Consider the following 48,229-nt stretch of genomic DNA (forward strand, 5'->3'; position numbering starts at 1 on the left):
GGGGTGGGGGTCTGGGGGAGGGGAGGGGGGGGCAGAGGCATGGGGAAAAAAAACACAACCACCACCGCCCCCCCCCCCCCTCCAAAAACAAACCCCCCCCCCCCCCCCCCGCGGCCGTGCGTGTGGCGTTCGGTCGGCGGTCATGGGGTCGGGTGGCTTGTGGCGTACGTGCGCGCCGGTAGGCGGGTCGTCGCGTCGCCGGGTGGTCTGCGGCCGTCCGCGTCGGGAGACGGTCATCGAGTCGGGCTGCTCCGTGACCGTGCAAGTCTGCGGGCGGATCGTCGAATCGGGGTGCCTCGCGGGCGTTCGCGTCCGTACGCGGTCAGCGGCGGGACGCCATGAGCGCCGCCTGGACGGTCGGCCCCGCGCGGGCTCCGGCCGGACCCGTTTGCCGACACGGTCGGCGCGCCCGGAGGCGGCCCGCGCTCCGAGCCGGACGACCGAGGCCGACCGGACGCCACGAAGGCCGCACCGGTGGCCGTCAGCCGGGCCGGCGCGGGCTCCGGTTCCGCGGCCCGCTCCGCCGTCCGGTCGGCGGGCACGCCGGCGGCGGCCGCTCCCGGCGTACCGGTGGGACGGAACCGCTCCAGGAAATCCCGCAGGCTCATCTCCCGCCCTCCTGCCGGTCGGCTGCCCCTCCAGCTTCACCGTGCCCGCCCCGGTCCGCGCCGGATAGGGCCGTCACGCCGCCCCACCAGGGCCGTTCGGCTCTAGGCGGCGGCCGCGGGAGCGCGGTGACACTGGTACCAGAGGCAACCCGACGGAGCGCGGAGGCCACCGTGAACAGGCACGAGAACTTCTCCACGGGGGCGGAGGCCCGGCGTACCCAGCCCGGCCGTTCCTGGAGCCCCGGTGAGAGCGCCCGGCAGGACATGCTCGTCCGGTACCTGGGCGCCGTGGCCGCCGCCGCGGCCTGGCACGCGGGCACCGAGGAGCCCCCGCCGGGCGAGACCTCCCAGCCGGCCGCACGGCCCGCCCCGCCCGCCGGCCCCCTCGCGCCGCCGTACGCCGCCGGTCCGGCGCTGGTGCGGGACGTGATGGACGTGCCCGCCGCGTCCCTGCGGGACGACCTGCCCTACCGGGAGATCGCCCGGCTGCTCGCGCGCGAGCAGGTCGGCGCCCTCCCGGTCGTGGACGGGGAGGACCGTGTGCTGGGCGTCGTCTCGGAGTCGGACCTGCTGGCCAAGGTCGCGTTCGAGGCCTCCGGCCACCGCCCCGGCCCCATCGGCCGGCTCCGGGAACGGCGCCTGCACGGCAAGGCCCGGGGCGAGACGGCGGCCGACCTGATGACCAGCCCCGCGATCACCGTGCTGCCGGGCACCACGGTCGCCGAGGCCGCCTGGCTCGCCGCGCTGTCCCGGCTCAAGCGGCTGCCGGTCGCCGACCACGAGGGCCGGCTCGTCGGCGTCGTCGGCCGGGACGCGCTGCTGCGGACCCTGATCCGGGACGACGCCGGAATCAAGGCGGAGGTCGAGACCCGGATCCGGGCCGTCTGCTCCCCGCACGACCGCGGGGCCGTGGACGTGACCGTCCACGACGGCATCGTCGAGTTGGCGGGGCAGGTGTCACCGGCGACCGGGGCCCGGCTGCTGGCCGAGGTCGAGCGGATCGCCGACGTGGTCGAGGTGAAGAACCTCCTCCGCGCGGACTGACACCGCCCGGGTCGTGGGCGCCGTACGCCTGGACCCACCGGTCCGGCGGCCGCCCGCGAACCCCCTCCCCGCGGCCCGCCCGGAACCCACCCACCCGGGGACCGCCCTCATCGTCCGACCGCCCCCTCCATCCCGACCGCGCCCCTTCCGACCGCCCCCCCGTCCCCGGAGGTGGAGACCATGACCCGAACCGTCACCGCGGGCCTCGACGGCTCGCCCGAGAGCCGGGCCGCCGTCGAATGGGCGGCCCGCGAGGCCCAGCTGCGCCGGCTGCCGCTGAAGATCGTCAACGTCCGCGAGCCCGGCGCCGCGGAAAGCGCCGGCAGTCCGGTGGAGGCCGCCGAGGGCGTCCGGCTGCGCCACCCGGGCGTCGAGGTCGTCACCGACCGGTTCACCGGCGACCCGGCCGAGGCCCTGACCGAGGCGGCGGACGCCGCCGAGCTGACGGTGCTGGGCTCGCACGGGCTCGGCACGGTCGGCGGGTTCCTGCTCGGCTCGGTCAGCCTGGCCGTCATCGCCCGCGCCGAGCGCCCGGTGGTGCTGGTACGCGCCGGCGAGCAGGCCGCCGACGAGCACCGGCCGGACCCGACGGGCGTACCGTCGGCCGGCGCGCCCTTCCTGCCCGTCGTACTCGGCCTCGACACCGGCGCGCCGGACGACACGCTGCTGGAGTTCGCCTTCGACGCCGCCGCGCGCCGGGACACCGCCCTGCGGGTCGTGCACGGCTGGAACGAGCCGCACGGCTCCGTGCACCCGCTCCAGGGCGACGCCGGAGCACAGGCCTCCCACGCGCGAGGGCAAGCCGCGGTCCTGACCGAGCTGCTGCGTCCCTGGCTGCAGAAGTTCCCGGACGTCCAGGTGATCGAGGCGAGCCGGTGCGGCAGCGCCGCGCGCGTCCTCGTGGGCGCCGCCCGCGACGCCGCCCTGGTCGTCGTCGGACGCAAGGTCCGCACCGGGCCCCTCGGCACCCGCGTCGGCCACGTCACCCACGCCGTGCTGCACCACGTCGAGGCCCCCGTGGCCGTCGTCCCGCACGCCTGACCACCGAGTGGAGGAGAGCCCGATGGACCGACCGATCATCGTCGGCGTCGACGGATCCGGGCCGAGCCTGCGGGCCGTCGACTGGGCGGCCGACGAGGCCGCCCTGCGGGGCGCGCCACTGCGCCTGGTGTACGCCTCGCTCTGGGACCGGTACGAGGGCGCCCTGCTCGCCCAGGAACTGGGCAGACCGAAGGAGGAGGTCATGGCGCAGGACGTGGTCGGCACCGCCCGGCTGCGCGCCGAGCGCCGCCGCCCCGGAGTGCCGGTCGGCACCGTCGTACTGGGCGACGAGCCGGAGGACGGTCTGGTGCGGGAGAGCACCACCGCCCGCGCGGTGGTGCTCGGCTGCCGCGGCCGCGGCGGCGTGACCGAGGCGCTGCTGGGCTCCGTGAGCCTCACCGTCGCCGGACGGGCGCACTGCCCGGTGATCGTGCTGCGCGGCAGCCACGACAACCGGGCCGGCTCGGCGCCGCGCGGCCCGGTCGTTCTCGGCGTCGGCGAGAAGCCGACGGTCTCGGCCGCCGCCCGCTTCGCCGTCGAGGAGGCGGTGCTGCGCGAGGTGCCCCTGGACGCCGTACGGGCGTGGCGGCACCCCGGGCACGTGACCACCGGTAACCCGCTGCTCGCGGGTGAGCCCGCCCACTTCGAGGAGCAGCGGGCCGCCGAGGCGGTGGAGGAGGCCTTGACGGACGTTCCGGACGGACTCCGGGTGACCCGCCGGGCCGTCGAGGGGCACGCCCGCGACGTCCTGATCGCCGCCTCCCACGAGGCCGGCCTGCTCGTCGTCGGCGCCCGGCACCGGCACGGCCCCTTCGGGCTGCACCTCGGCCGGGTCGTCCACGGCGTCCTGCACCACGCGGCCTGCCCGGTGGCCGTCGTCCCCGAGGCCTCCTGACCCCGGCACCCGCGCACCGGGGCGCTCGTCCCGGTGCCCTCCAGGAAGTGAGCCGCCGTGATGTTCTGGTACGACCACAGCGCCGGATGGGGCTGGTTCGCCATGCCCGTCGGCATGCTGCTCTTCTGGGCCCTGATCATCGCCCTGGGCGTGCTGCTGTACCGCGCCCTGGCCCGCCCGGGCGGGAACGGCGCCCCCACCGGACCCCGGCCCACGGGGTCCGCGGCCGAGCATCTCCTCGCCGAGCGCTTCGCCCGCGGCGAGATCGACGAGGAGGAGTACCGCCACCGGCTCGCCGTCCTCCGCGAGAACACCGGCGGCAGCCCCCGGAAGAGCCCGGCGCAGGGCGGCGGAGGAGCCTGACGAACCCGGCACGGGCGCGGGGCGCGGTCCGGCGGCCCGCCGCCGCGCCCGGGCCACCGGTCAGGTCCCCGAGCCCCGCGCCACGACGACGGGACAGCGGGCGTGGTGCAGCAGGGCCTGGCTCACCGAGCCCAGCAGCAGGCCCGTGAAGCCGCCTCGGCCCCGGGCGCCGGCGACGACCAGCCGCGCCTCCCCGCTGGCCTCGATCAGCGCCGGCCGCACCCGCGACCGCACCACGCGCCGCTCGACGGCGACCTCCGGATGACGCTCCCGCCACGGGCGCAGACTCTCCTCCAGCGCCTGTTCCTCCAGGGCCTGGAGCCGGCCGGCGTCCACCACCACGTCCAGCGGGTGGGCGGGCTCGTCGGCGCCGTCGCTCCAGGTGTTCCACACCCGCAGCGCCAGCAGGTCCGCGCCGCGCAGCGACGCCTCGGCGAAGGCCAGGCCGACGGCGGCCTCGCCCGCCGGCGAACCGTCGGACGCCAGCAGCACGGGACCCTCCGGGTCGGGCCTGCCGCGCACCACCAGCACCGGGCAGCGGCCGTGGGCGGCCAGGTGCACGCCGGTGGAGCCGAGCAGCAGACCGCCGAACCCGCCGAGTCCGCGGCTGCCGACCACCAGGAGCGAGGCGGTGTGCGACTCGATCTCCAGCACCATCAGCGGCTCGCCGACGGCCACTTCGCGGGTGACCGCCAGCTCCGGTACGGCCTCCCGGGCCCGCTCCTCGGCCTTCGCCAGGGTGCCGTCCACCATCTCGCGCACCCCGGCCGCCGCGGGACTCCACGGGGTCCCGCCGGGCGGCAGGTGGATCGACGGCCAGCCGAAGGCGTGCACCAGGCGCAGTTCCGCGCCCCGCGGTCCCGCCTCACGGGCCGCGACCTCGACCGCGTCCATGCTCGACGGCGATCCGTCGACTCCGACGACGACCGGGTCCGTCATGACACACCTCCGGGTAGCCGGGTTTTCCTCCCGCGACTGCTCCGGCACCCGTGGAGCCGGGGGCCGCCCGCTTGTCGCGGGCCCTGATCGCACGGTGCGCGGTTTCGCTCCGCTTCACCGTGTCTCCTCGTGGCCCTCGGCTCAACTCCAGGACACCACATGCCGCCCGCGGCGCCCAGGACCGTCGGGCCCCCGCCGGGGGACCGGTCGGCCCCGTCGACGGCCGCGTGGCGGCCGTACCCGTCCCGTACGAAGCTGGAGACCCGGGTGACCGGGGCCGGCGGCCCGCACGGGCGGACGCGGCCGGCCCGAGAGGAGACGACTTCGGTGACGATTCCCCTGGTGGTCGGCCTCGACGGCTCCGAGGCGAGCCTGGCGGCGGTGGACTGGGCCGCGGCCGAGGCGGTCCGGCACGGTGTGCCGCTGCACCTGGTGCACGTGACGGCGGGGGACCGGGACGCCTCCGCCCTGACCGGCGCCGCCGCCGAACGGGTCCGGCGGAGCGTCCCCGCACTCCCGCTGACCAGCGAGGTGCTGCACGGCGACCCGGCCACCGCCCTGGTCGGCGAGGGACACGACGCCTTCGCGCTGGTCCTGGGCTCCAGGGGACTCGGGGACCTCGACGCGCTGCTCCTGGGCTCCGTCGGGCTGGCCGTGGCGGCCCGGGCCGAGTGCCCGGTCGTCGTGGTGCGCGGCGCCGCCGGACACCGCGAGGAGCGGCCCGGCAGCGTCGTCGTCGGGATCGAGAACGGGGAGGGCAGCGGCACGGCGGTGGCCTTCGCGTTCCGCGAGGCCGAGGTGCGGCACTGCGAGCTCGTGGTGGTGCACGCCTGGACCGCGCCCCTCGACGCGCACGCCACGGCGCAGGCCCCGTCGTGGGCCCTGGAGGCACACCGGCGCCCGCCGGCCCAGGTGCTCGACGACGCACTGCGCGGACTGACGGAGCGTTACGTCGACGTGCCGGTGACCCGCAGGGTGGTCGAGGGGCCCGCCCGCCGGGAACTGCTCGCCGCCGCGTCCGGCGCCGACCTGCTGATCGTCGGCGCTCCCCGGCGGCACGGGCACCCGGGACTCCAACTGGGCCTGGTCGGCCACGCGATGCTGCACCACGCGCCGTGTCCGGTCGCCGTCGTACCCCGGACCTGACCGAGGCCGGTGGCCTCCCGGCGGCCACCGGCGGCGGGCCGGCGCGGCCGTCCGGGCGCCGGGGCCGGACAGCCGCACGGCAGGGCCGTTCGGCCCTGTGAGCGAGCCCGCCGCCGTCCGATCGTGGACGGCAGGGGAGCCGAGGAGGCGACGCCGATGTCGGAGGCGACGACCACCGACCTGTACGAGGTCACCATGGCCCTGTCCTACCTGCGGGAGGGCATGACGGGTCCCGCGACGTTCAGCCTGTTCGTCCGCGACCTGCCCCCCGAACGCGGCTTCCTGGTCGCCGCGGGTCTCGACTCGGCCCTGGACTACCTCTCCCACCTGCGCGTCGGCCCCGAGGACGTCGAGGACTTCGCGACCGCGCTGCACCGGCCGGCGGACGAACTGCGGCCCCTGCGGGGACTGGAGTTCACCGGCGGGGTACGGGCCGTGCCCGAGGGGCGGATCGTGCTCGCCGGCGAGCCCCTGCTGGAGGTCACCGCGCCCCTGCCCGAGGCGCAGCTTGTCGAGACATACGTGCTGAACCGGCTCAGCCACCAGACCCTGATCGCCTCCAAGGCCGCGCGCTGCGTGCTCGCGGCGGACGGACGCCCGGTCGTCGACTTCTCCCTGCGGCGCACCCACGGCCCGCAGGCCGGGTTCCAGGCCGCCCGGCTCGGCGCGCTGGTCGGCTTCGCCGGCACCAGCAACGTGGCCGCCGCCGCGGCCACCGGCATACCGGCCGTCGGCACCATGGCCCACTCCTACGTGGAGGCGTTCCCCGGCGAGGAGGAGGCGTTCCGCGCCTTCGCCCGGACCCATCCGGGGCCGCTGACCCTGCTGGTGGACACCTACGACACCGAGGCCGGCGTCCGCGTCGCGGCCCGCGTCCTGCGCGACCTGGACCGCGGGCCCGGCTCGGCTGTACGGCTGGACAGCGGCGACCTCGGGGCCCTCGCGGTACGCGCGCGGGCTCTTCTGGACGAAGCGGGCCTGCCGGACGTACGGATCGTCGCCAGCGGCGGACTCGACGAGTACGCCGTGGACGACCTGGTGCGCTCCCGGGCCCCGATCGACGTCTTCGCCGTCGGCACCCGTGTCGGCGTCTCGGCCGACGCACCGTATCTGGACTCCGCCTACAAGATGGTCGAGTACGACGGGCGTCCGGTGATGAAGCTGTCGTCGGCGAAGGTGACGGCGCCCGGCCCCAAGCAGGTGTTCCGCCGCCCCGGCTGCGCCGACGTGATCGCGCTCGCCGACGAGCGGCCGCCCGGCGACGGCACCCCGCTGCTGGAGACCGTGATGACCGGCGGGCGGCGCACCGGCGAGCGGCCCACGCTCGACGACGGCAGGGCGCGCTTCGCAGCCGACCTGGCCGGGCTGCCGGCCGCCGCCCGCCGCGTCCGCGCCCCGGTCGCGCCCCGCGCGACGGTCTCCGGGCGGCTCGCCGCACTCGCCGCCGACGTCCGGCGGCGCATCGACGAGCGGATGCCGGCCGCCGGCCCCCGCCCGTCCCGGGCGGCCTCCGCCGCCTGCGGGCCGCTCCGCCCGGCCGCCCACCGACCGGTATCCAGGTGAGGAGAGAAGAGATGTCGCACACGGCTGAATGGAAGGTCCGCCTCCACCTCTTCGAGGACGACGAGGGGACGACCAAGGCGCACATGGTGCTGGACACCGGTACCACGGCGCTCACCGGCGAAGGGGCGGCGCACTGCCACCCGGCGGACGCGAACGTACCGGAGATCGGCGACGAACTGGCGGCGGGCCGGGCCATGGTCGACCTCGCCAAGCAGTTGCTGACCACCGCCGAACAGGACATCCAGGGCATGGGGACGGCCGGGCCGGCCCCGCGGGCCCGGAAGACGGCATCACTCTGAGGAAGGGGCGGCGATCATGCGAGCTCACCTCGGCGACCAGCTCGTCGTGGAAAGCCCGGCGACCGGTGTCGCCCGGCGCGACGGCGAGATCGTCGGGCTGCACCACGACGACGGCACCCCGCCCTACGACGTGCGCTGGTCCGACACGGACCAGGTGTCGCTGGTGTTCCCAGGGCCCGACGCGCACGTCCGCCACATGGGGCACGGCACGCCTCCGTCCGGCCACGGCAACCCGCCTTATGGCCACGGGGCCCCGGCCGCGGCCGGGACCGCGTCCCCGGCCGCCCCGGCGGCCGGCGCCTCCGCAGCCGGCGACATCGGCCGGCGCGTGGCGGTGGAACGCCGGCGGCGGGGGCTCAGCCGGGAGGAGACGGCGGGCCGCGCCCGCATGTCACCCGACTACCTGGCCTACCTGGAGGAACATCCCGCCGACCCCACGCTCGCCACCCTCGTCCGGCTGGCCGACGCGCTCGGCACCACCGTCGCCGCGCTGCGCGGCGGGGGCGCCGGGCTGCCACCGGGCCGGGGCCACGCACTGCTCCACCCGCGCCTGCGCGACCTCGGCCCGGAGGAGTGCCGCGCCCTGCTGTCCACCCACGGTGTCGGCCGGGTCGCCGTGACGGCGCCCGACGGCCGGCCCGCGGTCGTCCCGGTCAACTACGAGGTCGTCGACGACACGATCGCCTTCCGGACCGCGCCGGGCTCGGTGCCCGCGGCGGCCGTGGGCACGGACGTCGCCTTCGAGGTGGACCACCTGGACGAGGCGCTCAGCCAGGGCTGGAGCGTGCTCGCCGTGGGGCCCGCGAGCGCCGTCACGGACCCGGACGCCGCACGGCGGCTCACCGGGGGCGCGTACGGCGAGCCGTGGGCGGGCGGTGAACGCGAGATGTGGGTGTCGATCCGGCCCGCCCGCCTCACCGGCCGCCGCATCAGCCCCGGCCCCTGACCGGGGACAGTGGGGACCGGGCGATGTCGCGAGCGCGAGGACCGCGGTGACGGCGCGGGGGCGGCGGCAGTAGGGAGGCGAGGGGGCGGCCGGGGGGGAGTGCGGCAACCGGACGGAGAAGGCGATGGCGACGATGGAACTCCCGCTGGTCGTGGGCGTCGACGGCTCGGACTGCAGTCTGCTCGCGCTGGACTGGGCGGCGGCCGAGGCGCAGCGGCACGGGCTGCCGCTGCGCCTGGTCCACGCGTCCCTGTGGGAGCGGTACGAGCGCGCCCGGCCCTCCTTCGGCGCGGGCCGCCCCGCCGAGGAGGTCATGGCCCAGCACATCGTCGCCTCCGGCGCTGAACGCGTCCGGGCACGCAACCCGGAGGTGAAGGTGTCCGGCGAGGTGCTGCCCGCCGATCCGGTGGCCGTGCTGCTTGCGGCGGCGCCCACGGCCTCGGCCCTGGTCACCGGAGCGCGCGGGCGGGGCGAGATCGCCGGTCTGCTGCTGGGATCGGTGAGCCTCGCGGTGGCGGCGCGGGCCGTGTGCCCGGTCGTCGTGGTCCGGGGAGAGGAGCGGAACATCGCGGGGTCCCTGGGCCGGATCGTGGCCGGAGCCGGCGAGTCGGCCGGCAGCGCGGGCGCCCTGCGGTTCGCCGCCCGTGAGGCGGAGGCGCGCGGCTGTGCCCTGACGGCCGTACGGGCCTGGCGGACCCCGGCCCAGCAGCCGGTGGACCACATGCTGATCGCCGACGACGCCGCTCGGTCCCGCGAGGAACGGGCCCTGGCCGGACTCGACGAGGCGTTGCGCGAGACCGAACGCGAGCACCCGGGGCTGGAGATCGAGCGCCGGCCGGCCGAGGGCCCCGCACACCGGGTACTGCTGGAGGCGTCGGCCGAGGCCGATCTGATCGTCGTCGGCGCGGTGCGGCGCCAGGGCCACCTCGGCCTTCAGCTCGGCAGGATCGCCCACACCCTGCTGCACCACGCGCGGTGCCCGGTCGCCGTCGTCCCGCACCCCGTCTGAGACCCGCACATCCGGGCCCTCGGTCCTCGGTCCACCCGTGGTTCCCCCCGAACCGCAGCAGCCCGAGCCGGACCTGGACGGTCTGCTCGCCGGTCAGTGACGGCGCGGCGGCCGGCAGGATCTCTGTGACCGCCTCGCGGCAGCCGGACGGCGACGACTCGCTGTGCGACGTCCTGACCTCGGCTGAGTACCTCCACGAGCCGGCGGCCGGCGGCCGACGTGGCCGGCGACCATGTCACCCGACCCCCGAAGAACCGGCCCCATAGCCGAGCCGTCGCCGGCGCGGAAGACCAGGCCACCGCGAGCCGCCGGGGCGAGCCGCGACCGGCGCGCCGCCCGGCGGCCCGGGCCGCCGCGCGCACACGCACCGCCGCTCGCTCCGCCGTGCCCGCCGGGTGCGATGATCACAGCGCCTCGCCCGGTTCAGGGCCCTCGCCGACGGAAGGACGACCCATGGCGACCGAAGCGGTTCCGCACCCGGCCGACCAGGACCACGCGCTCATCCCCGACACGCTGTCCGGAGGCACCGTCGTCCTGCTCAACGGCACGTCCAGCTCGGGCAAGTCGAGCATCGCCCGGGCGCTCCTGGAGGTGCTCGACGGCACCTGGTTCCACATGCCGGTCGACACCTTCCACGCCATGCGCGGCGGCCGGCCGGCCCCCGGCGCGGACCTCCCGGCCGAGATCGACCGCACCGTCAAGGGCTTCCACCGCGCGGTGGCCGGGATGGCCGCGGGCGGCAACAACGTCGTCGTGGACCATCCGCTCAGCCGCCACTGGCGGTTGCTCGACCTGCTCGGGCTCCTCGTGCCCGAGGACACCGTCCTGGTCGCGGTCCGCTGCCCCCTGCCGGAGCTGGAGCGCCGGGAACGCGCCCGGGGCGACCGGCAGCCGGGGCTGGCCGCCTTGCAGTACGAGCACGTCCACGCGCACGGGCAGCACGACGTCGAGGTGGACACCAGCGTCCTGTCCCCGGGCGAATGCGCGCTCCGCATCGCCGGCTTCATGCGGGACCGGCCACGGCCCACCGCCTTCGAAAGACTCCGTGCGGCATCACGCGGCGGGGAGTGAGCCCGGACGCCCGGCCAAGCCGTCCCGCGACGGCCTGGCGCCCGCCTCCGGGCCGGGCGTCTCGCGCGGCGGCCGGACCGCGTGGCCCGGCCGCTGCGCGCCCCGGATCGGCTACTCGCCGCGGAAGACGGCCTTGCTCACCTCGGCGGGACTCTGGAACTCCTTCTTCCCGAGGTGCGCGATGCGCTCGGTGACCTCCTTGGGTGCGTGGTTGTCCTCGGCGACCTTCCTGAGCCGGGCGGAGTCGCACGGGTACTCCGCGCCGGACAGGGCCTTCTGCAGATCGGTGGGACTGACGTCCGCCATGGCGCCTCCAGGGCGGTGCGAAGGGAACTGCGGTTCGGCCGGTGCGAACATGACGCCGGACCGGCCAGGTACCCCGTCCCCGGGAGGCGGATTCATCCCGCTTCCGCCCGTCATGGGATCCGGTGTGCGCGGGTACTCGGAGACTTCCGGACGGACACGCGACAGGTGTGGAGGCACCGGGATGACCGAGCAGACTCCTTCCCAGGCCGAGGGCGAACGCGACGACGACGCGACGACGGCCGGACCACCGCGCACGACTCCCTCGCAGGCCGAGGGCGAGCGGGACGACGACGAGCAGGAGCCGGAACGAGCGGAGGGGACCTGAAGGAGGAAGGGGACGTCATGGCACGCACCAGCGTTCCCGACGTGCTGGCCGCGATCAGGGACGTCGACTTCCCCGCCGGGAAGGACCGGCTGGTGGCGGCGGCCCGTGCCGCGAGCGCGCCGGAAGAGGTGGTCCAGGCCCTGCGCGGCATGACGCCCGAGCGGTACGCCGACCGCGAGGAGGTCGCCGGATCGGTCCGGGTGGACCCCGACCCGGCCGTCGACCCCGATGCCGCGCGGCGGACCGCACGGGCACGGGAGGGCGGTAGACCCGGTTTCTCCCAGCATCTGCGCGAGGAGCCGAGGACGCCGATCCAGGAGGAGTTCGGCCGGTGAGCCGACGGACGGCCCCCGGGGCCGGTCCGCCCTCACCGGTCGGCCGCCGCTCCTCCCCGCAATCCGCACGCATGGCCCGATCGCGAACCGGGTACGCGAGGCGAAAGCACGCCCGGGCCCGTCCCGGCCGTGTGCCCGTACCGCCGCTACCTGGGGATCTGCCATGGAGACACCCGCCCACGACGACCATCAGCCCACGCCGGCCCAGCAGGCGCTCGACGCGCTGGCCGTGAACGCGGAGGACCGGATCGCCCTGGACACCCTCGCCCACAGCGAGGTGCTCGTCCCGGTGCCGGACGAGGCGGTGGACGGGGAGGGCGCCGACGCCTCGACCGTCGCGCTGCCCATCCTCGAACAGGCCGACGGCGATCCGGTCGTCCCGGTCTTCACCTCGGAGGGGACGATGGCGGAACTGCTGCCGTTCATCTCCCGCTACCGTCTGATCCCGCTCGGCGCCCTGGCCTCCCAGTGGCCCGAGGAGGACCTCTCCCTCGCCATAGACGGCAGCTCCGCCCACGGGCTGACGCTGACCTCACAAGGCGTACGCACGCTGCTGGCCCGCTGAGCGGCCCTCACACACGACGCGGACCGCGGGGCGCGCCACGGCGCCCCGCGGTCCGCGTGCGCTCATCCGGCCCGTTCGGCCAGCATCCGCTCCAGCACGGAACGCTGCAGCGGCAGCACCTCGGCGTGCAGATCGCGGCCCTTCCGCGTCAGCGCGACCCACACCCCGCGCCGGTCCTCCGCGCACACCGAGCGCTCGACCAGGCCGTCCTTCTCCAGCCGGCCGATCAGCCGGGACAGCGCGCTCTGGCTGAGATGCACCCGTCCGACCAGGTTCTGCACCCGGCACTGGTCGCCCTCCGCGGGCGACTCGGCGGCGAGGATGTCCAGCACCTCGAAATCGCTGGCGCCGAGCCCGTGCGGATGCAGGACGCGGTCGATCTCGCACATCGTCCGCGCGTGCACGGTGAGGATGTCCCGCCACCGTTCCTCGAGCCGGGCATCGGCCGTCTTGACTGCCATACCCGCACCGTAGCACCGTTCCGGCCAATCGTTGAGTGTGCAACTAATGCGGGCGCCCCGGCCCGGCGACCGCTCAGGCGGCCGGGTCCTGGAGCAGGCCCACCAGGTTGCCGTCGGCGTCCCGGACGAACGCGATCAGCCGGCCGCCGCCCACGTCCTGCGCGTCTTGCAGCAGCTCGGCGCCGGCCGCCACCAGCGCGGTCAGCCGCTCCCGCAGATCGGTGACGTGCCAGTAGGGGACAGGCCCGGTCATGCCCTTGGCGTGCCCGTTCGGATCGAGCCCGACGTCCTGCCCGGCGGCCTTGTAACCGACGTAGTACGGCTCGTCCGCGTACGGCTCGACGCCCAGCAGCGCCGCGAACAGCGGCTTGGCCTTCTCCAGGTCCTTGACGGGGTACATGATCGTCTGCACGCCGGCGGTCATGGCACTCACTCCTCGAGGTCGACGGTCCCGGCGGCTCCCCGCCGGCGACTCCCACGCTAGGGCGGCCGGCGCCGCCGCCGCTTCTCCGATCCTGACCGGTTGGCGCGGCCCCGGCCGCTCGGCACCGGCGGACCGCCGGGCGGGGAAGGGGCACCGGCGACGCCCTGCCGACGCGGCGAGGTCACCGTCAGGGCCCACGTGACGCGGATCTTCACCGGGCTCGGTCTGCGCGCCCCGCGCCCAGGCGGTCGTCCTCGCCTACGAGCCGGGGCTGGTCCGAGCGGGGGAGCACTGACCGGTCAGGTCGCCTTCAGGCCGACTCGCGGCTCGCGGGCGGGGCCCGGCCGTGAGCGGACGGCCGGGCTCCGCGCTGTACCCGTGAAGTCGCGTCGCGGTGACGGCCGTTCGGTACCGGTCAAGGGCCGGCGAGTCCCGTACGCGAGGTGTCCGGCTGCGCCAGGGTGGGAACACCGCGCACGAGGAGGCCGGGGACGGAGGCGGGACGGATGACGGGAACCCCCACGGGCCGCATGCGGCGGACCATTCTCGAGTGGCTCAAGGACCCGGCCGCGCACTTCCCGGCGGAGCGCCCGCCTGGCGACCCGGCCGAGACGGGCGTCACCGCGCGGGCCGTGGCCGCCAAACTGGGCGTGCCCCGCCGGACCGCCGCCGCGCACCTCGACCTGCTGACCCGGCTGGGCCTGCTGCGCACCCGGCGCATCCGGTGCCGCACCCACTACCGGCGGGACGAGATCCGCATCGCCGAGGTGGCCCGTATGTTCGAGAAGGGCTGGTACCTATGACCACGGCCATGACCCCGGCCACGACCACGGCACTCGTGCCGCTCCACTGCGTGGGCCTCGGCGGCCGCGGCCCCGAGGACGTGGTGACCGACGCCCAGGGCCACGTCCTCACCGGCATGGCGGACGGCCGCATCCTGCGGATCCGCCACCTCGCCGACCCGCACACGGCCCGCGTCGAGACGCTGGCCGACACCGGGGGCCGCCCGCTCGGCCTGGAACCGCTCGCCGACGGCGGCCTGCTGGTGTGCGACGCCGAACGCGGACTGCTGCGGGTCGAGCCGGACGGCGCCGTGCGGGTCCTGGCGGACTCGGTGGCGGGGGAGCGGCTGCGGGTGTGCAGCAACGCCGTCGTGCTGGACGACGGCAGCGTGTGCTTCACCGTCTCCAGCCGCCGCTACCCGCTGGAGCAGTGGATCGGCGACATCGTGGAGCACACCGGCACCGGCCGGCTGCTCCGCCTCCCGCCCGGCGGCGACCCCGAGGTTCTGCTCGACGGGCTCCAGTTCGCCAACGGCCTCGCGCTCGGCGGGGACGGCTCCTTCCTCGTGGTGGCCGAGACCGGCGCCTGCCGGCTCACCCGCTACCACCTCACCGGTCCGCGGGCCGGGCAGGCCGAACACTTCGCGGACCTGCCGGGCATGCCCGACAACATGTGGCGCGAGGGCCCGGACGGTCCGGTCTGGGTGGCCCTTGCCGGGCCCCGCGTCCCTCCGCTCGATCTGCTGCACCGCACCCCGCCCGGCGTCCGCCGCGCCGCCGCCCGGGCCGCCGTGCGCGCCCCGTTCCGTCCGGGCGGCACGATCGGCGTGGTGGCGGTCGACGACCAGGGCCGTACCGTGCACCACCTGAGCGGCCGCCGCTCCCGCTTCCGCATGGTCACCAGCGTCTGCGTGACCGGTGGTCTGCTGGTCCTCGGCAGCTTCTGGGAGCCGGGCGTCGCCGTCTGCGCGGCACCGGCGCGCGGGTGACCCGGCGGTACCCTGGTGCCCGGCCGTGATCACCCGTCGTGCTCCGGCCGAACAGGAGATCCACGAGCATGACAGCCCCGGAAGCCGAGAGCCTCCGCGCCCGCCCCGCGCCGCGGCGGCGGTCCGAGTGGCGCGCCCAGGCCCCCGTCGTCGCGGTGGTCGCCGCCGGCGGCGCCCTCGGGGCGACGGCCCGCTACGCGCTCACCCTGGCCTGGCCCACCCCGCCCGGCGGTTTCCCCTGGGCGACGTTCTGGACCAACATCACCGGCTGCGCCGTGATCGGCGTGTTCATGGTGCTGATCACCGACGTGTGGGCCGCCCACCGCCTGGTGCGCCCGTTCTTCGGCACCGGTGTGCTCGGCGGCTACACCACGTTCTCCACCTACGCCGTCGACATCCAGACGCTGGCCGACGGCGGCCACCCCCGCACCGCTCTCGCCTATCTCGCCGTCACCCTGCTCGCGGCCCTCGCGGCGGTGTGGGCGGCCTCGGCCGCCGCCCGCGCCCTGCTCATCAGGAGGCAGCGATGACATCCCTCACCGGCCGGGCCCTGCGGCTGACCGTGTACATCGGCGAGGACGACACCTGGCACCACAAGCCCCTCTACTCCGAGATCGTGCACCGCGCGCACGCCGCCGGGCTCGCCGGGGCCAGCGTCTTCCGGGGCGTGGAGGGCTTCGGCGCCTCCTCGCGCATCCACACCTCCCGGCTGCTGTCGCTGAGCGAGGACCTGCCGGTCGCCATCGTGGTCGTGGACGCCGAGCAGCGGATCCGGGCGTTCCTGCCCCAGCTCGACGAACTGGTCGGCGAAGGTCTGGTGACCCTGGAGGAGTGCGAGGTCATCCGGTACGTGGGGCGCGGCGCGGACGGAGACGAAACGGACCCGAAGGGTAAGAGGTCGTTGTGAACTGGCTGCTGGTCGTGGCGGGGGCCGTGGTCGGCGCGCCTCTGCGCTATCTCACCGACCGGGCCGTCCAGGCCAGGCACGACTCGCTCTTTCCCTGGGGCACCTTCGTGGTGAACGTCACCGGCTGTCTGGTCCTGGGCCTGATCACCGGCGCCGCCGCCGCGGGAGCCGCAGGTCAGCACCTCCAGTTGCTGCTGGGCACCGGCCTGTGCGGGGCGCTGACGACGTACTCGACCTTCTCCTACGAGACGCTCAGGCTGACCGAGGCCGGTGCGGCCCTCTACGCTGCGGCCAACGCCGCGGCGAGCGTGGTGGCCGGGCTGACGGCGGCCTTCGCCGGGGTGTGGCTCGCCGGCGCCGTGTGGGCGTAGCGACCGGTCCGCCGTGCCGGGCATGGTAGGAACGTCTACAGCAGTGTCGACCAACCTTTCTCAGAACTGGATCCCATGAGCGCCATCTCCGTCGGTCAGGCCGTCGTCCTCGGAGTCGTCGAGGGGGTGACCGAATTCCTCCCCGTGTCGTCGACCGGCCACCTCAAGATCGCCGAGGGGCTCATGGACATCCCCGTCGACGACAAGTCCGTCGTCGGGTTCTCCGCCGTCATCCAGGTCGGCGCGATCGCCGCGGTGCTCGTGTACTTCTTCAAGGACATCAAGCGGATCGTCTCCGCCTGGTTCCGCGGTCTGACCAAGCCCGAGGAGCGCTACCACCACGACTACAAGTTCGCCTGGTGGGTGATCGCCGCGACCATCCCGATCGTCGTGGTCGGCCTGGCCGCGAAGCCGTTGATCGAGGGCCCGCTGGCCTCGCTGTGGGTGGTCGCCGGCTCGCTGATCGTCGGTTCCGGTGTGATGTGGGCCGCCGACCAGATGGGCCGGCACAAGCGCGGCGAGGACGACACCTCCTTCAAGGACGCGATGCTGGTCGGCTGCTCACAGATCCTCGCGCTGCTCTTCCCCGGCTTCTCCCGCTCCGGCGCCACCATGTCCACCGCGCTCATCCTCGACCTGGACCGGGTCGCGGCCACCCGCCTGTCCTTCTTCCTCGGCATCCCGGCCCTGACCGGCGCCGGCATCTACGAGCTGAAGGACGCCCTCGGCGCGGGCGTGGGCGCCGCCCCGCTGGCCGTCGGCACGATCGTGTCCTTCGGGGTCGCCTACGCCTCGATCGCCTGGCTGCTGAAGTTCGTCGCCAAGCACTCCTTCAACGCCTTCGTGATCTACCGGATCGTGATCGGCGTCGCGCTCCTCGGCCTCCTCGCCACCGGCACGCTCAACAGCTGAGCGACGTCACCGGACACCCACGGGGTGCGGCAGCCCGGCCCGGGCGCCGCACCCCGTGTCCGTTTCCGTGGGTGGCCCGCCTTGACAGCGTGGCCCCGCGGACCGCAGGATCGCTCCGTGAGCCTGTCAGACAGCCAGACAGGTGGTCCCGGTCCGCGGCGCGTCAGCGCCATGGAGGCGGTCCTCGGCCACCTCCGCGGCGCCATCGAACGCGGCGAGTACGCCGTGGGCGACAAGCTCCCCTCCGAGGCCGAGCTGTGCCGCACCCTCGAGGTCTCCCGTCCGGTGCTCCGCGAGGCGCTGCGCGCTCTGCAGACGATGGGCCTGACGGTCTCCCGGACCGGCAAGGGCACCTTCGTCGTCGCCGACTCCGTCGACGAGCCCACCTTCGGCGACTACACGGCCGGCCACCTGCTGGAGGTCCGCCGCCACGTCGAGATCCCGGTCGCCGGCTACGCGGCGGCGCGCCGCACCCCGGAGAACCTGGACCGGCTCGGCCGGCTGCTCGACCGCATGGAGCGGGAGACGGACACCACCGCGTGGGTCGCGATGGACAGCCTCTTCCACCTCGCCGTCGCCGAGGCCGCCCAGAACCCGGTCTTCCGCCGGGTCATCGAGGAGATCCGCGACGCGCTGGCGCGCCAGTCGGCCTTCCTCAACGAACTGGGCGGCCGCCGCGAGCAGTCCAACCGCGAGCACCGGGCCATCCTCGAGGCACTGCAGGACGGCAGCGAGCACGACGCCGTCCAGGCGATGAGCCACCACCTCGACCGCGTCGAGACGACCCTCACCGACATCGTGCGCGCCGGACGCCCGGACACGCCCGCCGAAGGCCGCCCCGGCGCATGACCCGCGGCGGCCCGCCCGGGCCCGCCCGGCCCGTCCCGCCGCCCCCGCTCCGACCACCGATTCAGGCAGTGATGTACACCAGCTCTCCCGCCACCGCGTCCGCCCCCGTCGTCCGCGAACCCCGCTACGCCCCCGTCGCCCACCTCGTGCGCGGCGGGGTCGTCGAAGGCGTCCACTACGGCTCGGTCGTCGTCCTCGGCGCCGACGGCGGCGTCCGGCTCGGGCTCGGCGACATCGAGGCCGCGTTCTACCCCCGCTCGGCCCTCAAGCCCCTCCAGGCGGTGGCCATGCTGCGCGCCGGCCTCCCGCTGGACGGCGCGCTGCTCTCGCTGGCCGCCGCGAGCCACTCCGGCGAGGAGCGGCACCTCGACGGCGCCCGGCGGATCCTGGAACTCGCCGGCCTCGTCGAGGACGACCTGCGCAACGTGCCCGACATGCCCTACGGCCCGGCGGTGCGGGACGCCTGGGTCCGCGCGGGCCGCGGACCCTCCCGGCTCGCCCAGAACTGCTCCGGCAAGCACGCGGCGATGCTGTGGACCGCGCGGCTCAACGGCTGGTCCCTGCCGGACTACCTGGATCCGGCCCACCCGCTCCAGCGGGCCGTCGCCGACACGGTCGAGGAACTCACCGGCCAGCCGGTCGCCCGGGTGACCGTGGACGGCTGCGGCGCGCCGCTGTTCTCCGTCTCGCTGCACGGCCTCGCCCGCGCCACCGCCCGCCTCACCACCGCCGCGCCCGGCACGCCGGAGGGCCGGGTGGCCGACGCGATGCGCGAGCACGCCGAGATGGCCTCCGGCGCCGGCCGCGACGTGGCCGAGCTGATGCGGGCCGTGCCGGGCCTGCTCGCCAAGGACGGCTTCGAGGGCGTCCAGGTCGCCGCGCTCCCGGACGGCCGCGCCGTCGCCGTCAAGATCGCCGACGGCGCGAACCGGGCGCGCATACCGGTGGCCGCGGCGGCCCTGGCCCAAGCCGGCGTCGACCCCGCCCTGCTCACCAAGTTCGAGGGCGAGCCGCTGCTCGGCGGAGGGGAGCCGGTCGGCCGGGTGCGGCCCGTGCCGGCGCTGGACCCGGCCCCACAGCCGGCCTGCGCCTGACCCGCACCCGCCACCCCCGCCCGTACCTCCGAAAGAGGCCGCACCCCGATGACCGCCGCCACCCGAAGCGAGCACGACCTGCTCGGCGACCGCGACGTACCCGCCGACGCGTACTGGGGCATCCACACCCTGCGCGCGACGGAGAACTTCCCCATCACCGGCACCCCGATCTCCGCCTACCCGCACCTGATCGACGCCCTGGCCGCCGTCAAGGAGGCCGCCGCCCTCGCCAACGAGGAACTCGGGCTGCTGGAGCCCCGGAAGGCGGCCGCGATCGTCGCCGCCTGCCGGGAGATACGCGCGGGCGCCCTGCACGACCAGTTTGTCGTGGACGTCATCCAGGGCGGCGCCGGCACGTCCACCAACATGAACGCCAACGAGGTCGTGGCCAACCGCGCGCTCGAACTGCTCGGCCACCGCAGGGGCGAGTACGCGCACCTGCACCCCAACGAGGACGTCAACCTCGGCCAGTCCACCAACGACGTCTACCCCACCGCCGTCAAGATCGCGACGGTGTTCGCGGTGCGCGGCCTGCTCAAGGCCATGGCCGTCCTCCAGGACGCCTTCGCGGGCAAGGCCCTCGAGTTCCGCGACGTCCTGAAGATGGGCCGCACCCAGCTCCAGGACGCCGTGCCGATGACCCTCGGCCAGGAGTTCTCGGCGTTCGCGGTGATGCTCGACGAGGACCGCAGCCGGCTCGCCGAGGCCGTGGAGCTGATCCACGAGATCAACCTCGGCGCCACCGCCATCGGCACCGGTCTCAACGCCCCGGCCGGATACGCCGAGGCCGCGCGCCGGCACCTCGCAGCCATCACCGGACTGCCCCTGGTCACCGCGGCCAACCTGGTCGAGGCCACCCAGGACTGCGGCGCCTTCGTGCAGATGTCCGGCGTGCTGAAGCGGATCGCGGTCAAGCTCTCCAAGAGCTGCAACGACCTGCGCCTGCTGTCCTCCGGACCCCGCGCGGGCCTCGCCGAGATCAACCTGCCGCCGGTGCAGGCCGGTTCGTCGATCATGCCGGGCAAGGTCAACCCGGTCATCCCGGAGGTCGTCAACCAGGTCGCCTTCGAGGTCATCGGCAACGACGTCGCCATCACCATGGCCGCCGAGGCGGGACAGCTCCAGCTCAACGCGTTCGAACCGCTCATCCTGCACTCCCTGTCGGAGAGCATCACCCACCTGCGCAGCGCCTGCCTGACGCTCACCGAGCGGTGCGTCACCGGCATCACCGCCAACACCGAGCGGCTGCGGGCCGCCGTGGAGAACTCCATCGGGCTGGTCACCGCGCTCAACCCGTACATCGGCTACACGGCCGCCACCGACATCGCCAAGGAAGCCCTCGCCACCGGGCGGGGCGTGGCCGAACTGGTGCTGGAGAAGGGCCTGTTGCCCGCCGACCGGCTGGCCGGACTGCTGCGCCCCGAGATCGTCGCGGGCAGCGGGGCCCCCGCCGCCTGACCCGCGCGGGCCCGTACGAGGCGCCCGGACCGGCCCGGAGGCACAATGGCGATCATGACAGCGACGTCGTCCCCCGCCTTCCTGCCGGTCCTGGAACGCATCGCCCAGGAGCTGGGCCGCACGCCCGGCCGGGGGCGCCCCGCCGACTACATCCCGGCGCTCGCGGCCTGCGACCCGCGCAGCTTCGGCATGGCCGTCGCCGAACTGGACGGCACGGTGTACGGGGTGGGGGAGTGGCGGCAGCCGTTCTCCACGCAGTCCATCACCAAGGTGTTCACCCTCGCCCTGGACCTGGCCCGCGAGGGCGACGAACTCTGGGAGCACGTGGGCCGCGAGCCCTCCGGCAACCCGTTCAACTCCCTGGTGCAACTGGAGTACGAGAACGGCATCCCGCGCAACCCGTTCATCAACGCGGGCGCGCTGGTCGTCACCGACCGCCTGCAGACCCGCACCGGCGACGCCTCCGGCGAACTGCTCGCCTTCCTGCGCACCGAGAGCGGCAACCCCGGCCTGGACTTCGATCTGGAGGTCGCCGCCTCCGAGACCGCGCACGGCGACCGCAACGCGGCCCTCGCCCACTTCATGGCGTCGTACCACAACATCGACAACGACGTACCGGTGCTGCTCGACCAGTACTTCCGGCAGTGCTCCGTCGCCGCCTCCTGCGCCGACCTCGCGCTCGCCACCGGATTCCTGGCCCGGCACGGCATCCGCGCCGACGGCACCCGGCTGCTCAGCCGCAGCCAGGCCAAGCAGGTCAACGCGGTCATGCTGACCTGCGGGACGTACGACGCGGCCGGCGACTTCGCCTACCGGGTCGGGCTGCCCGGCAAGAGCGGCGTCGGCGGCGGGATCATCGCGGTGGTCCCGGGCCGCTGCACCCTGTGCGTGTGGAGCCCCGGTCTCGACGAGCGCGGCAACTCGGTGGCGGGCGTGGCGGCCCTGGACCGGTTCACCACGCTCACCGGCCTCTCGGTGTTCTGAGCGGGGCCGGCCGCGCCGCGCACACGCCGGTCACGTGCGGGCCGCCCGCCGGTGTGGGAAGCGTCGTCTTCCGGCCACCCGGCACTGCCACGCTGACCCGGTGCCGGTCATGTCCTTCCCCCTCGACCTCCGCCGCTGCCGGCTGCTCGGACTGGCCGGCACCGCCTTCCTCGCGCTGGGCGGCCGGACGGCGGGCGCCCTGCCGGTGCGGGACCTGCTCGCCCCCGCCTCCGCACGCGCCGCGCTCGGCCTGGTCGGGGTCTACTGCGGCGTCGTGCTGCTCACCGCGGCCTGGGCGCTGCTCGGGCGTCTGGTGCGGGGCCCGCAGCCCCCTGGCGAGCGCTCCCTGCTGCTCGTCCTCGCCGTCTGGGTGGCCCCGCTGCTGCTCGCGCCCCCGCTCTTCAGCCGGGATGTCTACAGCTATCTCGCGCAGGGCGCCATGGTCGACGCCCACCTGGACGTGTACGCCCATGGCCCGGCCCGGCTCGGCGGCCCGCTGGCCGACGAGGTGGCCCCGGTGTGGCAGCACACGGCCGCCCCCTACGGCCCCGCCTTCCTCGCCCTGGCCTCCGCGCTGTCCGCCCTGACCCGCGGCGAGCTGCCCGCCGGGCTGCTCGGCATGCGCCTGGCCGCCGTGCTCGGCGTGGCCCTCATGGCCGCCGCGCTGCCCCGGCTGGCCCGGCACAGCGGCGCCGATCCGGCCGCCGCGCTGTGGCTCGGCGTCCTGAACCCGCTGGTCCTGCTGCACCTGGTCGCGGGCGCCCACAACGACGCGCTCATGCTCGGCCTGCTCGGACTCGGTCTGGTCGCGGCCCTCGGCCGGTGGCCGCTCCTCGGCACGGTGCTCATCACCCTGGCCGCCCTGGTGAAGGCGCCCGCCGCGCTCGGCCTGCCCGCGGCGCTCGTCCTCCAGCTCCATGCCGGCCGCGGCCCGCTGCGCGCCACGGTGACCACAGCGGCCGGCGCCGCGGCGACCACGGTCCTCGCCACCGCCGTCGCCGGCACGGGGTACGGCTGGATCGGCGCTCTGGACACCCCCGTCTCCTCGCGCAACTGGGCCCTGACCAGCCTGCTCGGCCGGGCCACCGGCGCCCTGCTCGAACACCTCGGCAGCGGTCTGGCCCCGCTGGCCGTGCCCGCCTGGCACCTGGCGGGCCTGGTGGCCACCGCCGTCGCCGTGACGCTGATCTGGCTCCGGCTGCGGCCGCTGCCGGTGTACGCACTCGGACTGAGCCTGCTCGCGGTCGCCGTGCTGGGCCCGGCGATCCGGCCCTGGTACGTGCTGTGGGGCCTGTTCCTGATAGCGGCGGCCGCGCCCAGCACCTCCGTGCGGCGCCGGGTGGCCGCCCTGGCCGGTGCGCTGGCGCTCGCCGTGCTGCCGAGCGGTGGCCCGCCCGGCCCAGGCCAGGTCGCCCTCGCGGTCTGCGGCGGGGCGCTGGGCCTGGTCGTGCTCGGCCAGGCCCGGCTGGCGGTCCGGGCGCCGGCGACGGGACGCACGGCATGACGGGCCCGTCGCTGCCGCGCACCGGCCGCGGCCGCCTGCTGCTCGTGGTGGCCCTGGCCGCCGCGGTCACCGCGTTCACGGCGACCGTGCCGCTGCTGCGGGACTTCTTCGACCTGCGGGTCTACTACGGGACCGTGCACACGTGGGTGGGGCACGGCGGCCGGATCTACGACTACCGGGTACCGGGGACGTCGTACGGCTTCACCTATCCGCCGTTCGCCGCGCTGCTGATGCTGCCCCTGGCCGCGATGGGCCGGCACACGGCGATCGCCGCCTCCCTGCTGGTGAACCTGGCCGCGCTCGCGGTGGTCCTGGGCGTCGTGGCCGGGCCCGGTCCGCGGCGGCACGGCTGGTTCCGCTGGTCGCTGGCGCTGTGCCTGCTCGCGCTGTTCGAGCCGCTGCGGGACACCTTCAGCTTCGGGCAGGTGAACCTGGCGCTGCTGGCCCTGGTGCTCGGCGACGCCTGGCTGCTGCGGACCGGCCGCGGCCGCTGGGCCGGCGCCGGGATCGGGCTGGCCGCCGCGGTGAAGCTCACGCCCGCCCTGTTCATCGCCCTGCTGCTGCTCGCCCGGCGGTGGCGGGCGGCCGCGGTGGCGGGCTGCGTGGCACTGGCGGCGACCGGACTCGCCGCCTGGGCGGACCCGGGCGCGTCCCGGTTCTACTGGACCGGGGCGCTGTGGGACACAAGCCGCGTCGGACGGCTCGGCTACGTCTCCAACCAGTCGCTGCAGGGCGTCCTGGCCCGCCTCGGCGAGCCGGACCGCGCCCTGTGGGCCGGTGCGGTGCTGCTGGTGCTGGGCGGGTGGGCGTGGCGCGCCCGGCGGGCGGTGGCGGCCGGCGACTGGCCGGCGGCCTTCGCGCTCACCGGCGCCGCGGCCTGCCTGGTCAGCCCCGTCACCTGGGTGCACCACCTGGTGTGGCTGCTGCCGTCCCTCGTGGTGCTGGCGCGCGCCGGGCGCCCGCGGCTCGCGGCCGCCCTGTACGCGGTGCTGTGCACCAGCGTGGTGTGGCTCTGGGTCGGGGACGCCTCCGGCCTCGGCGGGTTCCTCGGCTCCAACGCCTACACGTGGGTCACGCTCGGACTGCTGCTGGGCCTGCCGGCCGGTCAGCCCCGGGCGTCCCGCGCGTTCTTGGCCCGCAGCGCCAGCGCCAACGCGGCCGCGCCGAGCCCGGTGAAGCCCACGACGGCCGCGGTGGGCGACCAGTCCGAGTCCTCCTCCGGCGCCGGGGCGGGCGTCGCCGCCGCGGGCGCCGCGGCCGCGGCCGCCGTGCCTCCGGGGCGCAGCGCGTCCAGCGACCCCACCGGGTCCACCCGTCCGGCCGAGGCGAAGCCCCAGTCGAGCAGTTGGCGGGCCTCCTCGTACACCGCCAAGCCGCCGCCCTCCTGAGGGTTCATCACGGTCACCACGAGGGTGCGGCCGTCCCGCCGCGCCGCGGCGACGAGGGTGTTGCCCGCGTTGCTGGTGTAGCCGTTCTTGATCCCGATCAGCCCGGGGTACGGGGCCACGCCGTCCTCGCCGGTCAGCAGCCGGTTGGTGTTCTCGATCTCGTACGGCCATCCGTCGCCCGGGAACTGGGACCGGGCGGTGGAGCAGTAGCGGGCGAAGTCGGGGTTGCGCAGCCCGGCCCGGCCGAAGACGGCCAGGTCGTACGCCGACGACACCTGGCCGTCGGCGTCGTAGCCGTCGGGGGAGACGACATGGGTGTCCAGGGCGCCCAGCGAGCGCGCCTTGGCCTGCATCTTCCTGGCCGTGGCCTGCCAGCCGCCGTCCAGCGAGGCGAGCACGTGCACGGCGTCGTTGCCCGAGCTGAGGAAGACCCCGCGCCACAGGTCGGCCACCTGGTAGCTGTGCCCCTCCTCGACGCCGACCAGGCTGCTGCCCTCGCCGACGTCCTCCAGCTCCCGGTAGTCGACGGTGTGCCGCATGGTGGAGGGCAGGCCGGGCAGCACGGTGAGCGCGAACAGGGTCTTCATGGTGCTCGCGGGCGGCAGCTCGCGGTGCGCGTCGGCGGCGGCCAGCACCTCGCCGCTGTCGGCGTCGGCGACCAGCCAGGACAGCGCGGTGACGTCCGGGACCTCGGGGGCGCCCCGGCGGAGCCTGACCTGCGTGCCGGAACGCTGGAGCAGGGACGGCTTCGGCACCGACGCGTGCGGCCCGGGCGGTGCGGGATCCCCCGCACGGTGGGCGGTGGAGGCGGCGGCCGGTGCGAGGGCGAGGGTGCCCGCCACACACAGGGAGCAAGCCGTGACGGCGACCCGACGAGAGAATCCGGTGATCATAAGATCAACGTAGGAAGCCGGGGCGGGTCCGGCGCGCTGTCCGGGCCGGACGGCCTACCGGAGCAACCCGGATGTAGCACCGGAGGGCGCCGCGCGGCGGCCGGCGGCGGCGCGGGCGGCCGGGCGCCGTCAGCCGCCGGGCAGGGTCGGCTGGACGCGGCGCAGGAACGTGGCGTTGTCCGGGGTCTCGCGCATGCGCCCGAGCAGCGTCTCCAGGGCGGCCGGTGCGCCCTCGCGGGAGCGCAGGGCCCGGCGCAGGCCCCGGGTGGCCGCCAACTCGGCCGGAGTGAGCAGCAGTTCCTCGCGGCGGGTGCCGCTAGCGTCGATGTCCACGGCCGGGAAGACCCGGCGGGCGGCGGGCTCCCGGTCCAGCCGGAGCTCCATGTTGCCGGTGCCCTTCAGCTCCTCGAAGAAGTAGCCGTCGGCGCGCGAGCCGGTGTCCACCAGGACGGTGGCGAGAATGGTGAGGGAGCCGCCCTCCTCGGCCTGCCGGGCGGCGCCGAAGAACCGCTTGGGGCCGAGCAGCGCGCCCGCGTCGACACCGCCGCTCAGGGTGCGGCCGCCGACGGCGGAGGCGTTGTTGTGGGCCCGGCACAGCCGGGTCAGCGAGTCCAGCAGGACGACGACGTCCTCACCGGCCTCCACCAGCCGCTTGGCCCGTTCCACGACCAGGTCGGCCAGGGCGATGTGCTCCCTGGCCGAGCGGTCGAAGGTGGAGGCGTACACCTCGCCGCGCACCGAGCGGCGCATCTCGGTGACCTCCTCGGGCCGCTCGTCCAGCAGCAGCACCATCAGCCGGCAGTCCGGGTGGTTGCCGGCGACGGCCGCGGCGAGCTGCTGCAACAGCACGGTCTTGCCGCTCTTCGGCGGGGCCACGATCAGCCCGCGCTGTCCCTTGCCTACCGGCGCGAGCAGGTCGGTGACGCGCCCGGCCAGGCCGGACGCCTGGTGCTCCAGGCGCAGCCGCTCATGGGGGTGCAGCGGGGTGAGCTGGTGGAAGTGCCGGCGGTCGCGGCGTTCACCGGGAGCGTGCCCGTCGACCAGCGTGACGCCGGTCAGGCCGCGCTGCGGCGTGCTCTCGCCCTGCACGAGGTCGCCCTTGCGCAGGCCGTGACGGCGGATCAGCGCGGGGGCGACCTGGGGGTCTGCGGGGGAGGGCAGCAGGTGCGCGGCCCTCAGGTGCCCCTTGCCGCGCGCGTCGATGTCCAGGACACCGGTGACGGGCCGGGCGGCCGGGGGCCGCTGTGCGACAGGGGGGTGTTCGAGTGTGGTGGTCATGGAAGGTCCTTTCACGGACGGAAGGCGAGGAGGAAGGGGGAGGGACCGCGAGCGGGAGGCGGCGCACAGGCGCCTCCGGGCGGTGGGAACGGCACCTCGGGCACGGCACGGAAGGCCTGTTCGCGAGGCTTTGCCTGGAGGTCACGCGCCGGAGCCGGAGACCGGCGAGCCGATCGGCGCGAGAAGGAGAACTGGCACCGGCGTCCGCGGAGGGACGTGCACAGGTGCTGTTCGGCACAGTACCACCCGTCGGAGCGGTATGTCCGTACCCCGTGCAACACGCCGCCGCCGCGGAACATTCCCCGTGGTGCGAAACCCCGGGTGGAACGGCCCGCGTGAGCCTACGATCGGCGGCGTCGCCCTCGTCGTACGACCGTCAGGAGCTGCCGGTGGAGACCACGCCCGCGCTGCCGCCGCACCGGCTCGACCCCGCCGGCGGCTGCCCGCACGCCGACAACGCGCGCCTCCTGGCCCGCGGTGCGGTCACCCCGGTCGAACTGCCCGGCGGCATCGGGGGCGCGGCCGTCCTCGGGCACGAGGCGCTCCGTGAGTTCCTGCAGCATCCCGACGTGGCCAAGAACGCGCGCCACTTCACGGCGCTGCGCGAGGGCCTGATAGCCGAGGGCTGGCCGCTGCGCACCTTCGCGACCGTCCCGGGCATGACGACCGCGGACGGCGAGGACCACCGGCGGCTGCGCTCCCTGGTCAGTCGCGCATTTACTCCCCGGCGCACCGAGGAACTGCGGCCAAGGGTCGAGGAGTTGACCGAGTCGCTGCTGGACGGGCTGGCGGCGGCCGCAGTGGCCGGCGGGGGCGTCGCGGATCTGCGCCGGCACTTCGCGCTCCCGCTGCCCCTGGGCGTCATCTGCGAACTCCTCGGCGTGGAGGCCGGGTTCCGGGACCGGCTGCACCACCTCAGCAGCCGGATCGTGGCCACCGACACCGAACCCGCCGCGGCCGTCGCCGCCAACCGCGAACTCCTCGCCGTGCTCGGCGAGATCGCCGCCGCGAAGGCCGCCGCCCCGGGGGACGACCTGACCAGCGCCCTCATCGCGGCCCGCGACGAGGACGGCGACCGGCTCGGCCGGCCCGAGCTGATCGGCACGCTCCTGCTGATGATCGTCGCCGGCCACGAGACCACGCTCAACCTGATCACCAACGCCGTACGCGCCCTGTGCGGCCACCGCGACCAGCTCGACCTGGTGCGCGCGGGCGGCGCGAGCTGGGCCGACGTCGTGGAGGAGACCCTGCGCTGGGACGCCCCGGTCAGCTACTTCCCGTTCCGCTACCCGGTGCGCGACCTCACCGTGGACGGCACGCCGATCCCGGCCGGCACCCCCGTCCTGGCGGGTTACTCCGCCGCCGGCCGCGACCGGGCGGCGCACGGCCCGGACGCCGACCGCTTCGACGTCACCCGGCCCGCCCGTCCCGACGCCGTACGCCATCTCTCCCTCGGGCACGGCGCCCACTACTGCCTGGGCGCCCCGCTGGCCCGCCTGGAGGCGACCGTCGCCCTGGAACGGCTGTTCACCCGCTTCCCCGGACTCGAACTCGCCGTCCCCGAGGCGGAACTGGCTCCGCACGCCGGCTTCGTCGGCAACAGCGTGCGCGCCCTGCCGGTGCGCCCGGCGCCCTGAGACGGGGCACCGCCGGGCCCCGGTCCGCTCACGCGGACCGTTCCGCCGCCTCCCGCGCGATCGAGTCGAACCGGCCGCCCATGGCCGCGGCGAGCGCCTGGGCCCCCGACAGCGGGCGCACCATCACCGTCAGCTCGTCGATCAGCCCGTCGTCGTCCAGGTGGATGAAGTCGCAGCCGGTCAGCTCCCGGTCGCCCACCCGTGCCCGGAAGACCAGCGCGTGGTCGCGGCCGTCGGCGCCGGAGAGTTCCCGCTCGTACCGGAAGTCCTCGAAGACCTCGCAGACCCCGCGCAGGATCGCCGCCGTGATCGGCTTGCCCGGGTACGGCTTGAAGACGACCGGGCTGGTGAAGACGACGTCATCGGCCAGCAGCGCCTCGACGGCGTCCAAGTCGCCCGCCTCGACCGCCTCGCGGAACGCGCGCATCGGATCACCTCATAGTCAACTATTTGAATAGGTGCGGATGAGGGTAATCACCTGCTGCTAGCGTGTCCACATGTCGCTCAAGTACGCCGTCCTGGCCGCCCTGCTGGAGGGGGAGGCCTCGGGCTACGAGCTGTCGAAGGTGTTCGACGTCTCGCTCGCGAACTTCTGGCCCGCCACCCCGCAGCAGCTCTACCGGGAGCTGGAGCGCCTCGCGCAGGACGGACTGGTCGAGGCCCGGACGGTGCCGCAGGAACGCCGGCCCACCAAGCGGATGTTCACCCTGACGGAGGCCGGCCGGAGCCGGCTGCGCGCCTTCGCCGGCGAACCGCCGAAACGCCCCACGGCCGTCCGCGACGAACTCCTCATCAAGATCCAGGCCATGGACGGCGGCGACCCCGCGGTGGCCCGGGCGCTCGTCGAGGAGCGCGGGGGCTGGGCCCGCGGCAAACTCGACCGCTACGAGCGGGTGCGCGCCCGCCTCCTGGACGGGCGCACCGAGGAGGAGTACCTGAGCACGGCCGACCGGATCGGCCCGTATCTGACCCTCATGGCGGGCATCGCCTTCGAGCAGGAGAACCTGCGCTGGTGCGAGCGCGTGCTGCGGATCCTCGATGGGCGAGGGGCCTCGCCGTCGGGCGGCGGGCACGCCGAGGCGCCGTCGCCGAACGGCCGCCCGTACGAGGACGGCAGGGCCTAGGCTGAGACGATGTTCAGCCCCGAAGGCCCCAGCGTGCGCGAGCTCGCCGTACAGGCGCTGTCGTCCGTCGAGCACGGTTACGACCTGCTGGCCCCGAAGTTCGACCACACCCCCTTCCGTACGCCCCGCTCGGTGCTGGAGTCCGTCGCCAAGGCGCTGGGGCCGCTCGGGCCCTTCGAGGACGGCCTGGACCTGTGCTGCGGCACCGGAGCCGGGACGGAACTGCTGGCGGGACTGTGCGGCCGGAGCGTCACCGGCGTCGACTTCAGCGCCGGCATGCTCGACGTCGCCCGCCGCCGCGCGCCGTCCGGCGGCCCGGACGTCGCCTGGGTGCGCGGCGACGCCCGGGCCCTGCCGTTCGGGCCCGCCTTCGACCTGGTGGTCAGCTTCGGCGCGTTCGGCCACTTCCTGCCCCGCGAACTGCCGGGGCTGTTCACCCAGGTCCGCTCCGTGCTGCGGCCGGGCGGCAGCTTCGCCTTCCCGCTCTTCGCCCCGCCCCGCCCCGCCGGCCCCGCGTTCTGGACCCTGCTCGCCTTCGACACGGCCATGCGGGTCCGCAACGCCCTGTGGCGGCCGCCGTTCGTCATGTACTACCGGACCTTCCGGTTCGGCGACGTCGTCGGCGGGCTGACCCGCTCCGGCTTCGAGGTCGGACTGCGGCCGCTGCCCGAGTTCGGGCGGCGCGACGACGGCAGCCCCCGGGCCCGCCTCCTCGTGGCCCGGGCTCAGCCGGCCGCCGGCAGGGTGAACTCGTAGACCAGCGCGTCCCGTTCGGAGTCGACCACCAGGTCGGTGATCTCCAGGGGGCGCGCGTACTGGTCGTGCACCCGCCGCGTGACACGGACCGACGAGGCGTCGCCGACCTGGGTGATGGAGTCCCGGTGGTGCAGGGTGAGCCCGGCCTTGCGCATCCAGTCGTAGGCCCGGCGCAGCTGCGCCGGGGTGGCCCCGTCCGCCCGTTCGCGGTACCGGCCCAGCTCCGCGACCTCGCTCAGCGCCACCGCGGAGAACGTTGTCACCGCTGTGCGCAGCGAGCGGCCGTCGGGCGCGGCCGAGCGGTAGCGGTGCACCAGCGTGGGCCGGTGCGGGGCCAGCCCGAGCGCCCGCGCGTGCTCCGGCGACGGCGCCTCCCAGGTCACCGTCGCCCGGTCCACGGCGCACGGGTCCGCCGGCCGGGCGCCGACCGGGAAGGTGAGCGAGACCGGGTCCTCCACCGGACGGCCGGGCAGCGTGGCGTGGCTGCCCCGCCGGTCGGTGGCGACCAGACCGCCGCGCCGCAGCACCTCAAGCGCCTGCCGTACGGTCTCCCGGCTGACACCGAAGTGCCGGGCCAGGTGCCGCTCGCTGGGCAGCCGGTCGCCGGGCGGCACGGTGCCGTCGTGCAGTTCGTCGAGAAGCTGCGACGCGACCCGCCAGTACAGGGGCCGGTCGTCGGTCTGCTGGGGGTCGAGCGGGGTGGTGCGGGCCATGCCGCGCCTCCTGTGGTGACAAGACGTAGCCGAACGGGCTCATTGCGCGACCACATCTAGCATTGGTCTAAACCACAAGGGAAGAGCGGTCCGGTGGTTCGGCCGAAACACGTCCGCGCGACCCGGCCTCACAGGGCGCTGTAAACCGCTTCCACCAGGGCCGTCTTCCGCGGATCGTCCGCGATGTGCGGCCCCATCCGGTTCATCGCGTACCCGAGCGAGACCTCCGCCTCCGGGTCCGCGAGCCCGCAGGAGCCCCCGAAGCCGTCGTGTCCGAAAGCCCGCGGGTTCGGTCCGTACGAGCCGTGCGGGCCGCTCAGCCACAACCCGAGCCCGATCTCCGTCTCGCCCTCGAGCCCCGCGCCCAGCACCAGGTCGCGGCAGGCGCCCTGGCCCTCGCGCACCCGCTCCACGGCCTCCGGTGACAGGATCCGCCGGTCGCCGTAGGAGCCCCGGCCGGCGAAGACGCCGTACAGGGCGGCGACCGAGCGCGCGGTGCCGTGCCCGTTGGCCGCCGGTATCTCCGCCGCCCGCCACGCGGCCGTGTTCGCCTGTGCGGCGCCCACCGGCGGGTTGGCGAGGGCGGCGATCGCGGCCGGCGGCAACTGGCCGAAAGCGGCGGCTCGTTCCGCGTCGTCCCGGGACCGCGCGTGCACCAGCTCGGCCGCCCGGCCGGTCTCTTTCTCCGGCAGGCCGATCGTGAAGTCCAGCCCGAGCGGCCCGGTCACCTCCTCCTCCAGGAACGCCCCGGGGCGCAGCCCGGACACCCGCCGGATCACCTCGCCGACGAGGAAGCCCCAGGTCAGCGCGTGGTATCCGGACCGGGTGCCCGGCTCCCACCAGGGCTCGGTGGCCGCCAGCCGCGCGGTCGTCAGCTCCCAGTCGTAGAGCTCCTCGACGGAGTGCGGCTCCCGCAGGCCGGACAGCCCGGCGCGGTGCGACAGCAGATCCCGTACGCGTACGTCGTCCTTGCCCGCCGCCGCGAATTCCGGCCAGTACGCGGCCACCGGCCGGTCGAAGTCGAGCAGGCCCCGGTCCGCGAGCAGATGCGCGCACAGGGCCACCGGCCCCTTGGTCGTGGACCACACGTTGACCAGCGTGTCCCGCTCCCAGGGCCGGGTGCGTGCCGCGTCGGCCCAGCCGCCCCACAGGTCGACCACCGACTCGCCGCCGACGGTCACCGCCACGGCGGCGCCCAGCTCGCCGCGGTCCCGGAAGTTCTCCTCGAACGCCTCCCGCACCGCGGTGAAGCGCGGATCGCAGTGGCCCTGAACATGTGCCTCGTGCGCGGACATCCAGCCTCCGTCGTCGCCGGGAACCCGGGCGGCGGCAGCACGGCCCGGGGCGCCTCCGAACGTACCGACTGGTCGGACTGGTGTGAAGAAGGCGGCCGGAACCCGGCCCGCCCGGGCGCGGCCCCGCCCCGCCTTCCGGTCAGGCGTACGCGCGCAGCCAGCGCAGCTTGCGCTCCTCCTGGAACGGGCCGCCGCCCTCGTGGTCGTTGAAGTCGTACACCTCGACCGCCTTGTCCCGGTGCGCCCACGCGTTGAAGGCCGCGAACACGGTCGACGGCGGGCACGTCCGGTCCTCCAGGGCGGCCGAGAAGAGCGCCGGGGCCCGGCCGCGGGCCGCGAAGTGCACGCCGTCGAAGTAGGAGAGCGTGCGCAGCGCTTCCTCCGCGCGCCCGCGGTGGGTCTTGAGGAACAGGCCGATCTCGCGGTACGGGTGACGGTCCGTCAGGGTCGTCGCGCGCGGGAAGTCGCACAGGAACGGCACGTCGGGGGCGACCGCCACCAGGTCGGGAAGCAGTCCGCCGACGGCGAGGGAGATGCCACCGCCCTGGCTCTCCCCGGTCACCACGGTCCGCGCCGCGTCGGCGAGCGGATGCGACCGGGCCGCCTCCACGGCGCGCACGGCGTCCGTGAACACCCGGCGGTAGTAGTAGTTCTCGGGCGCGTCGATGCCCCGCGTCATGTACCCGGGGAAGGCGGGCGCTGCCCCCACCGGGTCCGCAGTGCCGCCACCGCCGCCCCAGGCGCTGCCCTGGCCCCGCGTGTCCATCACGAAGTGGGCGCGGCCCGTGGACGCCCACAGCAGGTCCTCGTGCGCCAGCCCGCGCCCGCCGCCGTAACCGATGAACTCCACGACCAGCGGCAGCGGTTCCGACGCGCCGGCGGGCAGTCTGAGCCAGCCCTTGACCGGGTGGCCCCCGAAACCGGCGAACGTCACGTCGTACACCCGGACCGTGGACAGCCCGGAGTCCACCGGCTCGAACCGGGCGGCCAGCTCGTGCTCGCGGGCCTCCTGGAGGGTCTTGTCCCAGAAGGCGTCGAAGTCCGCCGGCGCGGTGGAGACGCCGCGATATGCGCGGAGTTCGTCGAGGGGGAGGTCGAACAGGGCCATCGGGAACCGCCTTCGGGGACGAGGGGACTGCGTCGGCTCACGGTACGTGCGCGGCCAAAGGTCCCGCCAGGTACGTGGGAGCCGGTTTCCGTCCGGCGCCGGGACATGCGGCCGTACCGCTGTTCACCGCGGTGAAAGCGGTTGCCGTACCGGCCTGTCGAAAGCGGGCCGGAAGGTCCGGCGGTCCGACGGCGGGTTCGCCCGCCCGGTCAGGTCAGCGGCTGGGTCCACCTCGGACCGGTGCGCGCCCACTCCCGCTCCCACTCGTCCATCCGGTGGCGCAGCGCCGCCCGGCGCTGCACGGCGTACCCCAGGAGGATGACGGCCGCCGAGCCGCCCGCCGCGCACAGGCCCACCATGACCGTGTGCCGCCAGACCGCCACGTCGTTCGGCGGCGGGGCGACGGCGCGGCCCCGGGCGTCGAACCACACGGTCACCAGGTCGCCCGACCGGCTCCCGGCGGGCACGCGGGCCACGGCGGTGCGCGTTCCGGCGCCCGGCTCGGTCCAGCGGACCTTGGCCTGATGGGGGTGTGCGCGGTCGCCCCGCACGGGGCCCGGCCGCGCGGACTCGTCGCCGGTCACCGTGGCCCGCACCTGGTGCCGCTCGGCCCGCAGCGCCGTGGCGCGCGACCGGGCCTGGTCATGGGCGTGGAGACCGGCGGCCGTCCCCGCCAGCGGTGTGACGACGAACAGCAGGACGGCGGCCACCAGGACCGCCCAGGCCTCCATGACATCCGACCGGCGCCGCAGCGGATTGCGCCGCCAGCGCCAGCCGCGCACCCGGGTACGCATGCCCACCTCCTCGCCGCAGCCGGAGGACGGCCGGGCCGGGGCACCTGCCCGGGCCGTCTCCGTCGCCTCGCACGAAGCGACCGCACCCGTCTGGTACCCCGTACGGCGCGCCTCGCGCACGCCGTCCGACCGCGAGTTCCAGCCCTCCTGGGAGCCCGGCGTACGACGCGCGTCCCGCTACGGCGCGAGCGGCCGGCGGGCTCAGCCGAAGCGCTCGATGCGGATCCGCTCGACCGGCTGCCCCGCCGCGACCAGCAGGCGCGAGGCGTGCTCGGCGAACCCGTTGGAGCCGCACACATAGGCCTCCCAGCCACCCGGAGGCTGCTCGGCCAGGAGCGGCGCCACATGTGCGGCTGCCATACGACCCACCGGCGTCCCCGCGGGTGCGCTCCGTGTGAACACGGTCGTCGTCTCCGCGCCCAGCTCCCCGGCGTAGATCAGCTCCTCCGGGCTGCGCGCCGACACCAGCATCCGCAGCGGCACGCCGAGGCCGAGGGCCCGGTGGTGCCGGACCATCGACATCAGCGGCACGACGCCGGAACCGGCTCCGAGCAGCAGCGCGGGCCGGTCGCCCGGCCAGGCGAAGAAGCCGCTCAGCGGGCCGCGCAGCTCGACCGTGTCACCGGGCCGGGCCGTGGTGTGGAACCAGCCCGAGACCTCGCCGTCCCGCACGTGGTCCAGGGTCAGCTCGATGTGGCCCGAGTCGTCGGGCGCGGACGCGATCGAGTAGTGGCGCTGGGCCACGTAGCCGTCCGGCGCGGTCAGCCGCAGCATCAGGTGCTGGCCGGGCAGATGCCCTGCCCACTCGGGCACCGCGAACCGGAAGGTGGCCGCGTGCGGGGTCTCGCGGCGGATCTCGGTCAGGGTGGCGGTCTGCCACATTGCGGCCGCCTGCTCGCTGACGGCGATGCGCCCGGGCACGGCGAACCGCGTCGCGGGAACGCGGGCCGAGGTCACTGTCTCAGTCACCGGAGTACCGCTGCTCCTCCCAGGGGTTGCCCCGCTCGTGGTAGCCGTTCGCCTCCCAGAAACCGGGCTCGTCGTGGTCGAGGAGCGTGATGCCCGCGATCCACTTGGCGCTCTTCCAGAAGTACAGGTGCGGCACCAGCAGCCGCGCCGGGCCGCCGTGCTCGGGCGCGAGCGGCCGGCCGTCGAAGTCCCAGGCGATCCAGGCCCGGCCGCCGGTCAGGTCGGCGAGCGGCAGGTTCGTGGAGTAGCCGGTGTGCGAGTAGGCCACCGCGTGGGTGGCGGCCGCGGCCGGCCGCACCACGTCGAGGAACGCGTCCAGCGAGACGCCCCCGAAGCGCACCCCGAACTTCGACCAGCCGGTCACGCAGTGGATGTCACCCTCGTACGCCGCCGCGGGCAGCGCCCGGGCCTGCTCCCAGTCCCAGGTGTGCGGCCGCTCCACCAGCCCGTCGATGCGGAAGGACCAGTCGGCGGGGGCGATATCCGGGGTGACCTCGGCGGACAGGACGGGCCACTCGTCGCGCGCGTCGTACTGCCCCGGCGGCAGTCCGGGATCGGTGACGCGGGGACGCCCCGTGAAGCCTCGGGTGACGTTCATGGTTTCCACCGTACGCTGTCCTCGCGGGTGCTCCGCCCCAGGTCAGGCCCGTCGGGGCCGGTGGCCGGGCCGGGTTCCGCGTTGTACCGCTCCAGGTACCGGGCGAAACGGACCAGGTCGTCCTCCGGCCATGCGGCGAGCCGCTCCCGGAAGGCGGCCCGGCGGCTGCGCGTGACCTGGGCGAGGATCGCCCGGCCGGCCTCCGTCAGGTCCAGCACCTGGACGCGGTGGTCCTCCGGGTCGGTGCGGCGCTCGACGAGACCGGCCCGCTCCAGCGCGGTCACCTGACGGCTGACCGTCGACTTGTCCAGGGCGTAGTGCGCGGCCAGGTCGGTGGCCCGGCAGCCGCCGCTCTCCTCCAGGTGCCCGAGCAGCGTGTACGAGACGAGGGACAGCTCGGGGTGCATGCGCCCCGCCGAGGCCCGGGCCCGGCGGGCGAAGATCGTCATCTCTCGCTGGATGGTCTCGACGGCCGTCTCGGCTGCTGCTGTCACGGACTACCTCCTCGGGCGTTCTAGTTGTATAGTACAACTTGAACGGAAGTTGTATAAGCCAACCATCGGATTTCGGAGGCCGCCCACGATGAGGTCGCCGGCGCTGCGCCATGTGCTCACCCACCTGATCACCCCGCTCCTGATGTGCCTGGGCATGGGGCTCGCCTACATGGGCGCCTTCGTCACGCCGGAGCCGAACCACCTGCCCGTCGCCGTCGTCGGCACCGGTCCCGGGACGAAGGTGTTCGCCCAGACCGTCAAGGACACCGCGGGGGACCGGCTCGACGTCCGCACGGTGGCCACCCGCACCGACGCCGTCCGCCTGCTCCGGTCCCGGGACGTCACCGGCGCCTACGTACCGGCCGCGAGGACTCCGGAGCTGCTGGTCGCCACCGCCGCGTCCGACATGGGCGCGACGGCCGCCGAGAAGGTGTTCACCCCGGTCGCCGCGGAGCGGGGCGCGCCGCTGAAGGTGACCGACGTGGCCGCCCCGGTCGCCGACGACCCCACCGGGCAGGGCCTGTTCTTCCTGCTCATCGCGGTCAGCATCGGCTCCTACGCCTCGGTCGCCGCCCTGGGCGCGGCGGGCGCCGCCCTTCCCATGCGGGTACGGGCGCTGCTGGCGGCCGGCGTCTCCGCGGTGGTCGCCGGCATCGGCGCCCTGCTCGCGGGACCGGTGTTCCACCTCGCCCACCACGACCTCGCAGGCGTCTGGGGGCTGGCGTGGCTCTACTCGGCGGGCATCCTGCTCATCGGCGTCGGACTGCACACCTTTCTCAGGCGGTGGACCACGCTGACCATGATGGTGCTGTTCGTGATGCTCAACTTCACGAGCTCGGGCGGTTTGTTCGGGCCCGAGCTCCAGAACGGCTTCTTCGGCGCCCTGCACTCCTTCTGGAACGGCGCCGGCTTCGTGGAAGGCGTCCGCGGCCTCCTCTACTTCGGCGGCGACGGCCTCGGCCGCACCGTGTGGACCCTGCTGGTCTGGCTCCTCGCCGGCCTCGCGGTGACCGCGATCGCCGCCGCCTTCGAACACTCCCGGACCCCCGCGGCCGCGACCACGCCCCCCGCGAACGCGCCCTCGAAGGGGGCCGAGCGCGTCCCGGACCGGGAGACCGAGGCGGCCGAGGAAGAGGTGGAGGAGAGCGTGGGCGTGTGAACGGCGCGCGGCGCGGGCCGGGCCGGTGCGCGGTCCCCTTCTTCCGGGCTCCGAGTGCCGCACCGCGAGCCGGGGCGCTGGGGTAAGGTGACCGTCCGGTCGCGGAGTGTCCGCGGCCGGACGGCCGTTGAGGAGGTGGGACCCATCACCGCTGTGTCAGCCCGGGTGCTCCCGCCTCGCGACGGCTCGCTCTGAGCACGAGAGCGCCCCTGGGCTCCGGTTCTCCGAAAGGCTCTCGGCCCGCATGTCCTCCGTGCCCTCCCTGCCCCCGCTCTCCGCCTCCGCCGTCGTCTCCGCGTTGCGTGCCGCCGGGTGCGTCTTCGCCGAGGACGAAGCGGAGTTGATCCTCGGCACCGCCCGCACCCCCGCCGAACTGGCCTCGATGGTGGACCGGCGGACCGCCGGCCTGCCGCTCGAACAGGTCCTCGGCTGGGCGCTGTTCCACGGTCTGCGCATCGCCGTGGAACCGGGTGTCTTCGTGCCGCGCCGCCGTACCGAGTTCCTGGTCGACCAGGCCCTGGCGCAGGCCCCGGACGCCACGGTCGTGGTCGACCTGTGCTGCGGCTCCGGTGCGCTCGGCGCGGCCCTGGCCGACGCGCTCGGCCCCGTCGAGGTGCACGCCGCCGACATCGACCCCGCCGCCGTACGCTGCGCCCGCCGCAACCTCGCCCCGTACGAGGGCCGGTCCCATGTGGGCGACCTGTTCGACGCGCTGCCGCCGGCGCTGCGGGGCCGGATCGGCATCCTCACCGCCAACGTGCCCTACGTACCGAGCGCGGAGGTGCCGCTCCTCCCAGCGGAGGCCCGCGACCACGAGCCGCCGGCCGCGCTCGACGGCGGCGCGGACGGACTCGACGTCCTGCGCCGGGTCGCCGCCGGCGCCCCGGGCTGGCTGGCTCCCGGCGGCGTAGTGCTGGCCGAGACCAGCGAGCGCCAGGCTCCGGCGGCACTGCGGGCCTTCACCGACGCCGGCCTGACGGCCCGTACGGCGGCGTCGGAGGAGCTGTACGCCCATGTGGTGATCGGCGTCCGGGAACGCTGACGCGTCCTACGGCAGCTCTAGCGCCCGGGCGATGAGCAGCGCCACGTCGTCGTGGTTGTCCGGGTGGTGCAGCGTGCGCAGCAGCAGGTCGCAGGCCTCCTCCAGCGGGCGGGCCGGGTCGTCCAGCAGGGACAGCAGGAAGTCCAGGCGCTCGTCCAGCGAATGGCGGCGGGTCTCGACCAGACCGTCGGTGTAGAACACCAGCAGGTCGCCCGGCTCGAAGTCGACGGTGACGGTCGAGAACTCCACCCCGCCCACCCCCAGCGGCACCCCGGTGGGCAGGTCGAGCAGCTCCGGCGGGCGGCCCGGCCGGACCCGGGCCGGAGGCAGGTGTCCGGCGTTGGCGATCCGGCACCGGCGCAGCCGCGGATCGTGGACGGCGTAGACGCAGGTGGCGATGGAGTGGTCCAGGGCGGAGGTCGTCTTGTCCAGGTGCTCCAGCAGCACCGCCGGGTCGAGGCCGAGCGCGGCCAGCGTGGTCGTCGCGGTGCGCAGCCGGCCCATGGTCGCGGCCGCGCTGATGCCGCTGCCCATCACGTCGCCCACCACGAGCGCGGTACTGCCGCCGTCCAGCGGGATCACGTCGAACCAGTCGCCGCCGACCTCGCTGGTGGCGCCCGCCGGCTGGTACCGGGAGGCCACCTCCAGGCCGGTCGTCACCGGCGGCCGGCCCGGCAGCAGGCTGCGCTGCAGGGTGAGCGCGGTGTTGCGGGCGTCCTGGTACCAGCGGGCGTTGTCGATGTGCACGGCGGCGCGGGCCGCCAGCTCCCGGGCCAGCAGGACGTCGTCCTCGTCGAAGGGCGCCGGATTGCGGGTCCGCTTGAGGTCGAGAGCGCCGAGCACTTCGCCGCGCGCGATGAGCGGCACGGCCAGGTAGGAGTGCAGACCCGCCCGGCCCAGCAGGGCGGCCGCCTCCGGCGAGCGGGCGATCCGCGGCAGGTCCTCGTCCTTCACCCGCGGCACCAGCACCACCTCGCCCGTGCGCACGCACTGCGTGACCAGGCGGTCCGGTCCGTAGCGGGCGACCTGGCCGGGCGGGTCGGCGGCGCACACCCCGTCGGAGCTGTCCGCCGGGCGCACCGCGAGGGCCCGGATCACCGCACCCTCCGCGGGACCCAGCGTGCTGGGCCGTCCCTCCACCACCGCGTCCAGCAGATCCACGGCGGCGATGTCGGCCAGCGCAGGCACCGAGACGTCGGCCAGCTCGCAGGCGGTGCGCTCCAGCTCCAGTGTGGTGCCGATGCGGACGGAGGCGTCGGCGATGATCGCGAGCCGGCGCCGCGCCGTCTCCGCCTCCTGCGAGGCCCGGTGCTGCTCGGTGATGTCGACCAGTGAGACGGCGACCCCGAGCACGTTGCCCGTCGCGTCCTCGAGGCGGTACAGCGACTGCGACCAGGTGCGGTCCCGGTCCGGGTCGGCCTGGGTCCGGCCGACCAGGGGCGCGTCGATGACCGGGACGCCGGTCTCCAGGACCCGGCGGGTCGCGGCCTCCAGGGCGCCGGTGTCCAGCAGCGGCAGCACGTCGCGCAGTCTGCGTCCCATGTGCTCCTCGGCCGGCACGCCGTTGTTCCGGGCCAGAGCGGGGTTGACGGTGACGAACCGCAGCTCGGTGTCGAGCACGGCGAGCCCGATCGGCGACTGCTGCACCATCCGCTCGGACAGTGCCACGTCCTGCTCCAGGCGCCGTACGGTCGACTGGTCGGCGGCGAGCCCCAGCGCGTACACGTCCCCCCGGTCGTCCAGCAGCCGCATGTTGCGGAACTCCACCAGGCGGGTGCTGCCGTCCTTGCGGCGGATCGGGAAGCCGCCGGCCCAGCTCTGGCCGGTGCGCATCACGTCGGCGAACAGCTTGCCCACGAGCTGGATGTGCCGCTCGTCGACCATCAGCCGGGCGGCGTACTGGCCGAGGGCCTCCCGCGCCGAGTAGCCGAACAGCTCCTCGGCCTGCGGGCTCCACAGCACGATGCGGCCGCTGTCGTCCAGCACCACCGACGCCACGCGCAGCACGTCGAGCAGTCCGCCGGCGCGCACCGGTCCGCGCACCGGCTCGTTGCCGTCCGTCACCGGAGCCCCGGCTGCACTCATGCCCCGCACCGCCTTCGCCCGATCGCACGGCACGCACTCCCCAGTGCCGACTGCCCTTGTTCTACCGCGCTCACTCCCGACTCTCCGCGCCGTCGCACCTATCTCCACCATCTCTCAACCGGGCGGCGGACGTACGCCGCGGGCGCCGGCCGCGGCCCGCGGGGCCGCGCGGGACGGTGCCCGCGGCCGGGAGAGTTCACGCCCATGTTGCTCCACTGGCCTGTACATGACCACTCCATCGGGCCAGACTGTCCGCCGACCGAGTGCACCCACCCCCCTCCTCTGAGGAGCCGGCCATGCCCGCGTCCCCCTCCGCCAGGCAACGTTGTCACGCTGTCCTCACCGGACTCGTCGTCCTGGCGACCGCCGCAGTCGTGTCCCTCGCCGCACCCGCCCCGGCCCACGCCGCCGAGACCTGGACCGAGACCGGCTCCGACCGGGCCGATCCGCTGACCGAGAGCCAGGGGCTGACCTCGGTGGAGGTCCCGGCGAACAGCCCCAACCGGTACACCGGCATCGGCACCATCCCGATCGGGGTCTCCAGCCGCGGCTGGAACCACGTGGGCGACCCCGACGCCTCGTACGACGGCCACTACATCGAGCCCTACCAGCGCGACTCGGGCAGCTCGAAGATGTACCGCGTGCAGGCCCCGGGCGGCGGCTGGTCGGAGTACGTCCACGCGCTGAGCCCCGGCGAGGCCCTGAACAACTCCTGGGCGGCCGTCTCGCCCGACGGCCAGTGGATGCTGTCGGGGGAGTGGGGCACCATGAACCGCCTGCTCGTCTTCCCCACCCCCGGGGTCAATCCGGCCACCTCGCCCTCCGCGAACCTGCCGAAGGTCTCCGACGTCGACCTCGACCACGCCGTGCGCGACGTCCAGGGCTGCGACTTCTCCGGTCCCACCACCCTGCTGTGCTCCTCCGACGACCCGGACGGCTCCCTCTTCGGCATCACCAAGCCGCTGCTGCGGATCGACCTGTCCGCGGCGCCCAACGGCACGGCGGACGTCACCGGCCATGTCACCGCCCTGCGCCGGCTGCCGCTGCGCAGCTCCTGCTCCGGGGCCTTCGAGGCGGAGGGCGTCGACTACGACCGCCGTACCGGGGTGCTGCGCGTCATCGTCGTGTCGCCCGGCTTCTGCGTCCTCACGGACAGCAAGACGTACAAGTTCACCCGCGGCTGAGGCGTACGGCCCCTTCCTCCGCTGAGGTGTGCTCGCCGGTCCGCGGTGCTTTGCTGAGGATGGACGCGGTCCGGCGGGGTACCCCGTTCCACCGCAGCGCGGCCAGGAAAGGAGCGGTCATGGAGAACACGGACCAGTCGCACCAGGAGACCGTCTCGGTGGAGATCAGCGGCTCCAAGGAGGACGCCCGCCTCGTATTCGAAGCCCTGAACAGTTGCTTCGCGTCGGACCGGGCGCCGGAGGAGATTCCGAGGCAGCTCGACGATGTCCGTCCGATGGTGTGGCTCGGCACGTACGACGTCGCGGACGCCCGCGGTTCCGGATGTGCGCCCGTCCACCTCGACTCGTCCATCCTCGCGGACGTCCAGGGCAGCTACTGGGCCGTGGACCGGTTCCGCGCGACGCTGGACTCCATGTTCACCGTCGAGGAGACCTGCACCGCCTCCGGCGACCAGGAGCGGGACCTGCACCTGCGGCTGGAGAGCCGCTGACGGGGCCCCGCGGGGCCGGAGAGCGGAACGCACGACGGCGCCCCGGCCGGCGAAGAGCCGGCCGGGGCGCCGTCGTGTCCGCGTGAAGTGGCCGGACTCACCTCCGCCCGTTTATGCAACTAGTTGCACAACGGGGTGCGCTTCCTCTACAACAAGAGGCGACCGCACCCCGCACGGAGGGCCCCATGAGCCGTTACCCGCACCTGATGTCCCCGCTCGACCTGGGTTTCACCACCCTTCCCAACCGCGTGCTCATGGGCTCCATGCACGTCGGCCTCGAGGAGGCCGAGCGCGGCTTCGAGCGGATGGCGGCGTTCTACGCGGCCCGCGCCCGCGGCGGAGTGGGCCTCATCGTCACCGGCGGCATCGCGCCCAACGACGAGGGCCGGCCCTACGAGGGCGGCGCCAGGCTCACCACCGAGGAGGAGGCGGAGCAGCACCGGACCGTCACCGACGCCGTGCACCGCGAGGGCGGCCGGATCGCCATGCAGATCCTGCACTTCGGCCGGTACGCCTACCACCGGGACCTGGTGGCCCCGAGCCCGGTGCAGGCCCCCATCAGCCCCTTCGTGCCGCGCGAGCTCGACGACGCCGACGTCGAGCGGACCATCGAGGACTACGCCCGCGCCGCCCGCCTCGCCCGGCGGGCCGGCTACGACGGCGTCGAGATCATGGGCTCCGAGGGCTACCTGATCAATGAGTTCATCGCCGCGCAGACCAACCACCGCACCGACCGCTGGGGCGGCTCGTACGAGAACCGGATGCGCTTCCCCGTCGAGATCGTCAAGCGCGTGCGCGAGGCCGTCGGCGAGGACTTCATCATCATCTACCGGCTGTCCATGCTGGACCTGGTCCCGGGCGGCTCCTCCCTGGAGGAGGTCGTCACCCTCGCCAAGGCGGTCGAGGCCGCCGGGGCGACGATCATCAACACCGGCATCGGCTGGCACGAGGCCCGCATCCCCACCATCGCCACCTCCGTGCCGCGCGGCGCCTACACCTGGGTCACGAAGAAGCTGATGGGCGAGGTGTCCGTCCCGCTGGTGACCACCAACCGCATCAACACCCCCGACCTGGCGGAGGAGTTGCTCGCCGACGGCTGCGCGGACATGGTGTCCGTGGCCCGCCCGATGCTCGCCGACCCCGACTTCGTCGCCAAGGCGGCCGCCGGGAAGCCGGAGGCCATCAACACCTGCATCGGCTGCAACCAGGCCTGCCTCGACCACACCTTCAGCGGGCAGATCACCTCCTGCCTGGTCAACCCGCGCGCCTGCCACGAGACCGAGCTGGTGCTCTCCCCGACCCGGCTGGCCAAGCGGGTCGCCGTCGTCGGCGCCGGACCGGCCGGCCTGGCCTGCGCCGTCAGCGCAGCCGAACGCGGCCACACCGTCACCCTGTTCGACGCCGCGAACGAGATCGGCGGGCAGCTCAACGTGGCCCGCAAGGTCCCCGGCAAGCAGGAGTTCGACGAGACGCTGCGCTACTTCCGCCACCAGCTCGACGAGCACGGCGTCGACGTGCGGCTCGGCGCCTGGGTCACCGCGGCGGACCTCGACGGCTACGACGAGGTCGTCGTCGCCACCGGCGTCACCCCGCGCGTCCCCGAGATCCCCGGCGCCGACCACCCCAGCGTGCTCGGCTACCTCGACGTGCTGCGGGACGGCGCCCCCGTCGGCGACCGGGTGGCCGTGCTCGGCGCCGGCGGCATCGGCTTCGACGTCGCCGAGTACCTCACCGACGGCGGCGACAAGGCGAGCGAGGACCCGGGCACCTACTTCCGCAACTGGGGCGTCGACATGGACTACCGGGCGCCCGGCGGTCTCACCGCCCCGCGGCGGCCCGCCCCGCCCCGCACCGTCCACCTCCTGCAGCGCAAGACCACCAAGGTCGGCGCCGGACTGGGCAAGACCACCGGCTGGATCCACCGCACCGAGCTCAAGCACCGGGGCGTGACCATGGTCCCGGGCGTGCGCTACGACCGGATCGACGACGCCGGGGTGCACATCACCGTCGGCGAGGAGAGCACGGTCCTCGAGGTCGACACGGTGGTGCTGTGCACCGGCCAGGAGCCGCGCCGCGACCTGTACGAGGAGCTGGTCGCCGCCGGCCGCAGCGCCCACCTGATCGGGGGCGCCGACGTCGCCGCCGAGCTGGACGCCAAGCGGGCCGTCAAGCAGGGCACCGAGCTGGCGGCGGCGCTGTAGCCCCGGCGCGCGTCCCTAGGATGAGCCCATGTCACTCCCGCACGCCATCCTCACCGCCCTGCTGGAGAAGCCGTCGTCGGGCCTGGAGCTGACCCGCCGGTTCGACCGGTCGATCGGCTACTTCTGGTCCGCGACGCACCAGCAGATCTACCGCGAGCTGGGGAAGCTGGAGGGGGAGGGTTTCATCCGCGCGCTGCCGGCCGAGCAGCCGGCCCGCGGGCAGAAGAAGAGCTACGAGGTCCTGCCCGCGGGCCGCGCCGAACTGGCCCGCTGGACCGCCGAGTCCCAGGACCCGAGGCCCCACCGCGACGCGCTGTTCCTGCGGCTGCGCGCGGCCGCGGTCGTCGGCACGGCGGGCCTCGAGGCCGAGCTCGGCCGCCATCTGGAGCTGCACCGGCGGCAGTTGGCCGAGTACGAGGAGATCGAGGGGCGCGACTTCCCGCCGGGCCGGGACACCCCCGAGGACCGCCTGCGCCACCTGGTCCTGCGCGCCGGCATCGACCTGGAGACCTTCTGGACCCAGTGGCTCACCCGCGCGCTGAAGGAGTTCGCCGAACTTCCCCCGGCCACCGGGGAGAACGGGGCGGAACCGGCGGACGGCACGCCCGCCTGAGGGTCGCCGATGCCGGCGCCGCCGGGTGCCGGAACGCCGGCTCAGAGCCGGTACGGCTTCGAACGCCGGCGCAGGAACCAGACGGTCGCCGCCACGGCCGCCGTCACCAGGGTCGCGCCGATCCCCAGGGTGAGCGGGCCGTAGTCCCGGCTGGCGCCGCCGACGCCGCCCTTCACGCCGCGCGAGGGCGCGGGCGTGAAGGTCGACGAGATCGTGGGCGCGCTGGACACGCTGGGCGCCGAGACGATCACCGACTGGGTGCCCGCGGTCGTGCCGTTGGAGCACATCACGACCACCGTGTACGTCCCCGGGCTCACCCCCGACCAGGCCGCGGACTGGCTGACGGTGGTGCCCGAGAGGGCGACCTGCCGCCCCTGGGAGAAGTTCCCCTGGCGGCTGCTGATCAGGGAGGCGTTGCCCCAGCTGCCGTTGCTCTGGGTGCACGCACTCGTGACGACCGAGACCGTGGAACCGGTGGTGCTCACGGATATGCCGGAGGCCGCGGCCGACGGTCCGGCGAGTGAGGCCGGAAGCGCGGCGGCGGCCGCCAGGGTCAGACCGGAGCGGAGGAGAAGTCGGGAGTTGCGCATTGGCTGGCCCTCCGGCGGCACGGTTGGCGGTACGTCCCATGCGCCGCCGAGGTCGGGAAACGTCCGTGCCTCAACGGCAGCAAACGCGGCGCCGGCCCCCGGCGCACCCGGACCGCGCCCAGTCGGGTGATCCTTAACCCGTCCGGCGTGCCCCGGCGCGCGCTCCGCGCTCCGGTCCCCGTCCGGCGAGTCAGCCGCCCCGGTGCCCGCCCAGGACCACCGTCCGTTCCGCCGAGAAGCCGCCCCACGTGCCGTCCGGCAGCCGGGCCGCGAGCCGTACCCGGTGCGTTGCGCCCGCCTCGCGCCCGGCGAAGAAGCTGTAGTGCGCCCGGCCCCGCGGCGGATCGCCGCCCCAGACCAGCGAGGTGGCCGCTGCGCCGTCGAGCCGGATCCGGTACTCGGTGACCACCCCGTCCACGGCCGGCGGATCCCAGGACAGGTCGATGTAGTACGCCCCGCCGGACCGGTGACTCGACGCGGTGAACGCGGCCGGCGCGGTGTCCCGGCCGTCGTCGGCGCCGGGCGTGGTGACGCGGACCGACGCGCTGGCGGGGGAGACGTTGTCGGCCGCGTCCCGGGCCCGCACCGTGAAGACGTAGCGGGTGCCCGGGCGCAGCCCGGTGACCACGGTCGCGCGCTGCCCGCCGCCGACGCTGTGGATCGTCGCGCCGCCCTGCCGTATCTCGTACGACGCCACGCCCCGGTCGTCCCGGGAGGCGGACCAGGACAGCTGGACCGCGCGGCTGCCCACCGCCCGCCCGGCGAGTCCGGCCGGGCGGGCCGGCGCCGAGTGGTCCGCCGCCACCGCGGCCGGCGTCCGCGCCCGCACCGCCCGGCTCGGCGGACCGAGGCGGCCGTCCGCGTCCCGGGCCCGCACGGTGAAGGCATACATGGTGGACGGCCTGAGCCTGGTGACGTCCACCATGTGCTGTGTGCCCGGCACTTCGCTGACTTTCGTGTGTCCGCGATATACCTCGTAGCCGCGGACCGCGGCGCCGCCCGCTACCGCGTTCCACATCACGTGCACGCTCGTGGCGCTGCCGGCCGCGGCGGTGACCCCCGTCGGGGCGCCCGGCGCCCGGCCGTCGTCGCCCTCGGCCGCGCCGCCCCAGCCGCAGGACGCGACCAGGACGAGGAGGGCGGGAACCAGCAGGGGCGGAAGGGGAACGCGTCGCACGGCTCTGCCTCCCCGGGGGACAGCGTGACGACAAAGGTCCGGACCAATATGACCCGCTGGGTGCGGGCATGACAAGGGGGCCGGGCCGGTGGCGTCGGCGGGAGCCGTGCGGCGTGATCCCGGGTCTCGGCTCCTTTTGGCTTTTCATCAGACGAAAGCGTCAAGGTGCTGCTCCATCCGGACCCAAAGGAGTGTCGCACTCGCTCGGTGATGACGTTTTGGGCATGGTGTCCGGAATGTTCCCGAGGAGAGGGTCCCTCAGAGTGCGTGTCCAGACGCTGACGCTGGTCGTGGCCGGTGCCGCCCTGCTCGCCCCGACGACACCGCCCGCCGCTGCCGTACCGACCGGGGAGCGACCACTGGCCGCGCGCGACAAGGGCGCCGCGACGGCCGCGCGCGGCGAGGGCGCCGCGACCGCCGTCCGTGACGAGGGAGCCGTGACCGCCGCCCGCGGTGGGGGCGCCGTGACGGCGGCGCACGGCGAGGGCGCCGTGACCGCCGCCGACCTGCTGGACCGGGTGCGCTCCTGCGACCGGGTCTCCCGGGGCGGGTACCGCACCGACCACGTCTCGTCCGCGAAGGTCTCCGTGTGCGGCACCCGCGGGGCGGTGTTCTGGAAGGCCGATCTGGACATCGACTGCGACGGACGGCCCACCGCCCGCTGCAACCGCCGCACCGATCCGCTGTTCGCGGCCGCCACCGCCTACCAGCAGTCCGACGGCCGCCATCTGAGCGCCGCGTCCCTGCCCTACATCGTGCTGCCGGGCCCGAGCCGCATCTGGGACCACCGCGACTACGGCATCCGGGGCGGCTCCGTCGCGGCCGTGGTCTACCGGGACCGGGTGCAGTACGCGGTCGTCGGCGACGCCGGCCCGCGCGACATCATCGGCGAGGCCTCCTACGCCACCGCCCGCGGTCTGGGCATCCACCCCGACCCGATCCGCGGCGGAGCCGCCTCCGGCGTCACGTACATCGTCTTCAAGGACTCCCGCATCACCCCGATCGAGAGCCACCGGGCGGCGGTGCAGGCGGGCGAGCGGCTGGCCCGCCACTTCGTCGACCACCACTGAGCACCGGCCCCACCGAGCCGTGCGGCGAGGCCTACGTACGCCGAGCTGTCCGGCGGGGTCCGCCACACCCCGCGGGCGACGTCCGCCATGCCGTGCGGCGAATATGTCCGTCGAGCCGTGCGGCCGGGGTACGTCGGTCGAGCCGTGCGGCGGGGCCCATGTCCGCCACACCCCGCGGGCGACGTCCGCGATGCCGTGCGGCGGGGGTACGTCCGGCGAGCCATGCTGCGGGGTACGTCCGAGCCCTGCTGCAGGGTGCGTCCGCCGGGTCGTGCGGCAGGGCTTGCGTCCGCCGGGTCGTGCGGCAGGGCTTGCGTCCGCCGGGTCGTGCGGCAGGGCTTGCGTCCGCCGGGTCGTGCGGCAGGGCTTGCGTCCGCCGG

The 48,229-nt window shown here is 74.9% G+C and carries 51 protein-coding genes and 1 pseudogene; 35 read left to right on the top strand and 17 right to left on the bottom strand.

Annotated elements, in window-relative coordinates; all coding sequences use genetic code 11:
• Positions 1-779 precede the first annotated feature (779 nt).
• The 4 genes from ACZ7JA_RS19400 to ACZ7JA_RS19415 all read left to right on the top strand — a co-directional run bounded on the left by ACZ7JA_RS19400 (position 780) and on the right by ACZ7JA_RS19415 (position 3,951).
• Positions 780-1,652, top strand: a complete 873-nt coding sequence (locus ACZ7JA_RS19400) for a CBS domain-containing protein (protein ID WP_470809388.1) — start codon at positions 780-782, stop codon at positions 1,650-1,652.
• Between the two features lie 180 nt (positions 1,653-1,832).
• On the top strand, positions 1,833-2,693 hold the full coding sequence (locus tag ACZ7JA_RS19405; RefSeq protein ID WP_389297235.1) for a universal stress protein: 861 nt from the start codon (positions 1,833-1,835) through the stop codon (positions 2,691-2,693).
• A gap of 22 nt (positions 2,694-2,715) precedes the next feature.
• The gene (locus ACZ7JA_RS19410; protein ID WP_470809391.1) at positions 2,716-3,588 is read left to right on the top strand and encodes a universal stress protein; all 873 of its coding nucleotides are present in this window, start codon (positions 2,716-2,718) and stop codon (positions 3,586-3,588) included.
• 60 nt (positions 3,589-3,648) lie between these two features.
• Entirely contained in the window at positions 3,649-3,951 is a 303-nt protein-coding gene (locus ACZ7JA_RS19415) for an SHOCT domain-containing protein (protein WP_470809393.1), read from the top strand.
• A gap of 60 nt (positions 3,952-4,011) precedes the next feature.
• On the opposite strand, the gene ACZ7JA_RS19420 is transcribed toward ACZ7JA_RS19415, so the two are convergent.
• A complete protein-coding gene (locus ACZ7JA_RS19420; protein ID WP_351660773.1) occupies positions 4,012-4,890 on the bottom strand; it encodes a universal stress protein in 879 nt (292 codons plus the stop codon).
• 327 nt (positions 4,891-5,217) lie between these two features.
• Between ACZ7JA_RS19420 and ACZ7JA_RS19425 the strand changes: the two genes are divergently transcribed.
• The 6 genes from ACZ7JA_RS19425 to ACZ7JA_RS19450 all read left to right on the top strand — a co-directional run bounded on the left by ACZ7JA_RS19425 (position 5,218) and on the right by ACZ7JA_RS19450 (position 10,924).
• Positions 5,218-6,036: a universal stress protein gene (locus ACZ7JA_RS19425; protein WP_470809395.1), complete on the top strand. Its 819-nt coding sequence runs from the start codon at positions 5,218-5,220 to the stop codon at positions 6,034-6,036.
• A 156-nt stretch (positions 6,037-6,192) separates the two neighbouring features.
• On the top strand, positions 6,193-7,599 hold the full coding sequence (locus ACZ7JA_RS19430; protein WP_470809397.1) for a nicotinate phosphoribosyltransferase: 1,407 nt from the start codon (positions 6,193-6,195) through the stop codon (positions 7,597-7,599).
• An 11-nt stretch (positions 7,600-7,610) separates the two neighbouring features.
• Entirely contained in the window at positions 7,611-7,898 is a 288-nt protein-coding gene (locus tag ACZ7JA_RS19435) for a DUF1876 domain-containing protein (protein WP_450745320.1), read from the top strand.
• A 16-nt stretch (positions 7,899-7,914) separates the two neighbouring features.
• The gene (locus ACZ7JA_RS19440) at positions 7,915-8,844 is read left to right on the top strand and encodes a pyridoxamine 5'-phosphate oxidase family protein (RefSeq protein WP_470809399.1); all 930 of its coding nucleotides are present in this window, start codon (positions 7,915-7,917) and stop codon (positions 8,842-8,844) included.
• Between the two features lie 133 nt (positions 8,845-8,977).
• Positions 8,978-9,853, top strand: a complete 876-nt coding sequence (locus ACZ7JA_RS19445) for a universal stress protein (RefSeq protein ID WP_403680617.1) — start codon at positions 8,978-8,980, stop codon at positions 9,851-9,853.
• A gap of 453 nt (positions 9,854-10,306) precedes the next feature.
• Positions 10,307-10,924, top strand: a complete 618-nt coding sequence (locus tag ACZ7JA_RS19450) for a chloramphenicol phosphotransferase CPT family protein (RefSeq protein WP_470809401.1) — start codon at positions 10,307-10,309, stop codon at positions 10,922-10,924.
• A gap of 111 nt (positions 10,925-11,035) precedes the next feature.
• Here ACZ7JA_RS19450 and ACZ7JA_RS19455 read toward each other — a convergent pair whose 3' ends face one another.
• Positions 11,036-11,230 carry a DUF2795 domain-containing protein gene (locus tag ACZ7JA_RS19455; RefSeq protein ID WP_351660791.1) on the bottom strand — a complete coding sequence of 65 codons (195 nt, stop codon included), beginning with the start codon at positions 11,228-11,230 and terminating at the stop codon, positions 11,036-11,038.
• Positions 11,231-11,411: 181 nt separating this feature from the next.
• Here ACZ7JA_RS19455 and ACZ7JA_RS19460 point away from each other — a divergent pair, with 181 nt between their 5' ends.
• From ACZ7JA_RS19460 to ACZ7JA_RS19470, 3 genes are all read left to right on the top strand, one after another.
• The gene (locus tag ACZ7JA_RS19460; RefSeq protein ID WP_389452558.1) at positions 11,412-11,555 is read left to right on the top strand and encodes a hypothetical protein; all 144 of its coding nucleotides are present in this window, start codon (positions 11,412-11,414) and stop codon (positions 11,553-11,555) included.
• A 17-nt stretch (positions 11,556-11,572) separates the two neighbouring features.
• Entirely contained in the window at positions 11,573-11,890 is a 318-nt protein-coding gene (locus ACZ7JA_RS19465; protein WP_351660796.1) for a DUF2795 domain-containing protein, read from the top strand.
• A 163-nt stretch (positions 11,891-12,053) separates the two neighbouring features.
• A complete protein-coding gene (locus ACZ7JA_RS19470; protein ID WP_351660799.1) occupies positions 12,054-12,455 on the top strand; it encodes an SseB family protein in 402 nt (133 codons plus the stop codon).
• A 62-nt stretch (positions 12,456-12,517) separates the two neighbouring features.
• Here ACZ7JA_RS19470 and ACZ7JA_RS19475 read toward each other — a convergent pair whose 3' ends face one another.
• A complete protein-coding gene (locus ACZ7JA_RS19475; protein ID WP_351660802.1) occupies positions 12,518-12,916 on the bottom strand; it encodes a MarR family winged helix-turn-helix transcriptional regulator in 399 nt (132 codons plus the stop codon).
• Positions 12,917-12,989: 73 nt separating this feature from the next.
• Entirely contained in the window at positions 12,990-13,340 is a 351-nt protein-coding gene (locus ACZ7JA_RS19480; protein WP_351660805.1) for a VOC family protein, read from the bottom strand.
• A gap of 506 nt (positions 13,341-13,846) precedes the next feature.
• Here ACZ7JA_RS19480 and ACZ7JA_RS19485 point away from each other — a divergent pair.
• The 12 genes from ACZ7JA_RS19485 to ACZ7JA_RS19540 all read left to right on the top strand — a co-directional run bounded on the left by ACZ7JA_RS19485 (position 13,847) and on the right by ACZ7JA_RS19540 (position 24,578).
• Complete coding sequence (locus ACZ7JA_RS19485) at positions 13,847-14,143, top strand: ArsR family transcriptional regulator (protein WP_351660808.1); 297 nt, start codon at positions 13,847-13,849, stop codon at positions 14,141-14,143.
• A complete protein-coding gene (locus ACZ7JA_RS19490; RefSeq protein WP_470809405.1) occupies positions 14,140-15,111 on the top strand; it encodes an SMP-30/gluconolactonase/LRE family protein in 972 nt (323 codons plus the stop codon). Before ACZ7JA_RS19485 ends, ACZ7JA_RS19490 begins: the two co-directional genes overlap by 4 nt.
• 68 nt (positions 15,112-15,179) lie before the next feature.
• Positions 15,180-15,641, top strand: a complete 462-nt coding sequence (locus ACZ7JA_RS19495; RefSeq protein ID WP_450745328.1) for a FluC/FEX family fluoride channel — start codon at positions 15,180-15,182, stop codon at positions 15,639-15,641.
• On the top strand, positions 15,638-16,018 hold the full coding sequence (locus ACZ7JA_RS19500) for a DUF190 domain-containing protein (RefSeq protein WP_389297258.1): 381 nt from the start codon (positions 15,638-15,640) through the stop codon (positions 16,016-16,018). Before ACZ7JA_RS19495 ends, ACZ7JA_RS19500 begins: the two co-directional genes overlap by 4 nt.
• Entirely contained in the window at positions 16,015-16,389 is a 375-nt protein-coding gene (crcB, locus tag ACZ7JA_RS19505) for a fluoride efflux transporter CrcB (protein WP_351660817.1), read from the top strand. The genes ACZ7JA_RS19500 and crcB overlap by 4 nt, the downstream gene beginning before the upstream one ends.
• A gap of 75 nt (positions 16,390-16,464) precedes the next feature.
• Positions 16,465-17,301, top strand: a complete 837-nt coding sequence (locus ACZ7JA_RS19510) for an undecaprenyl-diphosphate phosphatase (RefSeq protein ID WP_393434690.1) — start codon at positions 16,465-16,467, stop codon at positions 17,299-17,301.
• 117 nt (positions 17,302-17,418) lie between these two features.
• Entirely contained in the window at positions 17,419-18,150 is a 732-nt protein-coding gene (locus ACZ7JA_RS19515) for a FadR/GntR family transcriptional regulator (RefSeq protein WP_470809409.1), read from the top strand.
• Positions 18,151-18,221: 71 nt separating this feature from the next.
• Positions 18,222-19,244, top strand: a complete 1,023-nt coding sequence (locus ACZ7JA_RS19520) for an asparaginase (protein ID WP_470809411.1) — start codon at positions 18,222-18,224, stop codon at positions 19,242-19,244.
• Positions 19,245-19,292: 48 nt separating this feature from the next.
• The gene (gene aspA, locus ACZ7JA_RS19525; RefSeq protein ID WP_470809413.1) at positions 19,293-20,702 is read left to right on the top strand and encodes an aspartate ammonia-lyase; all 1,410 of its coding nucleotides are present in this window, start codon (positions 19,293-19,295) and stop codon (positions 20,700-20,702) included.
• Positions 20,703-20,747: 45 nt separating this feature from the next.
• Positions 20,748-21,686, top strand: a complete 939-nt coding sequence (locus tag ACZ7JA_RS19530; RefSeq protein ID WP_351660832.1) for a glutaminase — start codon at positions 20,748-20,750, stop codon at positions 21,684-21,686.
• A gap of 109 nt (positions 21,687-21,795) precedes the next feature.
• Positions 21,796-23,190, top strand: coding sequence for a polyprenol phosphomannose-dependent alpha 1,6 mannosyltransferase MptB (gene mptB / locus ACZ7JA_RS19535; protein ID WP_470809415.1), 1,395 nt, complete (start codon positions 21,796-21,798; stop codon positions 23,188-23,190).
• Positions 23,187-24,578: a glycosyltransferase family 87 protein gene (locus ACZ7JA_RS19540; RefSeq protein WP_389297267.1), complete on the top strand. Its 1,392-nt coding sequence runs from the start codon at positions 23,187-23,189 to the stop codon at positions 24,576-24,578. Before mptB ends, ACZ7JA_RS19540 begins: the two co-directional genes overlap by 4 nt.
• 59 nt (positions 24,579-24,637) lie before the next feature.
• Here ACZ7JA_RS19540 and ACZ7JA_RS19545 read toward each other — a convergent pair.
• Positions 24,638-25,471, bottom strand: a pseudogene (locus tag ACZ7JA_RS19545) (D-alanyl-D-alanine carboxypeptidase family protein); the annotation flags it as partial.
• 129 nt (positions 25,472-25,600) lie between these two features.
• On the bottom strand, positions 25,601-26,749 hold the full coding sequence (rho, locus tag ACZ7JA_RS19550) for a transcription termination factor Rho (protein ID WP_470809418.1): 1,149 nt from the start codon (positions 26,747-26,749) through the stop codon (positions 25,601-25,603).
• 389 nt (positions 26,750-27,138) lie between these two features.
• Here rho and ACZ7JA_RS19555 point away from each other — a divergent pair, with 389 nt between their 5' ends.
• On the top strand, positions 27,139-28,386 hold the full coding sequence (locus ACZ7JA_RS19555) for a cytochrome P450 family protein (RefSeq protein ID WP_351661246.1): 1,248 nt from the start codon (positions 27,139-27,141) through the stop codon (positions 28,384-28,386).
• A gap of 28 nt (positions 28,387-28,414) precedes the next feature.
• On the opposite strand, the gene ACZ7JA_RS19560 is transcribed toward ACZ7JA_RS19555, so the two are convergent.
• Positions 28,415-28,813, bottom strand: a complete 399-nt coding sequence (locus tag ACZ7JA_RS19560; protein ID WP_470809420.1) for a nuclear transport factor 2 family protein — start codon at positions 28,811-28,813, stop codon at positions 28,415-28,417.
• A gap of 70 nt (positions 28,814-28,883) precedes the next feature.
• Here ACZ7JA_RS19560 and ACZ7JA_RS19565 point away from each other — a divergent pair, with 70 nt between their 5' ends.
• Positions 28,884-29,510, top strand: a complete 627-nt coding sequence (locus ACZ7JA_RS19565) for a PadR family transcriptional regulator (protein ID WP_470809422.1) — start codon at positions 28,884-28,886, stop codon at positions 29,508-29,510.
• A 9-nt stretch (positions 29,511-29,519) separates the two neighbouring features.
• Positions 29,520-30,266, top strand: a complete 747-nt coding sequence (locus ACZ7JA_RS19570; RefSeq protein ID WP_351660849.1) for a class I SAM-dependent methyltransferase — start codon at positions 29,520-29,522, stop codon at positions 30,264-30,266.
• On the opposite strand, the gene ACZ7JA_RS19575 is transcribed toward ACZ7JA_RS19570, so the two are convergent.
• From ACZ7JA_RS19575 to ACZ7JA_RS19605, 7 genes are all read right to left on the bottom strand, one after another.
• Positions 30,236-30,979, bottom strand: coding sequence for a GntR family transcriptional regulator (locus ACZ7JA_RS19575; protein ID WP_351660852.1), 744 nt, complete (start codon positions 30,977-30,979; stop codon positions 30,236-30,238). The two genes, ACZ7JA_RS19570 and ACZ7JA_RS19575, sit on opposite strands and share 31 nt — an antisense overlap.
• 128 nt (positions 30,980-31,107) lie before the next feature.
• Positions 31,108-32,274: a serine hydrolase domain-containing protein gene (locus tag ACZ7JA_RS19580; protein ID WP_470809425.1), complete on the bottom strand. Its 1,167-nt coding sequence runs from the start codon at positions 32,272-32,274 to the stop codon at positions 31,108-31,110.
• 139 nt (positions 32,275-32,413) lie between these two features.
• Positions 32,414-33,382: an acetylxylan esterase gene (locus tag ACZ7JA_RS19585; protein WP_470809427.1), complete on the bottom strand. Its 969-nt coding sequence runs from the start codon at positions 33,380-33,382 to the stop codon at positions 32,414-32,416.
• Positions 33,383-33,591: 209 nt separating this feature from the next.
• Entirely contained in the window at positions 33,592-34,176 is a 585-nt protein-coding gene (locus ACZ7JA_RS19590) for an Rv1733c family protein (RefSeq protein ID WP_470809429.1), read from the bottom strand.
• Positions 34,177-34,377: 201 nt separating this feature from the next.
• Positions 34,378-35,058, bottom strand: coding sequence for a ferredoxin reductase (locus ACZ7JA_RS19595; RefSeq protein WP_389297954.1), 681 nt, complete (start codon positions 35,056-35,058; stop codon positions 34,378-34,380).
• Positions 35,059-35,137: 79 nt separating this feature from the next.
• A complete protein-coding gene (locus ACZ7JA_RS19600) occupies positions 35,138-35,743 on the bottom strand; it encodes a sulfite oxidase-like oxidoreductase (RefSeq protein ID WP_389297279.1) in 606 nt (201 codons plus the stop codon).
• A complete protein-coding gene (locus tag ACZ7JA_RS19605) occupies positions 35,740-36,192 on the bottom strand; it encodes a MarR family winged helix-turn-helix transcriptional regulator (protein ID WP_389297955.1) in 453 nt (150 codons plus the stop codon). Before ACZ7JA_RS19605 ends, ACZ7JA_RS19600 begins: the two co-directional genes overlap by 4 nt.
• A gap of 133 nt (positions 36,193-36,325) precedes the next feature.
• On the opposite strand from ACZ7JA_RS19605, the gene ACZ7JA_RS19610 reads away from it, so the two are divergent.
• Positions 36,326-37,396 carry a hypothetical protein gene (locus ACZ7JA_RS19610; RefSeq protein WP_470809431.1) on the top strand — a complete coding sequence of 357 codons (1,071 nt, stop codon included), beginning with the start codon at positions 36,326-36,328 and terminating at the stop codon, positions 37,394-37,396.
• A gap of 244 nt (positions 37,397-37,640) precedes the next feature.
• Positions 37,641-38,438, top strand: a complete 798-nt coding sequence (locus ACZ7JA_RS19615) for a putative protein N(5)-glutamine methyltransferase (RefSeq protein WP_351660872.1) — start codon at positions 37,641-37,643, stop codon at positions 38,436-38,438.
• 6 nt (positions 38,439-38,444) lie between these two features.
• On the opposite strand, the gene ACZ7JA_RS19620 is transcribed toward ACZ7JA_RS19615, so the two are convergent.
• A complete protein-coding gene (locus ACZ7JA_RS19620) occupies positions 38,445-40,523 on the bottom strand; it encodes a SpoIIE family protein phosphatase (RefSeq protein ID WP_389297281.1) in 2,079 nt (692 codons plus the stop codon).
• Positions 40,524-40,819: 296 nt separating this feature from the next.
• Here ACZ7JA_RS19620 and ACZ7JA_RS19625 point away from each other — a divergent pair, with 296 nt between their 5' ends.
• The 4 genes from ACZ7JA_RS19625 to ACZ7JA_RS19640 all read left to right on the top strand — a co-directional run bounded on the left by ACZ7JA_RS19625 (position 40,820) and on the right by ACZ7JA_RS19640 (position 45,012).
• The gene (locus ACZ7JA_RS19625) at positions 40,820-41,707 is read left to right on the top strand and encodes a hypothetical protein (protein ID WP_351660877.1); all 888 of its coding nucleotides are present in this window, start codon (positions 40,820-40,822) and stop codon (positions 41,705-41,707) included.
• Between the two features lie 119 nt (positions 41,708-41,826).
• Positions 41,827-42,198 (top strand): hypothetical protein, encoded by a 372-nt coding sequence (locus ACZ7JA_RS19630; protein ID WP_389297284.1) that lies wholly within the window; start codon positions 41,827-41,829, stop codon positions 42,196-42,198.
• 185 nt (positions 42,199-42,383) lie between these two features.
• Positions 42,384-44,399 carry an NADPH-dependent 2,4-dienoyl-CoA reductase gene (locus ACZ7JA_RS19635; protein ID WP_351660882.1) on the top strand — a complete coding sequence of 672 codons (2,016 nt, stop codon included), beginning with the start codon at positions 42,384-42,386 and terminating at the stop codon, positions 44,397-44,399.
• Positions 44,400-44,427: 28 nt separating this feature from the next.
• Positions 44,428-45,012 carry a PadR family transcriptional regulator gene (locus ACZ7JA_RS19640; RefSeq protein WP_351660884.1) on the top strand — a complete coding sequence of 195 codons (585 nt, stop codon included), beginning with the start codon at positions 44,428-44,430 and terminating at the stop codon, positions 45,010-45,012.
• A gap of 41 nt (positions 45,013-45,053) precedes the next feature.
• Here ACZ7JA_RS19640 and ACZ7JA_RS19645 read toward each other — a convergent pair whose 3' ends face one another.
• Together ACZ7JA_RS19645 and ACZ7JA_RS19650 are read right to left on the bottom strand one after the other, a co-directional pair.
• Positions 45,054-45,602 (bottom strand): hypothetical protein, encoded by a 549-nt coding sequence (locus ACZ7JA_RS19645; protein WP_470809435.1) that lies wholly within the window; start codon positions 45,600-45,602, stop codon positions 45,054-45,056.
• A gap of 190 nt (positions 45,603-45,792) precedes the next feature.
• Positions 45,793-46,779 (bottom strand): fibronectin type III domain-containing protein, encoded by a 987-nt coding sequence (locus ACZ7JA_RS19650; RefSeq protein ID WP_470809437.1) that lies wholly within the window; start codon positions 46,777-46,779, stop codon positions 45,793-45,795.
• A 263-nt stretch (positions 46,780-47,042) separates the two neighbouring features.
• Here ACZ7JA_RS19650 and ACZ7JA_RS19655 point away from each other — a divergent pair, with 263 nt between their 5' ends.
• Positions 47,043-47,849 (top strand): glycoside hydrolase family 75 protein, encoded by an 807-nt coding sequence (locus tag ACZ7JA_RS19655; RefSeq protein WP_470809439.1) that lies wholly within the window; start codon positions 47,043-47,045, stop codon positions 47,847-47,849.
• Positions 47,850-48,229 lie beyond the last annotated feature (380 nt).

This window comes from Streptomyces sp. NPDC038135 (assembly GCF_055601245.1).

Bases quoted from the DNA above. Each gene is read 5' to 3' on its own strand.
- aspA (WP_470809413.1), top strand. From the start codon at position 19,293: ATGACCGCCGCCACCCGAAGCGAGCACGACCTGCTCGGCGACCGCGAC.
- ACZ7JA_RS19495 (WP_450745328.1), top strand. From the start codon at position 15,180: ATGACAGCCCCGGAAGCCGAGAGCCTCCGCGCCCGCCCCGCGCCGCGG.
- ACZ7JA_RS19500 (WP_389297258.1), top strand. From the start codon at position 15,638: ATGACATCCCTCACCGGCCGGGCCCTGCGGCTGACCGTGTACATCGGC.
- ACZ7JA_RS19435 (WP_450745320.1), top strand. From the start codon at position 7,611: ATGTCGCACACGGCTGAATGGAAGGTCCGCCTCCACCTCTTCGAGGAC.
- ACZ7JA_RS19405 (WP_389297235.1), top strand. From the start codon at position 1,833: ATGACCCGAACCGTCACCGCGGGCCTCGACGGCTCGCCCGAGAGCCGG.
- ACZ7JA_RS19585 (WP_470809427.1), bottom strand. From the start codon at position 33,382: ATGGCCCTGTTCGACCTCCCCCTCGACGAACTCCGCGCATATCGCGGC.
- ACZ7JA_RS19630 (WP_389297284.1), top strand. From the start codon at position 41,827: ATGGAGAACACGGACCAGTCGCACCAGGAGACCGTCTCGGTGGAGATC.
- ACZ7JA_RS19620 (WP_389297281.1), bottom strand. From the start codon at position 40,523: ATGAGTGCAGCCGGGGCTCCGGTGACGGACGGCAACGAGCCGGTGCGC.
- ACZ7JA_RS19410 (WP_470809391.1), top strand. From the start codon at position 2,716: ATGGACCGACCGATCATCGTCGGCGTCGACGGATCCGGGCCGAGCCTG.
- ACZ7JA_RS19455 (WP_351660791.1), bottom strand. From the start codon at position 11,230: ATGGCGGACGTCAGTCCCACCGATCTGCAGAAGGCCCTGTCCGGCGCG.
- ACZ7JA_RS19560 (WP_470809420.1), bottom strand. From the start codon at position 28,813: ATGCGCGCGTTCCGCGAGGCGGTCGAGGCGGGCGACTTGGACGCCGTC.
- ACZ7JA_RS19450 (WP_470809401.1), top strand. From the start codon at position 10,307: ATGGCGACCGAAGCGGTTCCGCACCCGGCCGACCAGGACCACGCGCTC.
- ACZ7JA_RS19590 (WP_470809429.1), bottom strand. From the start codon at position 34,176: ATGCGTACCCGGGTGCGCGGCTGGCGCTGGCGGCGCAATCCGCTGCGG.
- ACZ7JA_RS19635 (WP_351660882.1), top strand. From the start codon at position 42,384: ATGAGCCGTTACCCGCACCTGATGTCCCCGCTCGACCTGGGTTTCACC.
- ACZ7JA_RS19610 (WP_470809431.1), top strand. From the start codon at position 36,326: ATGAGGTCGCCGGCGCTGCGCCATGTGCTCACCCACCTGATCACCCCG.
- ACZ7JA_RS19625 (WP_351660877.1), top strand. From the start codon at position 40,820: ATGCCCGCGTCCCCCTCCGCCAGGCAACGTTGTCACGCTGTCCTCACC.
- ACZ7JA_RS19470 (WP_351660799.1), top strand. From the start codon at position 12,054: ATGGAGACACCCGCCCACGACGACCATCAGCCCACGCCGGCCCAGCAG.
- mptB (WP_470809415.1), top strand. From the start codon at position 21,796: ATGTCCTTCCCCCTCGACCTCCGCCGCTGCCGGCTGCTCGGACTGGCC.
- ACZ7JA_RS19540 (WP_389297267.1), top strand. From the start codon at position 23,187: ATGACGGGCCCGTCGCTGCCGCGCACCGGCCGCGGCCGCCTGCTGCTC.
- ACZ7JA_RS19465 (WP_351660796.1), top strand. From the start codon at position 11,573: ATGGCACGCACCAGCGTTCCCGACGTGCTGGCCGCGATCAGGGACGTC.
- ACZ7JA_RS19605 (WP_389297955.1), bottom strand. From the start codon at position 36,192: ATGACGATCTTCGCCCGCCGGGCCCGGGCCTCGGCGGGGCGCATGCAC.
- ACZ7JA_RS19595 (WP_389297954.1), bottom strand. From the start codon at position 35,058: ATGTGGCAGACCGCCACCCTGACCGAGATCCGCCGCGAGACCCCGCAC.
- ACZ7JA_RS19430 (WP_470809397.1), top strand. From the start codon at position 6,193: ATGTCGGAGGCGACGACCACCGACCTGTACGAGGTCACCATGGCCCTG.
- rho (WP_470809418.1), bottom strand. From the start codon at position 26,749: ATGACCACCACACTCGAACACCCCCCTGTCGCACAGCGGCCCCCGGCC.
- ACZ7JA_RS19640 (WP_351660884.1), top strand. From the start codon at position 44,428: ATGTCACTCCCGCACGCCATCCTCACCGCCCTGCTGGAGAAGCCGTCG.
- ACZ7JA_RS19490 (WP_470809405.1), top strand. From the start codon at position 14,140: ATGACCACGGCCATGACCCCGGCCACGACCACGGCACTCGTGCCGCTC.
- ACZ7JA_RS19575 (WP_351660852.1), bottom strand. From the start codon at position 30,979: ATGGCCCGCACCACCCCGCTCGACCCCCAGCAGACCGACGACCGGCCC.
- ACZ7JA_RS19460 (WP_389452558.1), top strand. From the start codon at position 11,412: ATGACCGAGCAGACTCCTTCCCAGGCCGAGGGCGAACGCGACGACGAC.
- ACZ7JA_RS19415 (WP_470809393.1), top strand. From the start codon at position 3,649: ATGTTCTGGTACGACCACAGCGCCGGATGGGGCTGGTTCGCCATGCCC.
- ACZ7JA_RS19615 (WP_351660872.1), top strand. From the start codon at position 37,641: ATGTCCTCCGTGCCCTCCCTGCCCCCGCTCTCCGCCTCCGCCGTCGTC.
- ACZ7JA_RS19645 (WP_470809435.1), bottom strand. From the start codon at position 45,602: ATGCGCAACTCCCGACTTCTCCTCCGCTCCGGTCTGACCCTGGCGGCC.
- ACZ7JA_RS19600 (WP_389297279.1), bottom strand. From the start codon at position 35,743: ATGAACGTCACCCGAGGCTTCACGGGGCGTCCCCGCGTCACCGATCCC.
- ACZ7JA_RS19480 (WP_351660805.1), bottom strand. From the start codon at position 13,340: ATGACCGCCGGCGTGCAGACGATCATGTACCCCGTCAAGGACCTGGAG.
- ACZ7JA_RS19530 (WP_351660832.1), top strand. From the start codon at position 20,748: ATGGCGATCATGACAGCGACGTCGTCCCCCGCCTTCCTGCCGGTCCTG.
- ACZ7JA_RS19570 (WP_351660849.1), top strand. From the start codon at position 29,520: ATGTTCAGCCCCGAAGGCCCCAGCGTGCGCGAGCTCGCCGTACAGGCG.
- ACZ7JA_RS19580 (WP_470809425.1), bottom strand. From the start codon at position 32,274: ATGTCCGCGCACGAGGCACATGTTCAGGGCCACTGCGATCCGCGCTTC.
- ACZ7JA_RS19520 (WP_470809411.1), top strand. From the start codon at position 18,222: ATGTACACCAGCTCTCCCGCCACCGCGTCCGCCCCCGTCGTCCGCGAA.
- ACZ7JA_RS19475 (WP_351660802.1), bottom strand. From the start codon at position 12,916: ATGGCAGTCAAGACGGCCGATGCCCGGCTCGAGGAACGGTGGCGGGAC.
- ACZ7JA_RS19485 (WP_351660808.1), top strand. From the start codon at position 13,847: ATGACGGGAACCCCCACGGGCCGCATGCGGCGGACCATTCTCGAGTGG.
- ACZ7JA_RS19510 (WP_393434690.1), top strand. From the start codon at position 16,465: ATGAGCGCCATCTCCGTCGGTCAGGCCGTCGTCCTCGGAGTCGTCGAG.
- ACZ7JA_RS19440 (WP_470809399.1), top strand. From the start codon at position 7,915: ATGCGAGCTCACCTCGGCGACCAGCTCGTCGTGGAAAGCCCGGCGACC.
- ACZ7JA_RS19445 (WP_403680617.1), top strand. From the start codon at position 8,978: ATGGAACTCCCGCTGGTCGTGGGCGTCGACGGCTCGGACTGCAGTCTG.
- ACZ7JA_RS19420 (WP_351660773.1), bottom strand. From the start codon at position 4,890: ATGACGGACCCGGTCGTCGTCGGAGTCGACGGATCGCCGTCGAGCATG.
- ACZ7JA_RS19565 (WP_470809422.1), top strand. From the start codon at position 28,884: ATGTCGCTCAAGTACGCCGTCCTGGCCGCCCTGCTGGAGGGGGAGGCC.